Source organism: Sphingobium sp. TB-6 (assembly GCF_012927365.1).
Classification (GTDB): domain Bacteria; phylum Pseudomonadota; class Alphaproteobacteria; order Sphingomonadales; family Sphingomonadaceae; genus Sphingobium.
Genome location: NZ_JABBGL010000008.1, coordinates 111,842 through 165,621 on the forward strand (window position 1 = coordinate 111,842; position 53,780 = coordinate 165,621).

A 53,780-nucleotide genomic window follows, 5' to 3' on the forward strand; every position below is an offset into this window, starting at 1 on the left:
GATGCATCGAACCTGCTGAAGCCCGCACTGTCGGGCGGCACGATCCGCTGCATCGGTTCGACCACCTACAAGGAGTTCCGCAACCATTTCGAGAAGGACCGCGCTCTGTTGCGCCGGTTCCAGAAGATCGACGTCAACGAACCCACGATCGAGGACACGATCAAGATTCTCGCCGGGCTGCGCAGCGCCTTCGAGGAGCATCACAACGTCAAATACACCCCCGACGCGATCAAGGCGGCAGTGGAACTGTCGGCGCGCTACATCAATGATCGCAAGCTGCCCGACAAGGCGATCGACGTGATCGACGAGGTCGGCGCAATGCAGATGCTGGTCGTGCCCAGCAAGCGCAAGAAGACGATCACCCCCAAGGAGATCGAGCAGGTCATCGCGACCATGGCCCGCATCCCTCCCAAGACCGTGTCGGCGGACGACAAATCGGTGCTGGAAACGCTCGACACGGATTTGAAGCGCGTCGTCTTCGGCCAGAACCGGGCAATCGAAGTCCTGTCCAGCGCGATCAAGCTGTCACGGGCGGGCCTGCGCGATCCGGACAAGCCGATCGGCAACTATCTCTTCTCCGGCCCTACCGGCGTCGGCAAGACGGAGGTCGCGCGTCAGCTCGCCCATCTGCTCGGCATCCCGCTCCAGCGGTTCGACATGTCGGAATATATGGAACGGCACTCGGTCAGCCGCCTGATCGGCGCGCCTCCGGGCTATGTCGGTTATGACCAGGGCGGCCTGCTGACCGATGCGGTCGACCAGAATCCGCACTGCGTACTGCTGCTCGATGAGGTCGAAAAGGCTCACCCTGACCTGTTCAACATATTGTTGCAGGTGATGGACAATGGCCGCCTGACCGATCACCATGGCAAGTCGGTGGATTTTCGCAACACCATCCTCATCATGACCACCAATGCCGGTGCATCGGACATGGCGAAGGAGAGCATCGGCTTTGGCGAGTTCACCCGCGAGGATGTGCAGGAAGATGCGGTGAAGAAGCTCTTCACCCCCGAATTCCGCAACCGCCTCGATGCGATCGTGCCCTTCGGCTATCTGCCACCGGAAATCGTGGCGCGGGTCATCGACAAGTTCGTGCTCCAGCTCGAACTGCAACTGGCCGACCGCGACGTCCACATCACCCTGGACGACGAGGCCAAGGCCTGGCTCACCAAGCGCGGCTATGACAAGCTCTACGGCGCGCGTCCGATGGGCCGCCTGATGCAGGAGAAGATCAAGCAGCCGCTGGCCGAGGAACTGCTGTTCGGTAAGCTCGTCCATGGCGGCGAGGTCCATGTCCGGTTGAAGGACGACGCCCTCGCCTTCGAAATCACCCCGGCGGCTCCCAAAAAGGGCAAGAAGGGTAGCAAGGCGAAGCCTGCGGAATCCACGAAATAAGCCTGGCGCATCCAGCGGTAACGAATGATCAAGGGCGGCCCATAGCATAGGGTCGCCCTTGTCATATGAGGCTACTGGACGGACCGGGATGGCCTGATCCAGACCAAGACTATCCTGATCTTCGGCCCTCTCCAGTTCCGTGAACCCTTCATGCCCACGCAAAAGCTTTGCGGATCATTCCCCAAAGGGCACAAAAGGCGTCAGAGGCCAATAGCGGGAGAGTCGTGATGCCAAATGCAATCACCTTCTACACCAACCCCATGTCGCGCGGGCAGATCGTCCGCTGGATGCTGGAGGAAGTCGGCCAGCCTTATGAAATGGTGGTGCTGGACTATGGCGAGAACGGCATGAAGTCCGCCAATTATCTAGCGATCAACCCGATGGGCAAGGTTCCGGCCATCGTCCATGCCGGCAAGGTGGTGACGGAATGCGCCGCCATCTGCGCCTATCTGGCGGACGCTTTCCCCGCCGCGGGCCTTGCGCCCTCCACCGATGACCGTGCCGACTATTATCGCTGGCTCTTCTTTGCGGCGGGGCCGGTCGAGGCCGCCATCACCAATAAGGCACTCGGCTTTGTCGTTCCCGAAGACCGCGAGCGCATGGCGGGCTATGGCACATTCGACCACACGATCGATGCCCTGGAAAGCGCCGTTTCCGGCCCGGCCTGGATTTGCGGCGATCAGTTCACCGCCGCCGACGTCTATGTCGGCGCGCAGGTCGATTGGGGTCTCAGCTTCGGCACGATCCCCAGCCGTCCGCCCTTCGAAGCCTATGCCGCCCGCCTGCGGGAACGCCCGGCCTATAAGCGACAGAAGGAACTGGACAACGCCCTGATCGCGGAAATGCAGAAGCCCGCCTGAAGCAAAAGGCCCGGCGGATCGCTGCGCCGGGCCTTTTCCTGTCTTGGCAAGACTGTCTTCAGTTGCGCTGACTGCCCATGAAGCGCAGCAGGAACAGGAACATGTTGATGAAGTCGAGATAAAGGTTCAGCGCCCCCATCACCACCGACTTGCCCATCATGTCCGTACCCGCGACATAGGCATAGATGCTCTTGATCTTCTGCGTGTCATAAGCCGTCAGGCCCGCGAACAGCAGTACGCCGATGAAGCTGATCACCAGATTCATCGCGCTCGACCGGAAGAACAGGTTGATGAGGCTGGCGACCAGCAGACCGACGACACCCATGATGAGGAAAGTGCCGAGACCCGAAAGGTCACGCTTCGTCGTATAACCCCAGAGGCTGAGGCCCGCAAAAGCCGCCGCCGTCGCGAAGAAGGTCTGCGCGACCGAGGTGCCGGTATAGACGAGCAGGATGGACGAGAGCGACAGCCCCATCACCGCGGCATAGGCCCAGAACATCGCCTGCATCGCGAAAGTCGACAAGCGGTTGATGCCAAAGCTCATGGTCATCACGAACAGCAATGGCGCAAACATGATGACATATTTCAGGATACCGGGCCCAGCCAGGATCTGATAGGCAAGACCGCTCGACGCGAACAGCATCGCGACCAGACCGGTCAGCAGCACGCCGCTCGCCATATAATTGTAGACCGACAGCATATAACTACGCAGGCCAGCGTCGAACGCCTCCCCGCGCGCAATGGTCGTGCCGCCAAAACCCGCAACGTCGGAACGCGGATCGGACCAATTGGCCATGAGATAATCTCCTTCACCGGCATCAGTGCGGCCGGCCCCCTCATTATCGGCTCATCGCGCCCTCAATTCAAGCACAGAGCGCAACCTGACTTATCGCGGCAGAACAGCTATAGGAAGATCATGCATCGCCTGTTCGTCGCCATCCGCCCGCCAGCCGATATCCGCAACGGACTGCTCGCCCTGATGAGCGGCATCATGGATGCGCGCTGGCAAGATGACGACCAGTTGCACATCACCCTGCGCTTCGTGGGCGAAGTGGACCGCCACCGGACCAATGATCTTATCGACGCGCTCGGCAATATCCGCTTTTCACCGTTCGAGATCGCCCTTGGCGGCATCGGCTGTTTCGACCGCAAGGGCCAGGTCCATACACTCTGGGCAGGCGTACAGCCACGTGATGCTCTCGCCCAGCTTCATCAGAAGGTCGACCGTGTCTGTGTCAATACCGGCCTCTCACCGGACAATCGAAGCTATTTCCCTCATGTCACGCTGGCCCGCTTCGGTCGGACAGCCGGTTCCATGGAGGCGTTCATGGCCCTCCATGCCGCTTTTGCAAGCGCGCCCTTCACCGTCGATGCATTCGCCCTGTATGAAAGCCATCTCGGCCAGGCAGGTTCGACCTATCATGTGATCGAACGCTATCGGGCCGATATTCAGACGCCGTAGGGCCAATCGACATTCAACCGATCCCGGACGGAGTCCCTTCGCCTCCTTCCAGCCTGCAAAGCAGTGAATCAAGGCGCGTGACCCGCTTCAATGTCTACGCCTCAGCGGGCGCGACATTCAGCCGCGCCCCCGCATAGGTTATCCCGTCGACCATATGCCGCAAGCAACGCGCCCACCGGCATTGCCCGCAGGATCGGTCTTGTTGTCATCGGCCTGCGCATGGATGACGACCGCCGCGCCATCGCTATCCAGCAGAGGCGTTGCTCCCCCACTGATGGTTCCGCCCGGAATGACATATTCCATTTCGCCCGCGCCATCCGCGCCAGCAATCATGTTGGGCATATCGCCCATATGCATGCCATCCGGATTATCCTTCCCATGCTTATGTCCTGTCGGATTCCAATGACCACCCGCACTTGCAAAGTCGGGCGGCGTACAGGCTCCGATGGTATGGACATGCACGGCATGCATGCCCGGCGTCAGCCCTTGCGCGTGCACGACGACATGCAGGCCATCTGCTGCCTGCGTCACCATAGCCTCACCCCGCGCGGAACCATCCGCCGCGAGCAGCTTCGCGTGGGCCATCGGCGCAGCAGCATCAGCGGCAGGCGCCTTCGCGGACGAACCAGTAACGCAGCCCGACACCAGGACAGCCATCGGCAATGCCCAGAGGATTGCGGCAATTTTCATGATGAACAAACTCCCGAGAAGAATGCTGCGAAGCGAACGCCGCATGACGGCTTTTTGTTGCCCAAGCGATCCAAAATGTCACCCGCTTTCCGACTTTTGGGCTGGATAAACCAGTCGCAAATCAGCCGGAACAGCGACCCAGCCATATAAATGAGAGCCGCATAGAAAAAGGGGCCGGTCTTCCGACCAGCCCCTCAATCCTCTTCCATCCCGAAGGACGGAAAATCTTACTGACCCGAACCCGGACCGTAGGTGATTTCCACGCGACGGTTCTGCAGTTCGCGAACGCCGTCGGCGGTTTCGACGCGGGGGTTCGATTCACCGAACGCCTGGGTCGTGATCACGCCATCGGGGATGCCCTTCGACGAGATGTAAGCCTTAACGGCGTCAGCACGACGCTGCGACAGGCCGACGTTGTACGAGGCCGAACCCGAACGGTCCGCATAGCCCGCCAGCATGACCTGGGCGCTGCCGCAGTTGCTGTAGGCCGAAACCGCGTTGTCCAGAATGGTGGCGGCGTCAGGCGTGATGTCCGACTTGTCCCATTCGAAGAAGACGATGTACGGCCCAGGGCTGCACTCGGCCACCGGCGGCGGAGGCGGAGGCGGCGGGGGAGGCGGGGGAGGCGGCGGCGGGGGAGGCGGCGGCGGAGCAGCCGGTTCACCACCGAAGTTGTAGGTCAGACCCAGCAGCAGGCTGTGGGTGCGCAGCTTGGTGTCAACCGACGAACCGGCGGGGCCACCGATGGTGGTGTAGGCCGGAACCAGCTTGATATCGTCCTGGTTGAAGAAGCGATACTTCAGCGAGACGTCGACATGGTTGGTCAGCGGATAGCGAACGCCCGCGATCGCCTGCCAGGCGAAGCCGGTGTCAGAATCGTTGACAGTGTCATTGGCCAGCTTGCCGCGCGACACGCCGACACCGCCGCCGACGAAGCCCTGCAGGCCGTCATCGGGACCGAAGTCCAGCAAACCGTTCAGCATGAACGACAGGGCCGAAGCCGCGCCGCCGAAGCCGCTCTTGTCCAGATCGACCTTGGCGCGCTTGTAAGCGGCCTCGGCTTCCAGACGGAAACCGCCGAAGTCATAGCCGATATTGGCATCGCCATCCCAGCCCTTGTGGTAGTCCACACCGGCAAGCGTGTTGCTGGCGGCACCGCCATTACCGGGGGTGAAAGTGATGTCCTGATCTTCGACGAGCACAACGCCGGAGTCGATACCGACATACCAGCTATTGTCACGCGCCAGAGCCGGGGTGGCCAAGGCGCTGGTCGCAAGCACAGCCGCGAGGGCAAGCTTCCGCATCTGAATTCCCCTTTCAAAATTGTCACGAAGGACTGCTGAAACCCTGTATCGGCTAGAAAGTTTCATGGCAAGTCCACAATTGGTAAAACTGTTGCAAAAATAACGCAGTGAGCGCCGTTACCCCTCCTGCAAAGCTAATTCGCAAGCGCTTTCTGGTAAAAGGCGGACACACCAAAGTCACGATCCGATCAGCCCCTCTATCAGAGCCCGATCAAACCATGCGCCCGCAACGCGCCCAGAATTGCCGCGAGGGCGGACCGGGCTTCCGCATCGACAGTCGCACCTCCCGATGGATCGGTTATCGCTGCCGCCTGCGCTCCCACGACCCGCGCGCCACCGATGTAAAATCCATCCCCCCGCACGCCGGAATCATGCCAGTCCACGCCGTCATGCTGCATGACGTGCCCCCTGTCCACGACCCATAGCGAAAGCCCCACACGCGGAGCGGCAAAGCGCCACCCCCCATCGGTCCAGCAGGCCAAGGCTCCGTCCTGCCCTTCCCAAGCCCCGGAAGCACCCGCCGTCACGATCCAGCAGGCACCGACCGCGGGCGAAGCCGGCGGCACGTCCTCATCGGCGCTTTCCACCGCGCCATGCAGCAGCATGTCGATCCGGGTCAGCGCCTCATTATGGAAAATTTCCTTTTGCGCCTGCCCGGCAAAAAGCTGGGGCAAGGCCCAACGGAAGGTCGAGTCCATCGTCATGATTCGATTGTCCTTTTTCGTTAGAAAGGAAGGCGCCGATCAGTCGGCCAGAACGATGCGCGCGGCCCGTCCCAACGCATAGGAGCCGACCTGCCGCACCTCCACCGCCAGCTCACCCGCACCCATATCTTCGGCCACCGTCGCCGCGTCATAGGTCCAGACGGATTGATCCGTGACGATCCGGCGCAATTCAATCGCGCCCGCCCACAAACGCAGTTCGTACCTCTCCCGGTCTTCGCCCAACGGCACATCGGTCCCGCTGGTCCAGCGCCACCCGTTCCTGCTCCGCCTCGTCCAGCCAATGATCCAGCCGCCCGCACCATCGGCCAGCGCCTTCACATGGACCGGGGAGGGCGGCACCACGGCCTCCCCCGTGATCGTCAACAGGGCATCGCTCGGTTCACTGTCTCCCACTCCGATCGCCGCGATGCGAATGCCGCCGCCGATCTCTGGCACGCCGCCATAAGCGGCAAGCGGCTCGGCCAGCCGGTCCTCCTCCAGCAGCAGGAAATTCTCTCCCTCCGCATGCGACGCCATCGCCCATTCGGTTCCGAACAATCCCCGCCGCAGTCCTTCCAGCCGGAAGCTCGCCGCACCAGTCTGAACGACATGAGTGAACTGGATCAGCTCCCGCCCGACCAGACACAGATTGCGGCCCAACGCCAGTGCCGCCTCATCCGCCCCGTTCAATTCCATGTCCTCCGCCAACAGCGTGACCTGAACGGCATGGATGCCATCGATCAACGTCGCGCTTCCCGCAGGCAATGCCGCGTCCACAAGGCCCATCACCGCCCGGCCAGCCGTCCGCCCGACAGGAGAAGCCTCCCCCGTCGCGCCGATCGCGAAAAGTGCCGCGCCACGCCACCCTTCGCCCCCGCTCGCCGCCGCCACGATGACCGGGGCCGTCGCCAGCCCTTCCCTGATCGACGGCAAGTCGGCCAGCATCAGCGTCGTGGGTCCATGCGGCCTGTCCGCCTGCCGCACGACCGCGCCCGAAGACGCTCCCGCCGGGATCGCCGCGCCAGCCCCCGGCACGCGCCGAAGGCCCATCCGCACAGCCATGGCCTCCCATTCGCGCTCCTCGATCCGCCAAAGGCCCGGCACGCCTTCGACCGTCACGACATTGCCGGGTGCATGGCGCAACGCATCCCACCCGCACCGCAATGTCATCGTCGATCGCCCCGTCCAGGCCATCCCCATCTTCCGCGCCGCCAGCGCCCGCGCATCCTCGCCCGACAGCACGACCGGCAGGTCCACCCCCTGCTCCAGCCGCCCCGGCCCAGGCCTGCCGACGCGTTGCACGCCCGCCTGATAGTCCCGCTCCGGATCATAATAGCGCACCGACAAAGCCACCGGCACGCTATCGGCAGCACCACCCGACCGCTCAAGACCGTCCAAAGCACGCCCATTGACCGACCGGCACAGTCCCACGCCCCCAAGCAGCGCCTCGCCTTCCGTCCCCGAAGCCCGCAGGCGCAATCCGGCCTCTTCCGCCACGAAGGCAAGGTCGAACGCATCCGCCAGCGGCGCCAGCGCATCGCTCACATCGGCGCCGCTCGCCGCCATGCCGTCGACCGTACCGAACCCGTCGCCGGTCAACATCCCCCCGCTCAATTCGCCGGCCAGACCGGCAATCGAAACCGCTCCCTCGTCCGCCTCGACCTCGAATGTGAGCGAAGGAATGCGATTGCCGTAATCGGCCAGCGCCAGATCCTCGAACACTGCATAGGCCATTCCCCGATGCCCCGGCGTCACGTCCACGCCTTCCGCCGCCGCGATCAATGGATCGACCGCCTGATCCTCTCCCCCCAGATGCAGCCGAAAAGCCCCCAGCTCCGTCTTGAAGTCCCCCGCCGCCCCCCGCAGCAGATTCCCATCCGCCCAGATGCGCCGCACCGACCGGACGGCCCGCGCCGACAAGGCCACGGCAAAACTGGCCGAATAGCTGTAGCTGGTGACGCTGGGCCGTCCCTTGCCCCCGCCGCTCTTGTGCTTCGTCTCCTTGAGGTCCGTCGCCCAGATCACCGTTCCCGCCACCCGCAGCGTCCCGAACAGCTTGGGTATCTGCGAACCATAAGTGGAGGTCTGGACCTGCACCTCGGTCAGCCGCCGCCCCTCCACCCCCTTGGGCTTGAACAGCACCGCATGATCGAAGGCATTGCCGATCAGCCCGCCAATGGCGCCACCCAGCGGCCCGCCAATGGCCGTGCCAAGGGCGGTCAACACAATCGTCGCCATATTTTCTCCTATTCCGTCCCGCTATTCTGGCCGCCAATAGCCCAGCACCGGCCAGGGCGACTCCCCCGGCATCTCCACCACGCGCCCCACGCCCGCATGGGCATGGACATGCCCGCCCGGCACGACGATCATCAAATGCAACTGCAATGGCCCCGGCCGCACCAGCGCCAGATCGCCAGCCCGCGCCGGCTCGACCCGCCGCAGGCCTGCCGCCCGCAACCAGTCCGCCGCCTGGCGCTCATCGCCGGAGCGCAGCCCATAACCCTGCGGCGCCACCCGCCCCAGGACCAGCGCCGCCAGCCCTACGCAATCCAGACCCCGCTCCGGCGCCCGTCCATGCAGGCGAAAGCGCACCCCCACCAGCGCCCGAGCCGCCGCCGCAATGTCGTTCAAGCCGCCCCCGGATAGCGCGTCAGCAAATCCGTCCCCGGCAGATAAGGCTCGCCCCGAAAGTTCACCCCATTGCCGAACCGCCCGGCACAGGTCGCCAACTGCCGGTCGCATCCCTCGGTCAGCAAAGCCAAAGCCCCCACCTCCACAGCAAAAGACGGCGGATCGGCCAAAGTCACGCCACTCGCGTCATTATCGACCACCCCCTGCACAATCCCGCCATTGGCCCCGGTCAACCAACGCAAAGTCCCGAAGGCATAGACCCCCGCCTCCAGCCCGGACACAGCCACGACAGCGTCCTCGACCTCCTCGACCGCCACCACGCGCCGCCGCCCGGCCAGATCCACCCGACACTGCCGGTCCCCCAGCGCCGCCCGGCAATCCGGCGAAGTCGAAGGCGCGACCGGCGCTTTCAAAGCCGCCATCGCCCCCACCAGCTCCGCCGTAAAAGCCCCGGCCTTGCGCGTGACGGCCCCGATCTCCCCCCGCGCCAGCAGCAACCACAATTCACCCGGCGCCTCCCACTCGGTCAGCCGCAATTCCAGCCCGGCCCCGTCCCAGCGCCCCGCCATCAGGTCCGCCTCGCTGATCGCATCCGCCACCAGCGCGCCCTCGACATCGCTGTCGGCTCCCTCCACCGTGATCCCGCTCCGCACGGCGGAAGGCGTCATCCCCGGCGCGGCGCGATAGCGGACGTGCCCGATCTCCAGGTCGCGATCATGGCTGGTGAGGCCGATCGTCACCCCGTCCCGCCGCTCGATCCGCCAGCAAAAGGCCAGCGTCGCCAGCGGCTTTTCCAACGCCTCCAGCCCGCTCATTCCCTGATCTCCACCAACAGCACCGAAGGCGCCTCCCCAGCCGCGAAGGTCGCCCGGTTGATGTCCAGCCGATCCTCGGCAAAGCGCACCGGCACATCGAAGCGAAAGCCCGCCGTCAACACCACGCCCTCCGCCGGAGCTTCATCAAAGGCGATCACCCCCAGGCCGGAGTGACTCCAGCCGCCGACCATCTCGACCCCATCCACGGCGACCCGGATGGTCCCCGCCACCGGCCGCGTGATCCGCCGCGCCTGCGCCTCCTCGCCAACGCCGTAGAAACGCTGCAGCGGAAACTCCGCCCGCACCCCGTCGCCCAGGCCCAGCCGCTGGTCCAACGGCCCCGGCGCTTCACCAACGCCGCAACTGCGATCATCATAGGGATCGCTGAACCGAAACCCCCGCGCCGCCCCCCGCCGCGCCCGAAAGAAAGCGATCAGCGCCGCCGTGTCCGCCTCCGACCGCACACCCGGCCCCGCATCGAAAGACAGCCGCGCATCCGCCCAGTCGCTGCTCCTCCGCTCATGCCCGGACACGCTCTCCACGATCTGCGTCGAAAAGGCGGGCGCCACACTCGCCTCCCGCCCTACGCCCAAAGGAAAAGCCACATCATCAAAGGCCTGCACATCATCCTCCCCATCCAGTCGGAAGCAGGTAAAGCCGTCCCGCGCGACCTGCGGCAGCGCCCAGACAAAGGTCGCCGCCGTCCCCCGCCGCACCGCCGCGTCCGCCGCCGCCGCAATCTCCCGCCACTGCACCGCATCCTCCGCCCGCAGCACGAAGCCCGAAAAATAATGCTGCTCATGAACCGGATAGCCCAGCCGTTCGACCGCCAGCTCAACCCCAAGCGCGGTGAGACGCTCTCGTCCCTCCGTCACCCAATCATAATCTTCCAATTGCAACACGTCGAAGGCCGGCGAAGCCCATCCCAAGGGCATATTCGCCCGCTTCGCCTCCGGCGCCAAAGGATCGAGCACGGTCGGCAAATAGGCCAGCAAATGCGTCACCGCCCCCGGCGCCAGACCTTTCACCCAGCCGCAAAGCGCCGCGGTCGAAGCCGCCAACACTTCCCCCGCCCGATCCAGCAAAGCCTTTTGAGGCGCGCTCAAGACCCCCCGGACATCCGCAATGGAAACCAGCGCCCCGCCAAAAGCCGCCCGAGCCGCATCGTCATAAAGACAGATGCGCCCATCCGGCATCACCCACCACCAAGGCTCGCCCACCTGAAAGCTGATCGCCAGTTCAGCCGACAACCCAATGGAAACAAAGGCTCCCGCGACCAACCGCAAATAGCTCATCGCCCCATCATGCGCGGGCGAGAGCAAAGTCGAAGGCGGCGACCACCCCGTCAGCGCCGGCGCACCATCCTCGGCCCGCTGCTTCCAGTCATTCCAGCAATGCGCATCGAACAATTCATAGGAAAGCGACCAGATCACCCCCAGCCCCAGCGCCTTGGCCTGCCGCGCAAAATCCGCATGCCAGGCCGCGCAAGGCGCATTCAACACGCCGCCCGCCAGACTGATATAAAATCCGCCCCCCAACGGTTCGAGCCGGAAATAATGGCTCATCCCGACATAATGATTAATGTCCCCGCGATACCCCAGAGCATGGATCGAAGCGACAATCCGCTCCGGCGTCTGGTTGAAGCAGTCGTCATAGCCCGTCGCCATCGACAGCCCATGCTCCGGCAGCACCACGTCGCCAACCCGCAGCACCGACCCCGCGCCATCGCATCTTATGCCCGAAAGCTCACACCACCCCTCAACCCCGGCGGCGAAAGCCGTAGTGCCCGCATCATAACCCGGCGCGGCGAGCGAGATGAACATCCGGTCCACATCGCCCGCCCAGACATCCTCCCCCTCACTCAACAGGAAGCCACTTCTGACGCTGGAAAAATCCAGCGTAATGACAGCATCTTCCGCCCCACCGCTCGCATAGTTCCACAAGCGCACATACCAGGCCCGCGGCGTCCCCTCCGCATCCCGCCCCTCGATGGTCAGCGTAGGCCCATGCGTCTCATCCAGCCGCCGCAGCCCCCCGCTCCGCCAGCGAAAACGCAGCATGCAGTCCCGAAAATCCCGATCCGTCTCATAAGCCAGCAGGGGATGACTCCATTTGTCCTCCGCCTCCCAGATCAGCCCCGCCAGATCCCCCGACCCATAGAAAACCGCATCCACGCGCAATCCAGGTCCAGAGGGGGCATCCGGCGCGGTCGTCACCACACTCGCCATCATCGGCCGGGGGAAATTGACGGTCCAATGCGTCGGCGCAAAGCGCTTCATGAACCGCGCCTCTTGCCCCCGCCGCACGTCAGCAAGCCAGTACCCAAGTCCGCTCATCCGCCAATCGCTCCCCTGACCGCCCGAGCCACCTGCCGCGCACTGCGCGCCAATAATCGGGCGTTATCCGCCCCCTGCCCCTGCACCGCGATGTTCACCCGCACGTCCCGCGCACCTCCACCGCCATGCGGAACGACCTGCCCGCTCGCCGTCGGCACAAAGACCTCCGGCCCCCGCTCTCCCACGACATAGGCCCGCCCCGGCGCCACCGGCCCGCCGGTAGCCCGCCCCGGCAAACCCAGCGCGGAGGCGGCCAACCCGATCAGCCCGCCATCGCCCCCGATGCTGTTCATCCCAGCCCGCAAGGCGCTGGCCGCAATGTCATCCAACACCCGCAGCGCGATGCTCTTGAGTTCCTCAAACCCGAACTGCCCGGTCCGAACCGCCCGCAACAACCCCTGCTCGATCCGCCGCCCAGCCCGCTCCGCACCGCCGGCCAGCGGCCCTTCCAATTCCCCCCGCATAGCCTCGACATCCCGGGCAAAACCCTGCGTATCCGCCCGCACCCGCACGACCAGATTGTCGATTTCCTCGTCCATCCCGCCCTCGAATCCGAAAAAGAAAGAAAAAATCCCCTCCCCTTCAGGGGAGGGGTTGGGGGTGGGGGCGTGCCCCAGGCACCCCGCCATCCGGCATCACCGCCTTCAACCTCTCCAACTCCCCGCGATCCATCCCGACCTCCGGCTCCTCTTCCCCCCGAGCCGCCCGCAACACGCTCTCCAGCTCCACCGGCGTCGAGCGCCAGAACTCATCCGGCCGCCACCCGAGCAACCACCCCGCGACCCCGGCCAACCGCGCCGCCGCCTTGAAAAAGCTCATCGTCCCCCCAGTATCTGGCCCAATATGCCCCGCAAAACCGGCGTCAGCGTCGCCAGCCCCGCCGCCACGATCGCCTCGCCCAGGGCTTCCCGCGTCAACCCGGCCGGCGGCTCCGCCAGACAATGCCAAAACAGCCCCGCCATCTCGGCCAGCGACAGCTTCCCGTCCGCCGCGCGTTCCACGAGCGAAAACAGCGGCCCCAACTCCTCCTCAGCCGCCACCAAAGCCGCGAAACTGGGCCGCAGCACCAGCCGCTCCCCTCCCAGCTCCAGCGCGGCCTCGCCCCGTGCGCCATTGGCCCCGCTCATAGCGACACCACCGCGCCGCTGCTCTCCAGGCTCAGCGCATAATTGCGCTCCCCATTATAATCCCCGGCATAATCCAGCCGCGTCACCAGAAAGCGCCCGCGCATCTTCTCGCCGCTTTCGAAGCTCAGCTCATAATCCTCGATGGTTCCCGCCAGCGCATGGTTGCGCAGCCGCACCTCCGCCGCCGATCCGGTAAAGATCCCCGCCGCCGACACGCTCACCGACCGCACGCCCGCGCCCGACAGCAACTCGCGCCAGCCGCCCGAATCCTTGTTGGTAACGTTCACCGCCTCGCCATTGACGGATAGCTGCGTCGTGCGCATTCCGGCGACCGTCGCATAGGCCACCGGAGCCCCGCCATCCCCTATTTTCAATAGAAACGCGCTTCCTTTTTCCACGCCCATGGAGCATTCTCCTCTAAGATAAACCGTGCAAGATTCGGGATATGGAGAGAGGCCCAAAATGTTCGTGACCGCCCCCCTGATGCTGTTGCTGGCCGCCGCCCCACAGAGCGGCGACGCCGTCGGCAACGGCCGCAAGACCTATTCGGCGTGCCTGGAAAAACAGATTCAGCCCGCGCTCGACAAGAAGATGTCGCTCAGTGATTTCCAGGCCTCTCTGAAGGCGCAGTGCGGCACACAGGAAACCGCCTTCCGCGCCGCCATCGTCGCGGACGACAAGTCGACCGGCATGTCGGAAAAGGATGCCCAGTCCGACGCGGACGACCAGATCAGCGAATATAGGGACAAGATCATCGGCGAGTTCGAGGACTATTCGAAGTCCTGATCGTCAGCCGCACACCACGCGCAACCGATAGTCGACCAGCGCCTGCCACCCATCCCGCGCGCCCGTCCGCGACAGGCGCGACCGGACCAGCCGCGCACTGACAACCCGCCAGCCCTCCGCTGACCCAACCGCCCGCAAGACTGCATCCACGCGCCCCAACAGCCCCGCCAGCCGCGAAGGCGCCTCTCCCACATCGAACAGGCTGACGGTCAAGGTCAGCTCCCGCCCCTCGACATCCTTCGCGCCCCAATCCAGCGCAACACAATCGCCCACCACGCCATAAGGCGCGCTGGCCCGTCCCGGCGTTCCATCGAACACCCCGTTCAACCCCGCCATCAAATCCGCATCGCCGCGCAAAGCCGCAACGACTACCCCGCGCACCGCCACTTCCGCGCTCATCGCCGCCCCCTTCCCGCTTCCCTCAGCGCCAGATCGCCCATCCACCGTCGCTTGAGGCCAGGCCCGGACAATCGCACCACCTCGCCCTCAACCCGCGCTTCAACGCCAAGCGCGCCCGCCGCCGCGACGATCCCCCGCCGCCGCGCCTCGACCCGCTCCATCACCAGCGTCCGAAGCCGCTCGATCATGCCAGCCGCATCCGCCGCCAGGGCCGCCACAACGCGCTCACCACGGCAGGCGGCGTCGCCACCTCTCCATCCCGCGCCGCGAAATGCTCGGCCGCCAGCCGCACGATCCCCTGCCGGATCGCCTCAGGCAGCCCCTCTGCATCCTCAGCCATCCCGGCCCGAAGCCGCACCGTCACCGCACCCGGCCCATCCACCAGCCGCGCCCGCACCCAGCCATCCCCCGCAGCATCGATATCGACCGCATAAGCCTCCGGCGCCAAAGCCACGTCCGCCACCTCGACGCCCAAAATCGCCACCACCGGCCGCGCCATCAGCCGCTGCCAGCTCCCATCGGCCATGATAGTTTCGGAAGCCTCCCGCACCACCAGCCACTGCCCGATAAACTGCTCGCAAAGCCCCGAAGCGCTTCCCAAAAGCCGCTCCAGCACCCCATCCTCATCATCCGACCCGATCCGCAACCAGGCCTTGAGATCCGCCAGCATGGCCCCTCCCCAAGAAAAAGGGGGACGCCCACAGGACGCCCCCACAAGTCCTTCTCCCTGCGGGAGAAGGATACGCAGCCTTAGCGGCAAAGCCGCTTAGGCGAAGTTGGATGAGGGCGCCCCTTTAGGAAGCCGCGAACTTCATCAGCTTGATCGCCTCCGAATTCGCCACGGCCCCGCCAATCCGCTTCACCGCATAGAAGTGGACAAAGGGCTTGTTGCTGAACGGATCGCGCAGGATGCTCGTCTCGCTCCGCTCCGAAATCACATAGCCCGTCTGGAAATTGCCAAAGGCAATCGACAGCGAAGCCGCCGCGATATCCGGCATATCCTCCGCCTCGATCACCGGATAGCCCAGCAAGGTCGCGGGCTGCCCCGCCGCCAATGAAGGCTGCCAGATAAACGCCCCATCGCTGGTCTTCATCTTGCGAATGACCGCCAGCGTAGCCGAATTCATCACGAAACAGGCTCCCTGACGATAGGGCGCCCGCAGGCTCTGCACCAGATCGATCAGCTTGTCCTGACCCGAGGCCGTAAAAGCGCCGGAAGCCCCCGAAGCCACATATTGCAGCGACCCGAAGGCCCGCACGCTGTCCGCCTCATTGGTGGTCGTATAGGTCAGGAACCCCTTGGGCTTGTTCGTCCCATTGCCATTGACGAAGGCCGCGCCCTCCGCCGCCGCGAACTCGCGGGCGATCTCGCCCGCCAGCCAGCCCTCGACATCGAACTGCGCATCGTCCAGCATCGCCTGAGACGCCGCCGGATTGGCATAAAGCTCACCCGAAGGCGGCACGATCTCATTGAAGCTGGGCGTCGCCGTCTCCGTCCGCGCCCCCGTCTCGCTGGCCCAGCCGGACACGATGCCGCCCGACGTCACCAGCTTGCGATAGCCCGCCGTCCCCGTCCGCACGACATTGGCGATCGAACGAATGGGCGAAATGCCCTTCAGCGTCGCATCGATGATCTGGTCGATCTCCCGCGGCACCGCATAGCCGCCCGCGGCACCGGAAGCCCCGGAAAAGCTCTTGAGTTCGACACCCGCCTCAAGCCCCTGCCGCACATAGCGATCGACAAAGGCGGCACGACGCGGATCGACCGCCCCACCCTTCACCCCATCCAGCGCCGGCCTCTGCTGGACAAGCAAAGCCCCCTTCAGCGCCGCCACCTCATTCTCAAGGCCAGCGATACGCTCACCCTGCACCACCGCATCAAAGCTCGCTTCCAACTGATCCGTCATAGCCACTCCCACGAAAAAGGGCGGCCCAAACCGGACCGCCCGAACCATTCCTTCTCCCCGCGGGAGAAGGATACGAATCCTTGCCAGCTCTGCTGGCTAGGCGAAGTTGGATGAGGGCGACGCCCCCTCCACCGCAATCACCCGAGCCAGATCCTGCATCGGATGCGTCACCACGCTCACCTCCACCACCTCCAGCTCCAACAATTCACGCGGCGCGCAACCGCGCGCCTCCCGCACCCGATAGCCAAAGGACAAGCCGTCCACCGCTTTCTCCCGAAGCGCGCGGCCAGCCTCCCGCCCGGCAGCCGTCCGCCCCGAAACCCGCCCGATCACGCGCAAGCCCCGTGCATCCTCCTCGACCTTCTCGACCGTCCCGATTACCTCTCCCGGCCGATGCTGCCACAGCAAGGGCACCCCCGCCACAACCCCGGCAAATGCCCCCGCCCGCACCACATCCCCGCCGCGATCCACCCGATCGAACACCGCCGCATATCCGGCAAACCGCACATCATTCATGCACCAGCCCCAGCAAGCCCAGCTTCACCGCCATCCCCAGCAGCAGCAGCGCCATCACCACGCGCACGACCCACGCAAAAACAGCACCCCGCGCCGCCTTCTTCGCGTCCCGCCAGGCTCCCAGCAGTTCGCGCAATTCCCGCACATCGTCCGGCGCCCCGCCATCGGCCAGCCCCAACCGCTCCAGCGCCCGCCCCGCGCCCAGCTCGCTCGCCTCCTCGATCAGCGCCCGGATCATCAGCATATCCATGCCCACCGGCTGCGCCTCGGCCTGCGCCACCAGCCGCGCCAGCATCTCCCCGTCATATTTCATCGCCCACCTCCGCGACTGCCGCCTCACCCGATGCCCAGCATCGCCCGCTTCTCTTCAGCGCTCAGGAAATCCGCCGCCGTCACCCGGTCCCACAAAGCGGAACGCTCCTCCGACAGCGCGGGCACCGCATCCAGATTCGCCCTCAGGCACAGTCCCGGCCACCAGCCGTCCAGCCCCTGCGCCAGCCCACCGCAGATCTTCGCCACCAATGGCAGGATCGTCTGCCGCCACAGCGCCCGATTGGCCTCCCGATAATTGGCGTAAGCATTATCCCCCGGCAGCCCCATCAGCATCGGCGGCACCCCGAAGGCGAGCGAAATTTCCCGCGCCGCCGCCGCCTTCAGCCCAACGAAATCCATCTCGGCCGGCGTCAGGCTCATCGCCTTCCAGTCCAGCCCGCCCTCCAGCAGCATCGGCCGGCCGGCATTGGCCGCGCCCGAAAAAGCGACCTCCATCTCCCGCTTCACCCGCTCGAACTGCTCCGGCGCCATCACCGACCCGTCCCCCGGATCATAGACCATCGCCCCCGAAGGCCGCGCCGCATTGTCCAGCAGCGCCTTGTTCCACACCGTCGCCGCATTGTGGATCGCCACCGCCCCGGCCGCCGCCCCGACACAGCCCAGCCCATAATGGTCGTCCAGCGGATGCAGCGCCTTCAGGTGAATGATGCCGGTCCGCCCCGCGCCATCTTCCGGGGACAGCCGCGTCACGCTTTCCCCGACGCGATAAAGATAGGCCGCCGGCCACCCCCGCGCATCCGCCTCCACGCTGACCCGCTCAGGCCGCAGCGCATAAAGCTCCACCGGCAACCCGTCCGCGCCGACGATCAACTGGACATAGGCATTGCCATGCAGCAGCAAATGGCTCGCCAGCGTCTCCACCAGCGATTGCCCCCCGGAACAGCGCATCAGCAAAGCCCGAACCCGCGCCTCCACATCCGCCGCAACGCCCTCGACAGCCAAAGCGGTGCCGCCCGCCCCTTCCGCGATCAGCCGCATCGCCCGCTGCGCCACCGGATTGCCGATGACCCCAGCGCGCAACTGCGCCTCATAGCTTGCCGGCCATTCCCCCAGCGCCACCCCGCCCGAACCCCAGGCCCGCGCCAACACCGGCCGCGCACTTGCCCGCGCCGCCTTCGTCCCGAAAAATTTCATAGACCCACCCACAAAAAATCCTCCCCCCGCAAGGGAGGAGGATGGTGAAACTTGGCAGCCTTCAGCCACCTGCCGAAACTTGGAAAGGGGGTTCCTCGCCCCTTTAAGGATTACGCTTCAAAACCCGATCGCAGGCATCGCCGCCCGCCTGCCCCTTCCCGATCAGATTGCCCGCAACCGCGCCCGCGGCCCCAGCCAGCAACGTCTCCCCGACGCTCCCTCCGGCGATCACGCCCGCGCCAGCACCGCCCGCCGCACCGATCACCGTGCCCTTGCGCGCATCCTTCTTCCGCTTGAGCAGGCAGTAGCGCACATCGTCGCGATCACGCGGCGCCGCCCGCGCCACCCGCGCCCTGTCCTTGCTCGACAACGTCACCGCGATCGCAGGCTCGACCATCAGGGTCAGCGCCGCCAGACCAGCCGCCAGTTTCGCGATCCTCATCGAAAATTCTCCTGCCATTTCATCGCCGCGACAACGCATGGCGCCCCCGCTTTGTTTCCTCGTTACGCAAGCGTTCGAATATAGCGTTTACACGGCCCGCACCCGCGCATCCCCGCGCCGCCCGAGCATCAACTCCGTCAGCGCCCAGACCAGCGCATCCGCCCGATCCGGCGACCGCCCCGGCCCGACATAGCCGCCCCCCAGCATCATCCCGCACATCTGGTCCTCCAACTGCGCAAAGCCGCCGCGATGCACGACCCGTCCGGCCTCATACAAAGCCGCCACCGGCTCCGCCCGCGCCACCTTGCCCCGGCTCGCATGCACCAGCCGCACCGGCAGCCCGGCTTCCGCAGCGCGCAGCACGCTTTCGACCATCGCGCCGCCATTATTGGCCTCGGCCACCACCCGGTCCGCGCCATGCACCAGCGCAGCCGCCGCGACTGCCCGCGCCCAGCCCTCGGGCGTCGCGCCCTCCACGGTCGCATCGGCAATCACATAGGCCCGGCCATCATCCCCGATCCCTGCAACCACGATCCCGCAGGCATCCCCATGCGCGGAGGCAGGCGGATCGACCGCCACCACCACCCGCACCAGCGCGCCCCGCACATGCGCCACCCGGCACCGCTCCAGCAGATCGCGGCTCCATAGCGCGCCCTCGACCTCTTCGATCAGTTCGCCCTCCAGTTCCTGCCGCCCCAGCCGCGTACCGCCATAGCTCCGCTCCATCGCCGCGATGAAGCCGTCGGCCAGATGCGCGACATTGTCCGCCGTCCGCCCCCGCGTCACCACGACGTCGCCGCCATCCCGCGCCACCAACCCCCGCACCAGCGCCACAGGCCGGGGCGTCGTCGTCGCCAGCACACGCGGCGCAACGCCCAATCGCATCCCCATCATCAGATTGTCCCAGGCCGCCTCTCCACCCGCCCATTTGGCGATTTCATCCGCCCAGCCATGGCTGAACTGCGGCCCGCGCAGACCCTCCGCCTCCGCCGCACCGAACAGGGTCGCCACCGCGCCATTGGGCCACACCAGCTTGCGCAAGGCCGGTGAAAAAGCCGGCCGGTTCCACCAGGGCGCAACGGCCAGAACGCCCGAGGCGCCCTCCACCATCACCGCCCGCGCCTCGCCCAGCGTCGCCCCCACCAGCGCGATCCGCGCCGCAGGATCGCTCTCCGCGACCGATCGCACCCACTCGGCCCCGGCGCGCGTCTTGCCAAAGCCGCGTCCCGCCATCATCAGCCAGATGCGCCAGTCCCCCTCCGGCGCCAATTGCTCCGGCCGCGCCAGCCAGCACCAGTCATACGCCAGCGCATCCGCCGCCGCGCCGCTCAGCCCGGCCAGCACCCGCTCCCGCGCCGCCTCCGGCATCAGCGCCAACCGCTCGAAATCCGACAGTTGCCCCATGCGCCGCCTCCATTCATCGATTTTCCCAGCCCGAAATTTGGCCGACCCGCCCAGCGCCCCTATATGCCCGCCATGAGCTCGATCCGCCCCGCCCGCGCCGCCGACGGCGCCCGCCTGCTCGACATCTGGCGCAAGGCCGTCGACGCGACCCATGATTTCCTGACGCCGGACGACCGCTCCGCCATAGAGGCCGAGGTTGCCGCTTTCCTCCCCTTGGCCCCCGCCTGGCTCGCCACCGATACGGACGACCTGGCCATCGGCTTCATGCTGATCGACGGCGCGCATATGGAGGCGCTGTTCATCGACCCCGCCTGGCACGGCCAGGGAATAGGCCGCCGCCTGGTCGGCCACGCCCTGTCGCTCCACCCCACGCTCACCACCGACGTCAACGAACAGAATGACCGGGCCATAGCTTTCTACGAAGCCCTGAGCTTCGCCCGCACCGGCCGCTCCGAGCAAGACGGCCAAGGCCGCCCCTACCCGTTGATCCACCTCCGCTACGCCCCCTGAGCGGATGATTTCAAATGGCCAATTCCAGCCATTGAGAGGCACGTGCTCCTGCGAAGGCAGGAGCATGGTGTACTTCAAGGAAAGCGACGCAAAAGCATACCGTCCGCCTTCCCCCCAACACCAACCTAATCCCCACTCCTCTCCCGCACCAACTCCAGCGCCGCCCGCAACCGCGCCACCGCATCCTCGCCATCGGGCCGCTCGACACTCTCCAACCGCTGCGTCTCCGCCACCTCTTTTTCATGCGCCCTGAACAGGATCGCCTGGATCATATGCGGATGCCCCCGCTTGATCTTCCGGCTTTTGACCGCGCCCTCGCCGTCCAGCACGATCTCCTCATCCTCCGTGCCGAACAGCGCCTGCCGCAGCATCAGCGCCTTCAACTCCTCATGCCCGATACTCAGCGCCTGCTTCCAGGCCCGCGCAAAGCCCGGATCGCGCCGCTTCAGATAATAGACGGTCGCCAAATTCCGCCCCACGACCCGCGCCGCCTCACTGACGTTGCAGGTCAAGGCCAGCGTTTCCAGGAACTTCTGTCGCAATTCCGGCGTAAAGCCATCCTTGCGCATCGCCCTCAATTGCGGCCCCGTGCCCTGGGCGCCCTGCTGATTATTCTCCAGAACCAGCACCCGGTCCGGCGCCTTCGCCCGCCCGCCAAAGCGCTGCCTCCCGCCCTTCTCCTTCACCTCATCCACCATGCCCATCCCCCGCGCCCAAAAGAAAAGGGCCGGCCCAACAGGACCAGCCCCTTACCGCGCCTCGTTGGCGACTCACATTTTTCCAGTGTCCGCATAACTGCCAGAACAGCGTGACGATGTCAAGAAAAATGTTCCATATAGGTTAAATCATGCCGCAGCCATCCGTTCGATCGCCTTGGCTTCCACCGCCAGCGCCGCGGCGAAGCTCGGCCGCTCCCGCATCTGCTGCAACCAGCCGCGAAGGCGCGGCCAGCGCCCCTCCGCCAGCACGGAACTGCAATAGCAGACATTGATGATCGGGCAGGCCACCGCGATGTCCGCCAGCGTAAAGCGATCCTCGACCAGGAATCCGCTGTCCGGCAGAATGTTCTCCAGATAGTCGTAAAGCTTAGGCAGGCTATCCGCCTCGGCTTTCTCGGCGGCGGCAAGATCCTGCGCCATGCCCATGAACGGCGCGACCATCCGGTTAAAGAAGATCTGAACTCCCGTCGCCTGCACGATCGTGTCGCCAAACTCCTCATACCAAATGGCCCGCGCCCGCGCCTTCGCTTCGACCGGGATCAGATTGGGCTCGGGATGCAGTGTATCCAGATAGGTTATGATCGCCGTACTGTCGCTGATCAGGAAATCCCCGTCCTGAAAGCCCGGTATCTTGCCGAAGGGCGATGTCTGGGCGAACGCCTCGCCGCCCTGCCCGAAACCGCCCGGCTTCACCTCCAGATCAATGCCCTTCTCGGCGGCAAAGACGATGACCTTGCGCACGAATGGCGAAGGCCGCGCTCCATAGAGGATCATGACAAAGGCTCCTGAAAAAAGAAGCCCATCATCACCGTCCATCTTCGACATGCAACCTGATTCACCCCATGGGGCGAAATTCACCGCCCCGATTCATCCGCTCCGGCAACGGTCCGCGTATAATCGATCCTGATCCGCACCCAGCTTCCCACCATCACCTTGCCGTTGACCCGCGGCGGCAGCACCAGAAATTGCCAGGCCGCCAGCCGCACCGCCTTGGCAAAGCCGGACCCCATGGGCGATTCGCCCAGCGTCTGGCAATTTTCGACATGATAATGATCGACCGTCTTGCAGGCCACCAGACCCCAGCCATTGCCCGGCGCACTGGGGGGCAGATAGCCGGCCAGCTCCGCAGGGCTCGGCCGCCGATACCATTCCGCCTCGAACAATTGCACTCCGCCCGGCCCCTCCCCCGGCCCGGCCACCGCCGCGCTATTGCCCGGCCCCGAAGCGCCGTCAGCCGCGCCCTTCTTCGCGATCTTCCCGATATCGGCCGACGCCATCTGCTGGGTGTCCATCACCAGAAAGGGCAGCGGCGAAGGCTGCTGCTCGGTCGGCTTCACTACCGGCCGGTCGGGCTTGGCCACCGGCTGCACCTGCCGCTGCGCCGATTTCTCCTGCCGCTTCTTCTCGCTCTTTTCAGCCTTGCTCTGCGCCTTTTCCGTCTTGGGCGCTGGCGCCATCTCGAAGGTCACGGGGTTGCGGAAATCCGGCAACCGAATCACCGGCTCGGGCGCCAGCGTCAGCAGCGCCAGCAGCAGCAGGCCGTTGAAAAGCAGAGCGAACAGCAATCCGCCGCCACGCTCGCGCCATTTCGAAGGGGATGAAAAGGTCAAATTCACTCAAATGCGCCGGGCAGGACTCATAAGGGGTCATGCCCAGACGCCGCCATCCCGTCAACGCCGTCGCGTCAACAGACATCCTCTTCGCGGACGACCGGACGGCTTTCCCGGGTCGCCCGCATCCGGCTGGCCTTGTCGTCGGGATCGGAGGTCAGCACGACATGATCCTCATGCACCTCCAGCAGCACACCGGCAAAGGGCATGCCCTCCAGACTGCCCGTCACCCGGTAGCTGACCGAATCCCCGACCTTGAACGTCACAGGGTCGGTATTGAACTCAAAGGGGCAACCGCCCTCTCCCATGCCAAGCATATTTGTCTCCTATGCCGGAAGCTTAGCGCGGCGGCACCGTGCCGATCAAGCCTCTGTCGCTTCCATCACAGCCGCGTTACAGCCCGGCCATGGATATCCGCCCCGCCTCCTCATCGGACCTCCCCCGGCTTCACCCCATCATCGAGCGCGCCTATCGCGGCGACACCGCCCGCCAAAGCTGGGCGATCGCATCCGCCCCGCCCGCCAGCCCCCGCACCAGCATTGCCGCGCTCGAAGCGATTCTCGCCAGCCCCGCCGAACGGCTGCTGGTCGCGCTGGGAACGGACGGCGCGCCCATCGGCTGCGTCCAGATCTCCGACCGGGGCGATGGCCGGGCCTATCTCGGCCTGCTGTGCGTCGATCCCGGCCTCCAGTCGGGCGGCCTTGGCCACCGCCTCATCGCCGCAGCCGAACAGCTCGCCGCAACCGCCTTCGGCGCCCGGCAGATGGAAATGACCGTCATCTCCACCCACGACAAACTTATCCAATATTATCAACGCCGTGGCTATCATCCTACCGGAGAGCACCGCCCCTACCCCGTCCCGCTCGACCCGCCTCAACAGATGATCGTCCTGGCAAAAGCACTGGCGGCCTGAAAGCAGTTCGGCTACGGCCTCAACCCGATGCTGACCAAGCTTTACCAATGGACGCTGGCGAAAGCCGCCCACGCCCACGCCGAACGCTGGCTCTTTATCATCAGTTTTCTGGAATCGAGTTTCTTCCCGATCCCGCCGCATCCGCTGCTGGGCCTGATGTGCCTGGCCCGCCCGGAACGCGCGATCCGCTTCGGCCTGATCTGCACCATCGCTTCGGTGATGGGTGGCCTGCTGGGCTATGCCATCGGCCATTTCGTCTATGAAGCCGTCGGCCAGCAGATTTTGCACGCCCTCGGCCTCGCCGCCAAATTCCCGGTCGCCGCCTGCTATCTGCGCGACTATGGAGCGGAGATCATATTGATCAAGGGCGCGACGCCCATCCCCTTCAAACTCATCACCATCACCGCGGGCTTCATCGGCCTGTCTCTCTTCACCTTCCTCTGGGCCAGCATCCTCAGCCGCGCCTTCCAGTTCATGCTGGTGGGCTTTCTGTTCTGGAAATTCGGCCGTCCTATCAAGGCGTTCATCGAAAAATATCTCGGCCTGCTGTCGGCCGGTTTCCTGGTCCTGGTGATAGGCGGCTTCATCGCGGCCTCGGCACTGTCGGGCGGCGGCGACAAGAGCGACAGGTGCAGCCACGCCACCATGGCAAGCCTGCGCTGAGCCGCACCGGCATGAAGGACATTCCGGCCCGCTTCCCGAAGCTCACCGCCCTGCTCGCCGGATTCGTGGCGGCGACCGGCTTCGAACCGCTCAAACTCTGGCCCGTCACCCTGGCCTGCTTCGCGCTCCTCATCGTCCTGATCGAGCGCGCGCCCGACCGCCGCAGCGCTTTCCTGCGCGGCTGGCTGTTCGGCGTCGGTCATTTCACCCTCGGCCTCAACTGGATCGCCCACGCCTTCACCTTCCAGGACGCGATGCCCCACTGGTTCGGCTACGGCGCGGTCATCCTCCTGTCACTCTACCTGGCAGCCTATCCCGGCCTGGCCACTCTCGCCGCCTGGTGGTTAAGAAACCACGTGTTCCTGCGAAGGCAGGAACCCAGTCCCGCCGTCAGAACTGGACTCCTGCCTCCGCAGGAGCATGCTACACTTCCTTTCACCCTCATCTTCGCCGCCACCTGGCTAGCCTCGGAATATCTCCGCGCCACCGCCTTCACCGGCTTTGCGTGGAACCCGCTGGGCGTCACCCTCCTCCCCACCGGCATGGCCATCGCCTCCACCCTCATCGGCACCTACGGCCTGGGCGCCCTCGCCATCCTCGCATCCGGCGCGCTCCTTCTGATCCTCCGCCGCCAGATCAAGCCCGCCGCCGCCATAACCGTCCCCCTCATTGCCATGGCCCTGTGGGGCCATCTCTCCCCCGCGCCATCCACCCCGACAGGCGCGCCGCGCATCCGCGTGGTCCAGCCCAATATCGGCCAGGACGAAAAATATTCCCCCGAACTCGAACAGGCGCATTTCCGCACCCTGGCGACCCTTTCAGGCACCCCCCGCCCCGCCCCGCGCCTGATCTTCTGGCCCGAAGCCGCCATCCCTGCCTATCTCGACCTGGAACCGGAATGGCGCGCCCGCCTGGCTGGACTGCTCGGCCCCGGCGACCTCCTCATGACCGGCGCCACCAAGGTCTATTTCAAACAGATCGAGAAAGAAGGCGTCACGGAAAACGCCCTGGCGGGCGCGAACAACAGCCTGTTCATCGTCGACCCGGAGGCCCGCCTGCTCGGCCGCTACGACAAGTCGCACCTGGTCCCCTATGGCGAATATCTGCCGATGCGCCAGATTCTCCAGCCGCTCGGCCTTTCCCGCCTCGTCCCCGGCGATGTCGATTTCTGGCCCGGCCCCGGCCCGCAAAGCCTGACCCTGCACGCCACCCTGGGCCGACCCCAACTCAAAATGGGCGTCCAGATCTGCTACGAGATCATCTTCTCCGGCCAGGTGGTAGATAAAGCCAACCGGCCAAACTTCCTCTTCAACCCCTCCAACGACGCCTGGTTCGGCAGTTGGGGCCCGGTCCAGCATCTCGCCCAGGCCCGCCTCCGCGCAATTGAGGAGGGCATCCCCATCATCCGCTCCACCCCCACCGGAATCTCCGCCGTGGTCGATGCCCGCGGTCATATATTGAGCAGCATCGGCCACCACCGCGCCGGTTTCCTCGACACCGCGCTCCCCACCGCCCTTTCGCCGACGCTGTTCTCGCGCCTCGGTAATTGGGCGCCGTTCGGCTTCATGATCGCGCTCGTCGCACTGGCCATTGCCACCCGCAGAACGACCCGCTAATAGCCACATAAACTTTTCTTTATGTCGCTTGTCCGCACAGCGTGCTAACGGGAGTCCCATGCGCAACAACTATCTCTTCACCTCGGAATCGGTTTCCGAAGGCCATCCCGACAAGGTCGCAGACCAGATTTCCGACGCCATCGTCGACCTGTTCCTGTCGAAGGATCCCGAAGCCCGCATCGCCTGCGAAACGCTGACCACGACTCAACTCGTGGTGCTGGCGGGCGAAATCCGCTGCAAGGGCGTCTATGAAAACGACGCCTGGGCGCCCGGCGCACAGGAAGAGATCGAGCGCACCGTCCGTGAGACTGTCAAGCGCATCGGCTACGAACAGGACGGCTTCCACTGGGAAACCTTCCGCTTCGAAAACAATCTCCACGGCCAGTCCGCGCACATCGCGCAGGGCGTCGACGCCGCGGGCAACAAGGATGAAGGCGCCGGCGACCAGGGCATCATGTTCGGCTTCGCCTGCGACGAAACGCCCGACCTCATGCCCGCCACGCTGGACTACAGCCACAAGATCCTGGCCAAGATGGCCGCCGACCGCCACTCCGGCCGCGCCCCCTTCCTGGAGCCGGACGCCAAGAGCCAGGTGACCCTGCGCTTCGAAAACGGCAAGCCCGCCGCCGCCACCGCCATCGTCGTCTCGACCCAGCACGCGCCGGGCTATGACGAGGGCGCGAAGGAAGCCGAACTCAAAAATTATGTGAAGGGCGTTATCGCGGAAGTGCTCCCCGGCGAGCTGCTCTCTGACGAAACTGTCTATCACATCAACCCGACCGGCAGCTTCGAAATCGGCGGGCCGGACGGCGACGCGGGCCTTACCGGCCGCAAGATCATCGTCGACACCTATGGCGGCGCCTCGCCCCATGGCGGCGGCGCGTTCAGCGGCAAGGACCCGACCAAGGTGGACCGCTCGGCGGCCTACATCACCCGCTATCTCGCGAAGAACATCGTCGCCGCTGGCCTCGCCAAGCGTTGCACGATCCAGCTCGCCTACGCCATCGGCGTGTCGGAGCCGCTTTCGCTCTATGTCGACACCCACGGCACCGGCACGGTGGACGACGACAAGATCGAGGACGCGATCAAGAGCATCAAGGAACTGGGCGGCCTCACCCCGCGCGGCATCCGCACCCATCTCGGCCTCAACAAGCCGATCTACCAGCCCTCGGCCGCCTATGGCCATTTCGGGCGGAAGGCTGAAGGCGACTTCTTCCCCTGGGAACGCACGGACCTGGTGGAAAAGCTGAAGGCCGCCATCGCCTGACATAGAATGGGGGAAATCATGGGACGGAAGCACCGCACGACCATCGCCACTCTGGCCATGTCAGCGGCGCTCGCCGCTTCCGTCCCATCCCCAACCCTGGCCGCTCCCGCCAGGACGGCCGCCGATGCGGCGATCTTTCGCGCCGCAGGCCTCAAGAACAACGGTCGCGGCTGGACCAGCGGCTGCGATGAATCCGGCCAGCCGCCTTCGCCCGCCACGATAGACGAACGCCCCGACCTGAACGGCGACGGCCGCCCGGAAGCCGTCGTCTCCGAATCCAGCGGCTATTGCTACGGCAATACCGGCCAGGCCTTCTGGCTGCTCAGCCAGCAGGCCGACGGCAGTTGGAAACTGATGGCGCATGAAACCGGCATCCCCGAATTTCTGGCCAGCAAGGGCGCGGGCGGCTGGCCCGATCTTTCGGTCGGCGGCCCCGGTTTCTGCTTCCCCGTCCTGCGCTGGAACGGCCGAAACTACGCCTTCCATCGCCGCGCCTATGAAGGAAAGCCCTGCCGCTGACCGGCCCCGCATGACGGCAATATGAAGAAAAGTTCATTAGGCCCGAACGGGAAAAACGCCCATAAGCAGGTCGTCGGGTCCGCACCCCTGTCGGGCCCGGCAACTCCCTCTTTTGAAAGGGAATTGCGATGACTTCGGTGTCCCGGAAGCTGACCTCCGCCCTCCTTGGCCTCGCCCTCCTGGCTGGCAGCGCCGCTCCCGCGCTCGCCGCGCCTTGCAAGGACGCCAAGGGCAAATTCGTCAAATGCCCGCCCAAGCCGGTCGCCAAAAAGGGCCCGTGCAAGGATGCCAAGGGCCGCTTCACCAAATGCAAATAAGCTGAAGGCGCCTCGCCTCAACCCCGCATCCGTTTCGCAAGTACCAGCCCAGCGCCGCTAGCCCCGGCGCTGCGGCTCCCAGCCTCCTGCCCCCGGCCAATCTCCTCAACACCGGGGGCAGGAGGCGCCCCATATCCCCGCTTGCCCCCATCGCCGCCGCCCGCTATCGGCGCGCCCATGACGACGCATGAAACGGGGCATGAAACGGGGCATGAATCCGGGTATAAATCCGGCGACCCCACCACGCTCAACCGCCTCTATGGCCGCCAGTCCGGGCACAAGCTGCGCGCAGCTCAACAGGAACTGGTCGACACGCTACTCCCCGCCCTCTCCGTCCCTGAAGAGGGCGAAATCACCGCCGCGAACCTGTTCGGCTATGACCGCCCGCTGCATTTCGAGATCGGCTTCGGCGGCGGCGAACATCTCGCCTATCGCGCCGACCTGCTGCCCGACCATGGCTTCATCGGCTGCGAACCCTTTCTGAACGGCGTCGTCACCGCGCTCGGCCATGTCCGCGACAAGGCGCTGGGCAATGTCCGCCTCCACATGGGCGACGCGCTGTCGGTCCTCAGCCGCATCCCCGACGGCGCGCTCAGCTTCGTCTACCTCCTCCATCCCGATCCCTGGCCCAAGGCGCGCCACGCCAAGCGGCGGATGATGAACCCCGGCCCCGTGGCGATGATCGCGAAAAAGCTGAAACCCGGCGGCGAATTCCGCTTCGGCACGGATCACCCCATCTATCTGCGCTGGGCGCTGATGGTGATGAACGGCCATCCCGATTTCGAATGGCTGGCCAGCGAACCCAGGGATTTCCAGGTTCGCCCCGGCGGCTGGCCCGAAACCCGCTACGAAGCCAAAGCCCGCCGCCTGGGTCACGAAGTCTGGTATTTCCGCTACAGGCGCATCTGACGACAGGCGACGGACAAGTCGCGGAACAGCCCTCCTGATCTCCCAAAACAAAGAAACCCCGCCGGAGCAAGCTCTAGGCGGGGCCAAGGTTCAGGGAGGAGTCACTCCAAGGGGAAGGAGTGACCCAACCTATCTAGGGGACGTTCGATGACGATTCAAGGACATGTCATCCTGCCGTCGCTGATGCGCCACTCCGCGGAGCGCCCCACGCTGTCTTCATTGACCGTTCAGCCATTTCATATCAGGCTGGCGACAAGATCATATCGCTCCGAAAGCCATATTGCTCCGAAAGATCGTAACGTGCGCAAATCCTATCGGGCGTTCACCCTTCCGGCGTTGCTTCTGTCATCCGGCCTCGTCGCGACGGCCCATGCCGAAACCTATTATGTCGATTCCCGTCTTGGCGATGATCGTTCCGGCGGAACGTCCGCCGATCAGCCCTGGCGATCCCTTGCCCGCGTCAATAGCTGGCCGTTTCAACCCGGCGATCAAATCCTGCTGACGGCGGGATCGACGTGGAAGGAACCGCTGACGATCACCCGATCGGGCAAGGCCGGATCGCCCATCACGATCACGGCGACAGGCTCCGGCTCCAGGCCGCGTATCGATGCAGGCGGCGTCTCCGAATATGCGATAGGCGTGATCAACGCGGAATATGTCGCGGTCAGCGGGCTGGAGGTCACCAACGACGCCCCCTCGCCAGCGCCGCGAACCGGCGTGCTGGTGCGGGCCGAAAACCGGGGCGTGACGCGGGGCATCCGCATCAGCGACAATTATGTCCACGATGTCCGGGGCACCAACGACCGCAAGGACAATGGCGGGATAGTGTTCAGCGCCACCGGCAAGACAGTGGCCACCCGCTTCCAGGATCTGACGGTCGAGCGCAACATCGTCTGGCGCGTCGATCGTTCGGGCATTGCCGGGATCAGCGACCGGGTGTCGTTCCTGGACTGGTTCCCCAGCAAGAATGTCGTCATCCGCGACAATTATCTGGAGGATATCGGCGGCGACGGCATCGTGCCCCGGGGCACCGACGGCGCGCTCATCGAGCATAATATCGTCCGCTATGCCGGCAGCCGCGCACCGGGCTATAATGCGGGCATATGGCAATGGAGCACCGACAACAGCCTGATCCAGCTCAACGAGGCGGCCCATACCCGCACCCGCTATGACGGCCAGGGTTTCGATTCCGACTATAATTCGCGGCGGACGACCTTCCTCTACAATTACAGCCACGACAATGCGGGCGGGTTCCTGCTGATCTGCTCGCCACGGCGCAACGACAAGGACAATCTGGGCAATCGCGGCACGGTGGCCCGCTACAATGTCAGCCGCAATGACGGCACCCGCATATTCCAGCTCTCCGGCAATGTGTCCGACGTGCGGATCGAAAAGAACGTCATCCATGTGGGCAAGGCGATGGACGTCCAGATGATCGTCGCGACCGAATGGCAGGGCTGGGCCCGCAATGTCCGTTTTGCAGGCAATGTCTTCAAGGTGGCGGGCACGGCGCGTTATGGCAGCGAGAAAGGACGCAGCGGCCCCGACTATCTGATCAAGGCCGGCTTCTCCCCCGCCGAAGCCATCCGCTTCAAGCGGAACAGCTATTTCGGCAGCCATGTGGACTTGCCGGAGGATGGAACCGGCCAGTCCCTCCTGCCCTATCGGGAAGCCGCGTCGGACTGGCAGGTGCCGACCTTCGATCCCGCCAGGCCGGACGGGTTCACCGAATTTCTCGCCCGTCATCGCGCCTGGATGTTGGCGATGCTGACCAGGGAGTTGGAGGCGCCCGTCACGCCGAAGCAAGCTCGCCGCAGTTCGATCTTCGAAGCCCGGCGCTGATCCGCAGCGTCAAAGAAGCCCCATCTTTACGAAGCTTGCCCACCTTCCCCGTCAAGGGGCGCGAGCATTTGCAAGCAGGGGAAAAAGGCAACGGCGCGCCGAGCCCTGCCCGCCGCGCCGTCATGGCTGCCTTCACAGCGCCCCTCCCCCCGGACGGGCGCGCCCCTTGAAAAGGCTCAGTTCGCCTTGCTCAGATCCACCTTCTCGACCCATTCGGGGTAGAAGGTCGGCTCCCGATTCGACCAACCCACTGCGGTGGCCGCCGCCTCGCTGATCGACTGGAGCAACGCCCGGCGCTTTTCCGGATGGAGATGCGGCAGGCTGGCCGCCGCGCAGAAAGCCCCCGGCAACCACGGCCGCGCACCCGCCCCGAGCAGCCGCTCATACAGGAAGCGATAGGCCGAAAAACTGCCCAGCCGGTCCTGCCCCAGATCGAAGGCCGAAATCGTCACCAGCGGCGCCATGAACGGCTCCATCTGGTCCAGGCCGCTGTCATCGGGCACGCGGGCCTTGATCTCCTCAAGCCGCCCATAGATCCGCGCCTGCGCCCGGATGCTCGCCTCCTCCACCATGTCCCGCGACCACAGCTTCATGGCATCGCGCCGGTGGAGGCCGATATCCAGCGATCTTCGGATATAACGCTGCGTAGCGGCCGGGAAACTGGCGAATTCACGCAATTCCGCCAGGGTGATCGCCCCATCCGCTGGTCTTGCACTGGTGCCCATGCTCTTGCCCTCCGACTTCAAGTCGTAAGCAGAACATGCGCCCCATATGGTTACTGCAAGCTTAAGCGCCGGTTCTGCCGACAAGCACAGGGAATCATTTTTCTTTGTGCAGCGCAACATGTAATTTTTGTGAATGCGCCCAATCGAGTAACGAAGCGGTCACCCGCCCCATTTCGTCCGCAGCGTCACGCCCACCGTGCGCGGCTCGCTGGGTGTCCCGACGATCAACCCGCTATTCCCGGCCTGCACCGTCAGATTCTGCATATAATCCTTGTCGAACAGGTTGCGCGCGAACACCGCCACTTCCCATCGCGGCGACCGATAACCGATGCTGCCGTTGACCAGCGTATAGCCCTTGATGACGGTATAGGCCGATCCGGTGGCATCCCCCAAAAGCCGGGTCCGGGTCACCGCATCTCCGCGCAGGAACAACTCGCCCTCCCGCGCTCCGATCGCCAGCGGCACATGATATTCGCCACCCGCCGATCCGACCCATTTCGGCAGCCCCGGCAGCCCCTGCCCCGACAGGTCGCACTGCGCCGTACCCGTGCCGGTCCGCTCGATGGGACAAGGCCCCTTGGGATAGCTCGCATATTTCCCGTCCGAATAAGCGCCCGAAGCCCGCAGCACCAGCCGTGATCCGATTCCCGCCGCCGCGTCGAACTCGATGCCCTTCACCCTCACCTTGGGAATGTTGGCCAGATAGCTGCGCAACGCCACCGTGGCCGAACTGTCGACCACATTCGCCTGAAAATCCGTCACGTCGATATGATAGGCGTCGATATTGAAGGTCAGCGCATCATCGAACAGCCGCGTCTTGAACCCCGCCTCCCAGGTGGTGTTCGTCTCCGGCCGGACGACGGCGGTGGTCAGCACTGCCTGGTTGGAGGCATTGACCGGCAGACCCGACATGTTGATCCCGCCCGACTTCTGCCCCTTGGCGAAGCTGACATAGCCCATGATCCCCTCCATCAGATCATAGGCGACATTCACCCGTCCCGACGCGCTGCCATCGCCATCATGCGCGGTATAGGATTGCGCCCGCAGGATGGATTGCTGGTCCGCCTGCAATGCCGCCGTCGGCGCCACCCCGCCAAAGGTCCGCACGTCATAGACGCCGTCCTTCTCCTCATAGGTATAGCGCAACCCACCCGTCACCGCGAACCGCTCCACCGGCCGCCAGGTCACTTCCCCGAAAATGCCGTAGCTTTCGCTGCGGAAATCGGTCCGCCCGTCGGTCTGATAACCATCGAGCAGCGCCGACGTCCGCGTCGCACTCGCTGGCAGCAGCCAATAAGTCGCCTGCGGCCCATAAATGCTGATCGGCCGCCCCGTGATCTTCTGGTGGAAATAATAGAGCCCCGCCACATATTCGAGCGGCCCCGGCACATTGGACCCAATCCGCAACTCCTGGCTGAACTGGTCCTGCCGCGAGGGAATATGCTGCGTCGTCTGGATGTGCAGCCCGGTATAGTCGCGATCGTTCGCCGCATCCCAGTTCCAGAAGCGCCATGCGCTGATCGAGGTCAGCGTCGTCCCACCCAGCTTCCAGTCGGCGGTCGCGGACACTCCGCCCTCATCGGTATCCACGCCCAAAGGCGCGTCATTACTCGTCACCCGGTCATAGGGATTGAAACTCGGCGGCACATAAGGCCCACCCGGCGCATTGGCCGCCAGCGAAGCATAGCGCTGCGCGGCAGGCTTCAAGGTCGGCGCCACCCGCACGAAAACCTGCGCGCAGCAATCATTCCGAAAATTCGCCCAATCCCCGATCAACCGCAGCGAAAAGTCCGGCGAAGGCTGGAACAGCAACTGCCCGCGAATGGCGTCATTGCGGATATTATTCTGACGCTCGCCCCGCGCCACGTTCCAGATATAGCCATCCTGCCGCGTTACCGACCCCGACAGCCGGAAAGCAAGGCTCTCGCCCGCAACCGGCCCCGTCACCGCCGCCTTGGCCTGCACGAAATCGCGGCTGCCATAGGAAAGCTCCGCCTCCGCCCCGAAATCGAAGCCCGGCTTCTTCGTGACGATGCTGATCGCGCCGGCCACGCTGTTCTTCCCGAACAAAGTGCCTTGCGGCCCGCGCAGCACCTCGATCCGCTCGACATCGGCAAAGTCGAACGCCGCCGTGGCAGGCCGCGCATGATAGACCCCGTCGACATACAAGCCCACGCCGGGCTCCAGCCCGTCATTGGCCTGACTCACCGCCACCACGCTCGACCCCAGGCCGCGGATCGTGAAGGCGGTATTGCGCGGATTGGCCGAGCTATAGTTGAGCGCGGGCACCAACTGGCTCAACTGGTTGGTGTTGACCGTATAGGTCCGCGTCAAATCCTCGCCGCCAACGACGCTCAGCGAAGCGGGAACCTGCTGCGGGTCTTCCTCCCGCAGCCTCGCAGTGACGATGACGACATCCGCCACCCCCTCGGCCTCGGGCGTCTGCGCCGACGCGACCGCCGAAAACGCCACCGAAGCCAGAACAGCCGCCAAAACCCCCTGCGAACCGAATTTCATGATGCCCCCTCTATGATGGGGGAGGCTCCTATAGGGATCGCAAATGATTCGCTATATATATTCGTATATAGCGAACGGCGCCGCATGGTCCCGCGCAGGCACAGGCAGCATCACTCCATCAAAGACATTATTCCCCGCTCACCCCTGCACCGGCAGCGGCTCCAGCCGCACTTCCGCCGCCAGATCGGGCCAGTGCGCCGCATCCGCCACGCCCATCGCTGCCGCCTGCATCGCCCGATAGCGCGCCAATATCCCGGCGCCATAATCGGTCAGCCGCGCCCCCTCGCTCGATGTCGCGACCAGCGGCATGGCCCAGCACCGGTTCATCACGTCCACCAGCATCCAGCACCGCCGATAGCTCATCCGCAACTTGCGCCCGGCAGCGGAGATCGACCCCTCGCTGGCGATGGCGTCCAGCAGGTCGGCCTTGCCCGGACCCATGGCGATCTCCCCGCCACAATAAATCTGTATCTTGATCTTCAGCGCCGGCCCACTCATGCCGCCATTATGACATGGCGGCCCCCCCAGGCCAATGCGCTGCTTGCCTGATCGGCCCGGATCAGCCGGCCCTGCGCTCCAGCACCGCGCCGATCATGCTGCGCCACACCGCCACGTCGCCCGCTTGCGCCATTTGCGCATCGGGTTCGCGCAGCGTGTGCAGGATCGCATAGGCATCGTCGACATGATTGTGCCAACTGGCATCGACTGCGCTCGCCGCATGCGGATCGCTGCCCCCGCCATTCAGGCTGAGCTGGCGCCCGGCCAGCACGCGGGCAATGCGTTCGATCGCGGGAGTGGCGGAAGTCGGCATATGAAGTAGCTCCTCTCACCTGCGAAAAGCAGCGTCGCCGCCGCCTTCCCAACCGATCATATCACGATTTCGCAACCCGTCTATGACTGGCCGTCCATGACTGGCCGTCTATCGCTCGTCCTTCCTATCCTTGCCCTCAGGAAAGCCCGAAGACGGCACCGGATCGCCATGATCGCCCGGCGCGGTGGCGGAGGGCGGATCGGACGCATCCATGCTGTCCTTCAAACCCTCGTCCAGCTTTTCTTCCTGGGTCACGGCATGGTCCTGCGCATCGGTCGGGCGCGTGTCGCCCGCTTCCTCGCGGCTGTTGGGACGAATATCCGTCTTGTCGCTCATCACTCTCTCCTTATCGGCGCAAGCGGCGCCTCTCCGGATCAACGGGCGGCATCGACAAGCGGTTCCGCTCATCGCCCCCGCTCTCCTTGATCGACCCCACTCTCCTTGATCGACCAACGCATGGAACCCTTCGACCAGCTTCGCCGCCAAGGGGCGACAGCATGCGCGCCTTGGCCTAGACTTTTCCTCATGATCATAAAAAATGAAGACGGCGAGCCGGGCGTGCCGCCGACGGCCGCACTTTATTCGATACTGGGTTTCTGGTTCTTCTACGCGGTGCTGGTGACGCTGCGCGCTTCGGTCATGGGGTTCGAGGCGCAGGGGGCCATGGCCGCCCGCCGCGCCGTGGTGACGGTGATCGGCATCGTCGTCACCTGGGTTCTCTATCTCTGCCTGCGCCGCTTCGACCGCCAGCCGCTGACGACGCGCATCATCGCCGCCTTCACCCTGGCCGCGCCCTTCGCGCTGGCTACCGCGGCGGCCAATTTCTACGTCTTCAACATCTACGATCCGGCATCCCTCTTCCCCGATCCCGACTATCAGAAATATGCCAGCGAACAGGGTTTCGCCCTGATGCAGATCGTGGAAGACGCGATCAGCCGCTATTTCTTCCTCGCCGCCTGGGCCGGTCTGTATCTCGCCCTTTCCTACGCCAGCGAAGCCCACCGCACCGAACGCCGCGCCGTCCGGCTGGAACAGGCCGCGCAACAGGCCGAACTGCGCTCCCTGCGCTATCAGGTGAACCCGCATTTCCTGTTCAACACGCTGAACTCGCTCTCCTCCCTCGTCATGAAGGACCGGCGCGACGAGGCGGAACAGATGATCCTCTCCCTCTCCAATTTCTACCGCACCAGCCTGACCGGCGACCCGCTGGAGGATGTGTCCTTGGAGGAGGAAGTGCATCTCCAGAAACTCTATCTGGATATCGAGGCGGTGCGTTTTCCGGATCGCCTCTCCACCAGTATCCAGGTTCCGGACGGGCTTCTCACCGCCTGCGTGCCCGGCCTGATCCTCCAGCCTCTGGTCGAAAATGCGATCAAATATGGCGTGTCGCGCACGTCCAGCCCCGTCACCATCACCATCGCCGCGCGAGAAGAGGACGGCATGCTCCACCTCAGCGTCACCGACAATGGCGACAAGCCGCCGAGCGAAGCCGATGCGGGCAGCGGCATCGGCCTCGCCAATGTGCGCGACCGCCTGACCGCCCGCTTCGGCGCACAGGGCCGGATCGACTATGGCCCGCGCCCCGGCGGCGGCTTTGTCGTAGACCTCACCCTCCCCATCATCCGCCGGAGTATCTGAATGACCATCAGGACGCTGATCGTCGACGATGAACCTTTGGCGGTCGAACGCCTCCAGATGCTGTGCGCCCGCGAGCCGCGCATCGCCCTGGTCGGCACCGCCAGCGACGGCGAGGCCGCGCTGCGCCTGATCGAGGGGCTGGAGCCGGATCTGGTGATGCTCGACATCGCCATGCCGCTGCTCGACGGCATCGGCGTGGCGCGAGCCACCTCCCGCATGGGCATCTGCCCGGCGGTGATCTTCGTCACCGCGTTCGAGGGCTTTGCGGTGGAAGCCTTCGACCTCGCCGCCGTGGACTATCTGTTAAAGCCGGTCGCCCATGAACGCCTGTCCCGCGCGATCGACCGGGTCGAGCAAGCGCTGGGCAACCGCGCCGCACCCTCCCCCGCGACCAGCGCGGAGGACGAGCCGGAATGGGCCGAGGAATTCTGGGTTCCGCACCGCTCCGAACTGGTCCGCATCGGCGCCGTCCAGATCGACCGGATCGAGGCGGAGCGCGACTATATGCGGCTGCATGTGGGCCAGAACAGCTATCTCCTGCACCAGACGATCAGTTCGCTGGAAAACCGGCTCGACCCGCAGCAATTCGTCCGCCTGCACCGGTCGCATATCGTGCGCCGCGACCATATCGCCCGGCTGCGCCACGACGGCAGCGGCGTCTGGTCCGCCTGTCTGGCCGACGATACGGAAATTCGCATCGGCCGCACCTATCTCGCCAACGCCCGGGCCATGGCGGGGCGGTGACTTCGCATTTCTTTTCCCAAGAAAAAAGGCCCGGGAAACCGGGCCTTTTTTCCAAAACCAATCCAGGAAATTCAGTTCCCGGCGCCGACCGGCTTTTCCTTGCCCATATCGGCAAAACGCTCGCCGCTCTGCGCCTTGGCGACCGCCAGTTCCACCGAATTGCGGACATGCGCGGCGGCGACCTGCTGGCACTTCGCGATCGCGGCGGTGGCGTCGCTGGTCGGGCAGACCTTTGCGGCGGCGCGCTTGATCCGGACGTTCAGGATGCGCTGGTCGCTCTTCTTCGACAGGTCCAGATCATGATAGCTGACCTCGACGCTCTTCCCGTTGGACTCGAATTCGATGGCGGACGCGGTGCCGGCGACGCCCAGGGCGGCTATGGTGGCAAGGGCGGCGGCGAACTTGATGGCGGTCATGGCAATGTCTCCTCAACGCTATGCTTTTACCGGCCCGCTCGCGCGAAATTCGGGGCGGGCCTCAAGCGAAGAGAAGAGAAAGGCCTCGAACAGTTCATCGTCTCTGTCTTCGCCCAGCCTGTTTAGGATGATTGCCAATGCACCGCTTTTCGCTTTCGACCGGCACCTAGCCCGGTCTGCCAACGACGCCCTTGTCGACCAAATGCAGTCTGGCTTGGACGAACGACAATTTTACACCAAAAAAACAAGCTTTCCGTAACGTAAAATTACAAATGTTCAGCAAGCGGCGCGCACAAAAAAACACCCCCGGCGCAAGGGAAAGGCCGGGGGTGCATCCAGGAAGCTGTCGGGCTCTCCGGGATCTCTTTCAAACTGTTACCAGCGAGACGACCTCGCACCGGCCGATCCGTACCGGGTCATCGCTGTGTCGATCATCATCATAGCGCCAGTGCCGAACGACCGTTTTTCCCATTCGATGATCCGTCGACCCGTCCCGCCCGGCAGCATCCACCGGGGATGAACCGACGACAGACTTCCACGAACGACATCAGCGTCCCTGCGCGTCAAGCTGCGCCCGCAAATTGGCCAATGCCCGGTCGTCGACCGTCGGCCGCTCGGGCGCCTCCTTCCCCTCGCGCAGCTTCCTGCGGTCCTTCTCCGGCGGCTCCACCACCCGCACCCGGACCGGCGCGTGCCCGGTGGCCCTGATCCCGAGTTGCTCCGCCGCGCCCCGCGACAGGTCGATGATCCGCCCCCGCCCGGCAAAGGGTCCGCGATCGTTCACCCGCACCAATATGGTCCGCCCCGTCTCCAGCGACGTCACCTCGACATAGCTCGGCAGGGGCAAGGTCGCATGCGCCGCCGTCACCGCCTTGGGGACGAAGCGTTCGCCATTGGCCGTCTGGCTGCCGGACTCATGCCCGTACCAGCTCGCATAGCCCAGATAGTCGTAACTCGGATCGGCGGCAGGCACATAGGTCACGCCCCGCACATTATAAGGCTTCCCCACGCGCACCGGCAGGTCGCTCACCGGCCGGTATTTGACGCCCCCGCCACAGGCCGCCAGCGCCACCGCAGCGACCAGCGCCCCACACCGCATCCGAACCGAAATCCCGCTCATCCCCCAGCCCTAACCCAGCCACCCGCCGGAGAAAAGCCGCCGCCTTTTCCTTTCACCGCGCAGACCCTATCTTGCGCCCGACCGGGCCTTGCCCTCAAAGAACAAATCTGGAACAACACGCCCATGAGTCTCACCACTATTTCCGTGCGCGGCGCGCGCGAGCACAACCTCAAGGGCGTCGACGTCGACCTCCCCCGCGACAGCCTGATCGTGATCACGGGCCTCTCCGGCTCGGGCAAATCCTCGCTCGCCTTCGACACCATCTATGCCGAGGGTCAGCGCCGCTATGTGGAGTCCCTCTCCGCCTATGCCCGCCAGTTTCTGGAGATGATGCAGAAGCCCGATGTCGAGCATATTGAGGGGCTCTCCCCCGCCATCTCCATCGAGCAGAAGACCACCAGCCGCAACCCCCGCTCGACGGTGGCGACGGTCACGGAAATCTACGACTATATGCGCCTCCTCTGGGCGCGCGTCGGCATCCCCTATTCGCCCGCGACGGGCCTCCCCATCAGCGCCCAGACGGTCAGCCAGATGGTCGACCGTGTGATGCAGCTCCCCGAGGGCACCCGCTTCTACCTCCTCGCCCCCGTGGTGCGCGGCCGCAAAGGCGAATATCGCAAGGAACTGGCGGAGTGGCAAAAGGCAGGCTTCACCCGCGTCCGCATCGACGGCGAACTCTACGCGATCGAGGACGCCCCCGCCCTCGACAAGAAATATAAGCATGACATCGAAGTCGTGGTCGACCGCCTCGCCGTCACTGACGACATGTCCACCCGCCTCGCGGACAGCTTCGAACAAGCCCTGAAACTGGCGGATGGCCTGGCCTATGTCGACCTGGCCGACGGCACCGTAGCCGACCTCACCTCTCCCCTCCCGCAGGCGGGAGGGGCCGGGGGTGGGCAAAGCGCAACCGCCGGCAAAATGAAAAACGCCGAAATCCCCGCCAACCGCATCGTCTTCAGCGAGAAATTCGCCTGCCCGGTGAGCGGCTTCACCATATCGGAGATCGAGCCCCGCCTCTTCTCCTTCAACGCCCCGCAAGGCGCCTGCCCCGCCTGCGACGGTCTTGGCGAACGGCAGTTATTCGACCCCGAACTGGTCGTCCCCAACGAAGCCCTGTCCTTGAAAAAAGGCGCCATCGTCCCCTGGGCCAAGTCCAACCCGCCCAGCCCCTATTATATGCAAGTCCTGGGCAGCCTCGCCAAAGAATTCGGCTTCTCCCTCGAAACCCCATGGCAAGATCTCCCCGCAGAGGTGAAAATCATCATCCTCCACGGCACCGCAGGCAAACCCGTCACCCTGCGCTTCGTCGACGGCAAGAAAAGCTATGAGGTCAAGAAACCCTTCGAAGGCGTAATCGGCAACTTGAACCGCCGCCTGCTCCAGACCGAATCCGCCTGGATGCGCGAGGAACTGAGCAAATATCAGACCGCCATGCCCTGCGAGACATGCGACGGCGCCCGCCTCAAACCCGAAGCCCGCGCCGTCAAGATCGCCGGGGAAGACATCTCCCTGTCCACCCGCCGCTCCGTGGTCGACGCCCTGCGCTTCTTCCAGACCCTCCCCACCCACCTCAACGATCAGCAGAACCAGATCGCCAAGGCCATCCTCAAGGAAATCGTGGAGCGCCTCGGCTTCCTCAACAATGTCGGCCTGGATTACCTCAACCTCGACCGCACCAGCGGCACCCTGTCCGGCGGCGAGTCCCAGCGCATCCGCCTCGCCTCCCAGATCGGCAGCGGCCTGTCGGGCGTCCTCTACGTCCTCGACGAACCCTCCATAGGCCTGCACCAGCGCGACAATGACCGCCTGCTCATCACCCTCAAGCGCCTGCGCGACCTCGGCAACACCGTCATCGTCGTAGAGCATGACGAGGATGCGATCCGCACCGCCGACTATATCGTCGACATGGGGCCGGGCGCAGGCGTCCACGGCGGCGAAATCGTGGCCCAGGGCAGCCTCCACGAACTGCTCGCCCACCGCGACAGTCTGACCGCCGATTATCTCAACGGCACCCGCCGCATCGAAGTCCCGACCAGGCGCCGCAAGGGCACCGGCAAGAAACTCACCGTCCACAACGCCCGCGCCAACAATCTGCAAGGCGTCACCGCCAGCATCCCGCTCGGCACCTTCACCTGCATCACCGGCGTATCGGGCTCGGGCAAGTCCAGCTTCACCATCGACACCCTCTACGCCGCCTCGGCCCGCGCCCTCAACGGCGCCCGCATCGTCGCGGGGCCGCATGACAAGATCACCGGCCTCGAACATTGCGACAAGGTGATCGACATCGACCAGTCGCCCATCGGCCGCACCCCGCGCTCCAACCCGGCGACCTATACCGGCGCCTTCACCAACATCCGCGACTGGTTCGCGGGCCTCCCGGAGAGCCAAGCCCGCGGCTACAAGCCCGGCCGTTTCTCCTTCAACGTCAAGGGCGGCCGCTGCGAAGCCTGCACCGGCGACGGCCTCATCAAGATCGAGATGCACTTCCTCCCCGATGTGTACGTCACCTGCGACGTCTGCCACGGCGCCCGCTACAATCGCGAGACGCTGGAGGTGAAGTTCAAGGGCCACAGCATCGCCGACGTACTCGACATGACGGTCGAGGACGCGGTGGAATTCTTCAAGGCCGTCCCCCCCATCCGCGACAAGATGGCGATGCTGGCCGAAGTGGGCCTCGGCTATGTCAAGGTCGGCCAACAGGCCACCACCCTGTCCGGCGGCGAAGCCCAACGCGTCAAACTCGCCAAGGAACTCTCCCGCCGCGCCACCGGCAACACGCTCTATATCTTGGACGAACCCACCACCGGCCTCCACTTCGAGGACGTCCGCAAACTGCTCGAAGTCCTCCACGCACTGGTCGAACAGGGCAACAGCGTGATCGTGATCGAGCATAATCTGGATGTCATCAAGACCGCCGACTGGATCATCGACATGGGCCCGGAAGGCGGCGTCAAGGGCGGCGAAGTCGTGGCCGAAGGCACCCCGGAAAAGGTCGCGAAGAACGCCCGAAGCTTTACCGGGCGCTATCTCGCGCCATTGTTGGGATTAGAGGCGGTGGCGGCGGAGTGATCCAACAGTTAAGGAATCATCGGAATCGAGCACTTGACTTTAGGGGTACATCGAGTGGGAACGCAGAGAAAGGCCAGCAAGAACAAGCATATTTCTGAAAATCACATTCTGGAAGCTTACAATCGATATCTCCCCGCGTTTTCCGCTTTAAAAGACGAAGCGAACTTCATCATATCTCACGCATTGGGCAAGTCCGGTATCAAAATTCATGCCGTAGAGCATCGGATCAAAACATACGATTCATTAAGAAACAAAATATCTTCCGGCGGACATGAGAGCATCGACGAAATCTTAGATGCGGTCGGTTTACGAATCGTATGTCTTTTCAAATCAGACCTACCCAACGTTTGCGAAATCATATCGTCGGAATTTGATGTTATAAGCTTTGATGACAAGGTCGACTCAAGCACAGACAGCTTCGGATATATGTCTATCCATTTTATTTGCGAAATGAAGAAGGCTTACTCTGGTCCACGTTATGACGCAATCCGGGGAATGCGATTTGAAATTCAGGTGAGGACGCTTTGTATGCACGCTTGGGCAGCGATCTCACATTATTTGGACTATAAAGCTGAGTGGGATATTCCAGATCATCTAAAGAAGGGGCTTAATGCGTTGAGCGGTCTTTTTTATGTTGCCGATGTCCAATATGAACAACTGTATTCTTCAAGACAGATTTCAAAAGAGCAGTCTGACACGGCGTCTCCTACAGAGTCCGAAGACCAACCGATAAATTTCGATACGGTTTTTTCGATGTTACGACGCATTTTTCCAGATAGAAAAACCGTAGATTCCGAAAAGATATCTATATTTGTAAAAGAACTTACAGTAAATAATTACACAAATATTGGAAATATAGAACGAGATATAGTTAATTCATATGATCACGTTTTGAAATATGACGCAGAGATTAAGGAGAATCAGGACCCTTTACGGGAAGGTTTGTTTTTCGCTGATTTAGGAGCAGCTCGAGTAGCCCTACGACACAGTAACAAGGCGTATGTTCAGCTGACTTACCCGCAAACTCATATGGTCGGAGTCAAAAGTCCTCGTACCGGCTCATAGGGTTTAAAGAGGAACCAAACGAAAGTTACCTGACCTGATCTTCGCCTTCACCCGAACGCCAACAGGGACTATCTTGAACGCCGCGTCCGCCATGAAACCGGCGGTGATTTCGGAGCACACGATGTCCGCAACTGACAAGCCCGAAAACTGGCCCGGCCGCCGCATTGCCTTCAAGAGCTTTGCGGCCAATCTCGCACGCCGCCGCGCCGAACTCGGCATCACCGACGCCGACTTGCCCCGCAACAGCGGCACCCGCCGCACGGCCAGCAAAAAAGCGCTGCTCAAAGCCATCAAGGACGCCGGAGGCAACTGGTAAGCCGCCCCGTCCTGCGTTCCCATTTTGTTCTGTCCTACAACCCCTCCCCCATATTACCCTCCCGGCAAACCCTCCCATAAAAAGGAGCCTTGCCATGACCTGCCAATTCCCTCCTCTCCCCGCGCCTGCGCAGCAAATCCGCGCCGACGGCTGGAGCCCCGCTCGCCAGCGCCACTTCCTCGAAACCCTCGCCGCCACCGGCATCATCCGCACGGCCTGCGACGCCGCGCAGATCAGCCCGCGCTCGGCCTATGCCCTGCGCATCCGCCGCGACGGCGCGGCCTTTCGCCTCGGCTGGGACGCGGCCATCCTCATCGCTCGCGCGCGCCTTGCCGATGATCTGCTCGCCCGCGCCCTCACCGGCAACGAGGAAGTGATCCGCAAGGACGCAGAAGCCAACGAAATCACCCGCCACCGCCACGACAACCGGCTCGCCATGTCGATGCTTGCGCGGCTGGATCGCATGGCGGACAATCCGCCCGACGGCAGCGACGCCGCGCTCGCCCGCGTGGTGGCGCAGGATTTCGCCGCCTATCTCGACCTGATCTGCCCGGATGAGGCGGCGGCGCCCTCCGGCGCGGAACCGCAGCCCCGCGAAACAGACGAGGCCGAGCCGCTCGACTCCGCCATGCCCGATACGCCCGCCATCGAACAGGCCGCCACCGCTCTCTCCCCAGGCGCGTCCGCCGCGCTGTTCGTCGCGGCGCGGATGGCCCTCAGCGAACGCGGCAAAGCCGACCCCCTCGATGAACGGTGTGAACTTCGCCCAATTTCGGCAGCATCGCCCGTCGAACGGGCGACCCTCCCGCCGGAGGAGGCCGCCGCCCGGCTGCGCGGCATATGGTGGGACGAATATCGGGAAAGCTGGCGCACCGATTATCCCGCGCCGCCCGGTTTCGACGGCAATGAAAGCGACGACATCTACGACATCGACGCCTATGAACGCGACCTGAGCCCCCAGGAGGAAGAAACGCTGGCCGCGTGGGATGCGCAGCAGCGCCGCCCCTATGAGGATGCCGCCACCCGCGCCCGCGACGTCTTTTTCGGCTTTGCCGCGCTGGAAGACGCGGGATGATGGCTGCCCGGCGCGGCTTTGCTTTGGGCCAAATTTGCTATTTCGCCCCAAAGCGCTTACATACGCCGATGCTACAGTCGCAAATCGACGGTCTTCGGCGCTTTGCGGCACCAAACTCCTTCTTTCCCTGCCCCTCTAGCAACCGGCCCGTCCACGTTGGACGCGCCGCGTGAAAGAAGGAAACTACCCAAATGAGCATCGTCGGAACCGTCAAATTCTTCAACGCCGACAAGGGCTATGGCTTCATCGCCCCCGATGACGGCAGCCCGGACGCCTTCGTCCACATCTCCGCCGTCGAGCGCGCTGGCCTCGCCACGCTGCGCGAAAAGGACCGCGTCTCCTATGATCTGGAGCAGGACAAGCGCGGCAAGATGGCGGCGGTGAATATCCAGCACGCAGAATAATGCGCTGCTGACAGGACGGGCGCCGTTTCGCATGGCGCCCGCCCCTTTTCCAAGGAGCGTCTCATGGCCAATCCCGATTTCCGCGCCCTCGCCAGTCAGGCCCGGAGCGAAGCCGACGCCACCACTCTGGACAATGTTCGTCAACGCTGCCTCCGTTCGGAAGCCGCCTTCATCATCATGGCGCAGCGGCAGGAATTCGTCGACCGCAGCCGCGCCCGCCGCGAGGCTGCCGCAGCCGCGATCTGAACGCGCCGCTCCTCGCCTTATCCCATCCGACCAACGCCGCCTGCGCGCCCTGCTCCTTGCATCGACCGCCCCGCTCGCTCTGCCGCACGGCTCCGGAACCGATCCTTACGGGCTATGTTATCCTTGCAAATCCACCCGGAACAAGGAGACTATCCCATGATCCGCACCCTGATCTTCGGCGCGATCGCCGGCTATGTCGGCAAGAAACTCTATGACGAAGGCAAGCTGACCGAGTTCAAGGACGACCTCGTGGCCCGCTACAACCAGGCCAGGACCGACCTCGACAAGCGCCGCGAAGGCGAAACCTCCCTGGACGCCAACACGAACCTCGCGTCCCCTGCGACCCATAGCGCGCGCAGCGCGCCATTGGTGTCCTGACGCCAGCCAAAATGATTTCCCAGCGGCCAAACACCCCCTCGCCGCTGGCTTCCCTGCCCGCCCGGTTGCCCTTCCCCCTTTCGGGTGGCCGCGGCGGGCGGACTATTTTGCGCAACTTCTGGTTCTCAGGCGGGTTAATCCCAAAGCAGGGATAAAATGAGGAGAGAAAAACCATGCGCACCCCCCTATTGGCAGCCGCGCTGCTTGCACTGCCCTTGACGGCCTGCGTTTCCGATGGCGACGGCAACCGTTATGGCTACGACCGTCCCACCTATGGCCAGCGCACCAGCGGCCGCCCGATCGGTGACAATGACTATATCTATCGCGACAATGACGGCCGCTATTATTGTAAGCGCGACGACGGCACCACCGGCACCATCGTCGGCGCCATAGCGGGCGGCGTATTGGGCAACATCATCGCTCCGGGCGGTTCCAAGACGCTGGGCACGATCCTGGGCGGCGCTGGCGGCGCGCTGGCGGGGCGAGCTATCGACAAGAGCGACGTCCGCTGCGAATAAGGCGGGCACCAAAAAGGGCGCGGACTCAAAGCCCGCGCCCTCTTCAAACCCTATTATGGGGCAATGATTTTCAGAGCTTTTCGACCAGTTCGGGGACGATCTTGAAGAGATCCCCCACCAGGCCGATGTCGGCCACCTGGAAGATCGGGGCATCCTCATCCTTGTTGATGGCGATGATGGTCTTCGAGTCCTTCATCCCCGCCAGATGCTGGATCGCGCCCGAGATACCAACGGCGATGTACACCTCGGGAGCCACGATCTTGCCGGTCTGCCCGACCTGATAGTCGTTCGGCACATAGCCTGCGTCGACAGCGGCGCGGCTCGCACCGACCGCCGCGCCCAGCTTGTCCGCCAGCGGGAAGATCGTCGCCTCGAACGTCTCGCCATCCTTGAGCGCACGGCCGCCCGACACGATGATCTTGGCCGAGGTCAGTTCCGGACGCTCCAACTTGGCGATCTCCGCGCCGACGAAGGAGGAAATCCCCTTGTCCCCGGTCGAGGACACGGCTTCCACCGCACCCGAACCGCCTTCACGGGCCGCCTTCTCGAAGGCCGTACCGCGCACGGTGATGACCTTCTTGGCGTCCTTCGACTTGACGGTCGCGATCGCGTTGCCGGCATAGATCGGACGGGTGAAGCTGTCTTCGCTCTCGACCGAAAGAATGTCGCTGATCTGCATCACGTCGAGCAGGGCGGCAACGCGGGGCGCGATATTCTTGCCGTTGCTGGTGGCGGGCGCGACGAAGGCGTCATGGTGGCCCATCAGCTCGACGATCAGCGGCGCGACATTCTCGGGCAGCGCATGGCCGAAAGCGGCGTCATCCGCAACATGGACCTTGCCCACTCCCGCGATCTTCGCGGCTTCCTCGGCCACGCCGCCGACGCCGGCGCCAGCGACCAGCAGATGCACTTCACCCAGCTTGCCAGCGGCGGTGACGGCGGAAAGGGTCGCGTCCTTGACGGCGCCGCCCTCATGTTCAACCCACACAAGCGTTTTCATGCGGCAACTCCCAGAGCCTTGAGCTTCGCGACCAGTTCATCGACATCGGCCACCTTCACGCCAGCCGAACGCTTGGGCGGTTCGGCAACCTTGAGCGTCTCCAGACGCGGCGAGATATCCACGCCATAGTCGGCGGGCGTTTTGTTCGCGAGCGGCTTGGACTTCGCCTTCATGATGTTGGGCAGCGAGGCATAGCGCGGCTCGTTCAAACGCAGGTCGGTGGTGACGATCGCCGGGACGTTGAGCTTCACCGTCTCCAGGCCGCCATCGACTTCGCGAGTCACACTGACCTTGTCACCCTCGACCTCGATCTTGCTGGCGAAAGTGCCCTGCGGCAGACCGAGCAGCGCCGCCAGCATCTGGCCGGTCTGGTTGCTGTCGTCATCGATCGCCTGCTTGCCCAGGATGATCAGGCCAGCGCCTTCCTCTTCCTGCACCTTGGCGAGCAGCTTGGCCACGCCCAGCGGTTCGACTTCATCATCGGTCTGGATCAGGATCGCCCGGTCCGCGCCCATCGCCAGCGCCGTGCGCAGCGTTTCCTGCGCCTTGGCAACGCCGATCGACACCGCGATGATCTCGGTCGCAACGCCCTTTTCCTTCAGGCGAATGGCTTCCTCGACCGCGATTTCATCGAACGGGTTCATCGACATCTTGACGTTCGCCAGATCAACGCCCGTCCCATCGGCCTTCACACGCGGCTTCACATTATAATCTATCACCCGTTTCACGGGCACAAGGATCTTCATTTCCAACATCCTTCCTTCATTCACGCCAAGCCCGCAAATGCGAACGCGGGCGCGGGCAGCCCGTTTCCGGACCACCCGCACCCTTTGGTGTCTTGTTCAGGCGAAAAGCTGCGTCAGGCTGCCTTCCTCACTTCCGCCACGATCTTCTTGGCTGCGTCGCCCAGATCGTCCGCCGGGACGATGGCCAGGCCCGAAGCCGCGAGAATGTCCTTGCCCTGCTGGACGTTCGTGCCTTCCAGGCGGACGACCAGCGGAACCGACAGATTCACTTCCTTGGCGGCGGCGACGATGCCATCGGCAATGATGTCGCACTTCATGATGCCACCGAAGATATTGACGAGAATGCCCTTCACCGCCGGATCCTTCAGGATGATCTTGAAGGCCGCGGTCACCTTCTCCTTGGAAGCGCCGCCACCGACGTCCAGGAAGTTGGCGGGGAATTCGCCATTCAGCTTGATGATGTCCATCGTCGCCATGGCGAGACCGGCGCCGTTCACCATGCAGCCGATATTGCCGTCGAGCTTGATGTAGGCGAGGTCATATTCCGAAGCTTCGACTTCCGCCGCATCTTCTTCCGTCAGGTCGCGCAGTGTGGCGATGTCCTTGTGGCGGAACATGGCGTTGCCGTCGAAGCCGACCTTGGCGTCGAGCACCAGCAGATTGCCCTGCTCGGTCAGCGCCAGCGGATTGACTTCGATCTGCTCGGCATCAGTGTCGAGGAAAGCGGCGTAAAGCGACGAGGCGACCTTGGCGGCCTGCTTCGCCTGATCGCCGGTCAGGCCCAGCGCAGCGGCGACCGAACGGCCATGGTGCGGCTGAAAACCGGTCGCGGGATCGACCGAGAAGCTGTGAATCTTTTCGGGAGTCGAATGAGCGACTTCCTCAATGTCCATGCCGCCTTCGGTCGACACGACGAACGCGATCCGGCTGCTGGCGCGGTCGACCAGCAGAGCGAGGTAGAATTCCTTCGCAATGTCGGCGCCGTCAGTGACATAGAGGCGGTTGACCTGCTTGCCCGCTTCGCCGGTCTGGATGGTGACCAGCGTGTTGCCGAGCATGTCGGTGGCGTGGGCCTTCACTTCGTCCAGGTTGAAGGCCAGGCGGACGCCGCCCTTGGCTTCGGGAGCCAATTCCTTGAACTTGCCCTTGCCGCGGCCACCGGCGTGGATCTGCGACTTCACGACATAGAGCGGCCCAGGCAGCTTCTTGGCGGCGTCGACGGCTTCTTCGACGGAGAAGGCGGCGTAGCCGGCGGCGATCGGCGCGCCATATTTCGCCAGCAATTCCTTCGCCTGATATTCGTGGATGTTCATGGGGCTCGCCCGTCCTTTCCGCTGAAACTTGATGTCCAGCGGCTAAGCACAGGCAAACGGGCAACGCCAGCAGATTTCGCAAAACGACTTTGCAAAATTGCAAAACCTTTGCGAAGCGATGCGCCGATTTATTGCAAAATCAGCGGTCGATGGCGCAGATGAGCGCCGCCTTGCTGGTCACGGCGAAAATCTCCGGGTCCTCCAGCGCGCGGACTTTGTAGAGGAAGCGGTCGACCGTCATGTCGCCCATGTGAGACTTGCGAAGCGAGGCCAGCGACTGGAGCCTGCGAAGCTGCGTCAAGCTCAGGCGGTCCACCATCCGTTCAGCCATGCAACCGGCCATGGAGGGCGATACTCCCGCATCTATCAGCCCGACGCGCAGGCGCGATTCGGGCGACACCGTCGCGCAGGAGGCAAGAAGGAGCGAAGCGCCGAGCCCGCAGGCCAGCGAACGGAGAGGGATGGTCGTCATCGGTCCTTCATGGCAAGCATGGGCTGAACAGAGGCTAAATAGGGCCGCGCCTGCGGAGAAAATAGAGATGGACAGGATTTTTACAGCTTTTGCGCATAAAATCGCTAGCTGGTCGGGCCAGCCCGCCGCCTTCATCCTGGCGATGTTGGTGATCCTGGGATGGATCGTGACCGGGCCGATCTTCCATTATTCCGACACCTGGCAGCTCATCATCAACACCGGCACGACAATCGTCACATTTCTGATGGTTTTCCTGATCCAGAATGCGCAAAATCGCGACGGCTCCGCCATTCAGGCGAAGATGGACGAACTGATCCGCGCCCTATCGACGGCGCGGAACGAGTTCATCGGTATCGAGCATCTGACGGAAGCGGAATTGGAGCGGATCAAGACGGTACTGGAAAAGGAATGCAGCGACGACGAAAGGCACCGCCTATCGATCCAACGCCTGATCGAGCGGCGGTGATCGCCAACGCGCTAATGCGCCAGATCGACCAGCCTTTCATTTTCGCGCCTGTAGGCATCTATCTGATCGGTATAGCCGCGCGCGAGGCCTTCATAGGCTTCCCGGCCTTTGGCCGACCGGCTCATTTGCGCGCGGATCAGTGCAACTTGCTGTCTGTGCAGCAGATAGTTGACATCCATCTTCCCATTCATATTTCACCCTCCTACCTGATCGCTTAAAGAGATTGGTTGGGGTTCGCATCGAGTGCGAGTCGCTCTACGGCACGCGCAAGATAGCATCGGGCCGATGGCCATGCGATTCCATCCAACGCATGAGCGGAGCAGTCTAGCGGATAATCCCGTCTTTCAAAAGTGCTTTGCGCTTCGCAAAATAAGATAACCCGCGACGGCGGACAGCAGCGAACCGGCGAGAATGCCGATCTTCGCCTGCTCGACAAGCGCGGGAGAGCCGGAGAATGCCAAGGTGCCGATGAAGAGGCTCATGGTAAAGCCGATACCGCAAAGAAGCGCCATGCCGTAAACCTGCACCCAGCTCGCGCCGGCAGGCCGTTCCGCAAGCCGCCAGCGATCAGCGGCCCAGATCCCACCGAAAATGCCGATCTGCTTCCCCAGGAACAGACCGGCGGCCACGCCCAGCGGCAAGGGCGTGAGCAATGCAGCGAACGCCGCCCCGTCAAGCGACACGCCCGCATTCACGAAGCCGAAAAGCGGCACGATCAGATAGGCGCTCCAGGGATGCACGGCATGTTCGAGCCGATGCAGGGGGCTGTCGGCGGCATCGGGCGCACCGGGGGTCGGCTTGATCGGAATGAACATCGCCGTCAGCACGCCGGACACCGTTGCATGCACGCCCGACAGCAAGGTGAAATACCATAGGGCCGCAAAAGCCAGCAGATAGGGCGTGAGCTTCTGAACCCCAAGACGGTTGAGCCCGAACATCAGAAAAAGCGCTGCCGCGGCGCCCGCCAAAGCCGGAAGATCGATGCTCTGCGTATACACCAATGCAATGATCGCGACCGCGCCCATATCATCGACGATCGCGATCGCCGTCAGCATCAATTTGAGCGAGGCCGGCACCCGCCGCCCGAGCAGCGCCAAAACCCCCATGGCGAAAGCGATGTCCGTCGCCGCCGGAATGGCCCAGCCACTGGAAAACCGGGACTGCCCACCCACGAAGACGAGATAGAGACAGGCCGGGACAACCATCCCGGCTGCCGCGGCTATGAACGGCAATCGCCTGCGTTCCCAGGTCGAAAGGCCTCCGTCGATCATCTCCCGCTTGATCTCCAGGCCGACCAGCAGAAAGAAAATCGCCATCAATCCGTCATTGACCCATGAATGGACGGTCATGCGGCCAAGGCTGGACTTCAATTCCGGACCGATTTCGGCATGGACCAGGACATGATAGAAATTCCCAGCCGCTCCCGGCAGATTGGCGAAGAGCATAGCCATCGCTGCGGCCAGCATCAGCAGGACACCGCCGCCGGCTTCACCGGTCAAGAAATCACGCAACGCCGAGGGCGGACGGTTCAACATGGCGACATACTCCCCGGCGCCATCCTTTAAGAAATGTTGCGGACAGATCAAATTTATAAATATTACGATAACGAAACGAATATCTATTGGAGAATCAATTATTTGCTGCCATAGCCGCCCCCCGGGGATAGTGGGAGCACAATCCGTGGGGGGAAGTGTCTTCGCCTTTCTGGCGGGGGTTCATCATGAAATTCTGCTTTTCGCGGTGGTGGCACTGACGATAAGCGGCATCGATGATTTCATCATAGACTTGGTTTTCCTGAGCCGGCGCTTATGGCGCAGGCTGATCGTCTATTCCCGCCATCAACGCATGACGACCGCCACCTTGCCCGCGTCCTCGCAACCGGGGCGTATCGCCATTTTCATCCCCGCCTGGCGGGAAGCCGATGTGATCGGGCCGATGCTGCGCAATGCGCTCGCCAATTGGGGGGCTTGCGACTATCGCATCTTCGTCGGCGTCTATCCCAATGATCAGGCGACATTGGATGCCATCGCGCCTCTGGCTGCCGGGGAAGAGCGGCTCATCCTGTGCGTCAACGAACGGAACGGGCCGACCACCAAGGCGGATTGCCTGAACGTGGCCTGGCGCACCATGTTGCAGGAGGAAGTGCGCACAGGCGTCCGTTTCAAGGCGGTCGCGTTGCATGATGCGGAAGATGTGGTCCATCGCGACGAAATCCGCCTGTTCGACGTGATGACGGACAGGTTTCAGCTCGTCCAACTGCCTGTTCTGCCTCTGCCCGGTTATGGCGGCTGGTGGGCGAAAGCCATTGCCAATCATTATTGCGATGAATTCGCGGAAAGTCATGGGAAGTTTCTGACGGTGCGGGAAGCGATGGGCGCTTCCATGCCATCGGCAGGCGTGGCCTGCGCATTCGAGCGGCAAACTTTGGAGCGGCTGGTGAATCCAGCCAATGGCGGTCCGTTTGATCCGGGATCGCTGACCGAAGATTATGAGGTCGGCCTGCGCATCAGCAATATGGGCGGACGCGGCGTGTTCGTCCGCATGCGCGACAGCGACGGGCAGCTTGTCGCGACCAAGGAATATTTTCCCGACAATCTGAAGGATGCCGTCAAGCAGAAGGCGCGTTGGATGGTCGGCATTTCGCTCGCCGGATGGGACCGCATGGGCTGGCAGGGCGGACCCGCCGAATGGTGGATGCGCATGCGGGATCGCGGCGCCGCCCTTTCCGCCTTCGTCCTGTTCACGGCCTATCTGGCGCTGCTGCTGTGGGGCGTGCTGCTGGCGGCAAGCCTCTTCAGCACCTTCCATGCGCCCAGACCCTCGCGCGTGATCGAAGCGCTGCTGTGGGTCAATTTCGGCTTCATGATCTGGCGCATGATGATGCGCGCCATCTTCTCAGGGATGAGCTATGGCTGGACCTTCGGGCTGGGAGCGATACCGCGCACCCTCATCGCCAACATCATCGCGATGATGGCTGCCCGGCGCGCGATCTTCCAATATCTCCAATCGCTGATCGGCAAGCCGCTGACGTGGGACAAGACGCAGCACCGCTTCCCCGATCTGGAGTCCCCGGCATGAACGATGCCGCGCGCGGGCGGCCAGTCCGCTTCTTCACCCTTGTCATGCTTGGCTGGGTCGCGATCCGCCTGGCCAGTCCCGCAGCCTATCTCTTCAGTGACGCGATGGAGGGCAGCGGCGGCGGGGCTTTCCATTCCACTGCCTATTCGAAAAACGGGGCCGATTCGGCGGAAAAAGATGATCGGGTGGCTTGGCGGAGCGTCACGACATCAAGGCCGAAGCCTTCGCCCATCGCCCCACTCATGACTTTTCAGGCGTCTCCCCGGTCGGGCGGGACGATGAGGATGATATCTGCCTTCATCCCCGTTGCCGAGGAAGCAACGCCCGCCACGCGGGCGGCGAGCAAGGCCATGGAAGCCGCTCCGACGATCAATCCCGCCCCCGCTTTGCCCCTGGCGTCCTCTCATCCCGCAGGCGTCGATCGCTGGCACGGCAGCGCCTGGCTGTTGTGGCGCGAGGGCAGCGCCACGCGGGCCGATGCCGTTACGGGAGGCCGGCTTGGCGGATCGCAAGCGGGTGTCCGCGTCGAT

The 53,780-nt window shown here is 64.0% G+C and carries 64 protein-coding genes (2 of these 64 running past the window's edge); 26 read left to right on the forward strand and 38 right to left on the reverse strand.

Annotated elements, in window-relative coordinates; translation table 11 throughout:
* A protein-coding gene (clpA, locus tag HHL26_RS13060) for an ATP-dependent Clp protease ATP-binding subunit ClpA (protein ID WP_066555647.1) crosses the window boundary here: on the forward strand, nt 1–1,395 show its 3' portion. Its footprint begins 924 nt before the window's first position; only the last 1,395 of its 2,319 coding nucleotides appear in the window; the start codon falls outside the window, past its left edge; the stop codon is at nt 1,393–1,395.
* A gap of 227 nt (nt 1,396–1,622) precedes the next feature.
* Nucleotides 1,623–2,255, forward strand: a complete 633-nt coding sequence (locus HHL26_RS13065) for a glutathione S-transferase (RefSeq protein WP_066555645.1) — start codon at nt 1,623–1,625, stop codon at nt 2,253–2,255.
* 58 nt (nt 2,256–2,313) lie between these two features.
* Here HHL26_RS13065 and HHL26_RS13070 read toward each other — a convergent pair whose 3' ends face one another.
* On the reverse strand, nt 2,314–3,051 hold the full coding sequence (locus tag HHL26_RS13070) for a Bax inhibitor-1/YccA family protein (RefSeq protein WP_066555643.1): 738 nt from the start codon (nt 3,049–3,051) through the stop codon (nt 2,314–2,316).
* Nucleotides 3,052–3,171: 120 nt separating this feature from the next.
* Between HHL26_RS13070 and thpR the strand changes: the two genes are divergently transcribed.
* Complete coding sequence (gene thpR, locus HHL26_RS13075) at nt 3,172–3,717, forward strand: RNA 2',3'-cyclic phosphodiesterase (protein ID WP_066555641.1); 546 nt, start codon at nt 3,172–3,174, stop codon at nt 3,715–3,717.
* 138 nt (nt 3,718–3,855) lie between these two features.
* Here thpR and HHL26_RS13080 read toward each other — a convergent pair whose 3' ends face one another.
* From HHL26_RS13080 to HHL26_RS13130, 11 genes are all read right to left on the reverse strand, one after another.
* Complete coding sequence (locus HHL26_RS13080; protein WP_066561487.1) at nt 3,856–4,407, reverse strand: superoxide dismutase family protein; 552 nt, start codon at nt 4,405–4,407, stop codon at nt 3,856–3,858.
* 227 nt (nt 4,408–4,634) lie between these two features.
* Complete coding sequence (locus HHL26_RS13085) at nt 4,635–5,711, reverse strand: OmpA family protein (RefSeq protein ID WP_066555639.1); 1,077 nt, start codon at nt 5,709–5,711, stop codon at nt 4,635–4,637.
* Nucleotides 5,712–5,911: 200 nt separating this feature from the next.
* Nucleotides 5,912–6,415 carry a DUF2793 domain-containing protein gene (locus HHL26_RS13090; RefSeq protein ID WP_066555635.1) on the reverse strand — a complete coding sequence of 168 codons (504 nt, stop codon included), beginning with the start codon at nt 6,413–6,415 and terminating at the stop codon, nt 5,912–5,914.
* A 39-nt stretch (nt 6,416–6,454) separates the two neighbouring features.
* Nucleotides 6,455–8,653: a phage tail protein gene (locus tag HHL26_RS13095; protein WP_066555633.1), complete on the reverse strand. Its 2,199-nt coding sequence runs from the start codon at nt 8,651–8,653 to the stop codon at nt 6,455–6,457.
* A 21-nt stretch (nt 8,654–8,674) separates the two neighbouring features.
* Entirely contained in the window at nt 8,675–9,046 is a 372-nt protein-coding gene (locus tag HHL26_RS13100) for a hypothetical protein (protein WP_066555631.1), read from the reverse strand.
* Nucleotides 9,043–9,861: a DUF2163 domain-containing protein gene (locus tag HHL26_RS13105; RefSeq protein WP_066555629.1), complete on the reverse strand. Its 819-nt coding sequence runs from the start codon at nt 9,859–9,861 to the stop codon at nt 9,043–9,045. Before HHL26_RS13105 ends, HHL26_RS13100 begins: the two co-directional genes overlap by 4 nt.
* A complete protein-coding gene (locus HHL26_RS13110) occupies nt 9,858–12,197 on the reverse strand; it encodes a DUF2460 domain-containing protein (protein WP_066555626.1) in 2,340 nt (779 codons plus the stop codon). The genes HHL26_RS13105 and HHL26_RS13110 overlap by 4 nt, the downstream gene beginning before the upstream one ends.
* Nucleotides 12,194–12,736 (reverse strand): tail tape measure protein, encoded by a 543-nt coding sequence (locus HHL26_RS13115; RefSeq protein WP_066555624.1) that lies wholly within the window; start codon nt 12,734–12,736, stop codon nt 12,194–12,196. The genes HHL26_RS13110 and HHL26_RS13115 overlap by 4 nt, the downstream gene beginning before the upstream one ends.
* Nucleotides 12,737–12,779: 43 nt before the next feature.
* Entirely contained in the window at nt 12,780–13,016 is a 237-nt protein-coding gene (locus tag HHL26_RS13120; protein WP_066555623.1) for a phage tail assembly chaperone, read from the reverse strand.
* Nucleotides 13,013–13,324 carry a gene transfer agent family protein gene (locus HHL26_RS13125; protein WP_066555621.1) on the reverse strand — a complete coding sequence of 104 codons (312 nt, stop codon included), beginning with the start codon at nt 13,322–13,324 and terminating at the stop codon, nt 13,013–13,015. The genes HHL26_RS13120 and HHL26_RS13125 overlap by 4 nt, the downstream gene beginning before the upstream one ends.
* Nucleotides 13,321–13,728, reverse strand: a complete 408-nt coding sequence (locus HHL26_RS13130) for a phage tail protein (protein ID WP_066555617.1) — start codon at nt 13,726–13,728, stop codon at nt 13,321–13,323. The genes HHL26_RS13125 and HHL26_RS13130 overlap by 4 nt, the downstream gene beginning before the upstream one ends.
* A 58-nt stretch (nt 13,729–13,786) precedes the next feature.
* Here HHL26_RS13130 and HHL26_RS13135 point away from each other — a divergent pair, with 58 nt between their 5' ends.
* The gene (locus HHL26_RS13135; protein WP_066555616.1) at nt 13,787–14,110 is read left to right on the forward strand and encodes a hypothetical protein; all 324 of its coding nucleotides are present in this window, start codon (nt 13,787–13,789) and stop codon (nt 14,108–14,110) included.
* Between the two features lie 3 nt (nt 14,111–14,113).
* On the opposite strand, the gene HHL26_RS13140 is transcribed toward HHL26_RS13135, so the two are convergent.
* The 9 genes from HHL26_RS13140 to HHL26_RS13180 all read right to left on the reverse strand — a co-directional run bounded on the left by HHL26_RS13140 (nt 14,114) and on the right by HHL26_RS13180 (nt 20,209).
* On the reverse strand, nt 14,114–14,509 hold the full coding sequence (locus HHL26_RS13140) for a DUF3168 domain-containing protein (RefSeq protein ID WP_066555614.1): 396 nt from the start codon (nt 14,507–14,509) through the stop codon (nt 14,114–14,116).
* Nucleotides 14,506–14,697, reverse strand: a complete 192-nt coding sequence (locus HHL26_RS13145; protein ID WP_066561485.1) for a hypothetical protein — start codon at nt 14,695–14,697, stop codon at nt 14,506–14,508. Before HHL26_RS13145 ends, HHL26_RS13140 begins: the two co-directional genes overlap by 4 nt.
* Nucleotides 14,694–15,179 carry a phage head-tail connector protein gene (locus HHL26_RS13150; protein ID WP_066555609.1) on the reverse strand — a complete coding sequence of 162 codons (486 nt, stop codon included), beginning with the start codon at nt 15,177–15,179 and terminating at the stop codon, nt 14,694–14,696. Before HHL26_RS13150 ends, HHL26_RS13145 begins: the two co-directional genes overlap by 4 nt.
* A gap of 124 nt (nt 15,180–15,303) precedes the next feature.
* On the reverse strand, nt 15,304–16,416 hold the full coding sequence (locus tag HHL26_RS13155) for a phage major capsid protein (protein WP_066555608.1): 1,113 nt from the start codon (nt 16,414–16,416) through the stop codon (nt 15,304–15,306).
* 96 nt (nt 16,417–16,512) lie between these two features.
* Nucleotides 16,513–16,932 carry an HK97 family phage prohead protease gene (locus HHL26_RS13160; protein WP_066555606.1) on the reverse strand — a complete coding sequence of 140 codons (420 nt, stop codon included), beginning with the start codon at nt 16,930–16,932 and terminating at the stop codon, nt 16,513–16,515.
* Complete coding sequence (locus HHL26_RS13165) at nt 16,925–17,245, reverse strand: DUF6127 family protein (protein WP_066555604.1); 321 nt, start codon at nt 17,243–17,245, stop codon at nt 16,925–16,927. The genes HHL26_RS13160 and HHL26_RS13165 overlap by 8 nt, the downstream gene beginning before the upstream one ends.
* Before the next feature lie 23 nt (nt 17,246–17,268).
* On the reverse strand, nt 17,269–18,399 hold the full coding sequence (locus HHL26_RS13170; RefSeq protein ID WP_066555602.1) for a phage portal protein: 1,131 nt from the start codon (nt 18,397–18,399) through the stop codon (nt 17,269–17,271).
* Between the two features lie 103 nt (nt 18,400–18,502).
* The gene (locus HHL26_RS13175; protein WP_066561483.1) at nt 18,503–18,841 is read right to left on the reverse strand and encodes a hypothetical protein; all 339 of its coding nucleotides are present in this window, start codon (nt 18,839–18,841) and stop codon (nt 18,503–18,505) included.
* 87 nt (nt 18,842–18,928) lie between these two features.
* Nucleotides 18,929–20,209 carry a terminase family protein gene (locus HHL26_RS13180; RefSeq protein ID WP_087573163.1) on the reverse strand — a complete coding sequence of 427 codons (1,281 nt, stop codon included), beginning with the start codon at nt 20,207–20,209 and terminating at the stop codon, nt 18,929–18,931.
* 99 nt (nt 20,210–20,308) lie between these two features.
* On the opposite strand from HHL26_RS13180, the gene HHL26_RS13185 reads away from it, so the two are divergent.
* Nucleotides 20,309–20,755, forward strand: coding sequence for an acetyltransferase (locus tag HHL26_RS13185; protein ID WP_066555598.1), 447 nt, complete (start codon nt 20,309–20,311; stop codon nt 20,753–20,755).
* A gap of 125 nt (nt 20,756–20,880) precedes the next feature.
* On the opposite strand, the gene HHL26_RS24505 is transcribed toward HHL26_RS13185, so the two are convergent.
* The 4 genes from HHL26_RS24505 to HHL26_RS13205 form a co-directional block, all read right to left on the reverse strand.
* On the reverse strand, nt 20,881–21,459 hold the full coding sequence (locus tag HHL26_RS24505; protein WP_261340425.1) for a hypothetical protein: 579 nt from the start codon (nt 21,457–21,459) through the stop codon (nt 20,881–20,883).
* Nucleotides 21,460–21,600: 141 nt separating this feature from the next.
* A complete protein-coding gene (locus tag HHL26_RS13195) occupies nt 21,601–22,248 on the reverse strand; it encodes a glutathione S-transferase family protein (RefSeq protein ID WP_066561480.1) in 648 nt (215 codons plus the stop codon).
* A gap of 80 nt (nt 22,249–22,328) precedes the next feature.
* Entirely contained in the window at nt 22,329–23,090 is a 762-nt protein-coding gene (locus HHL26_RS13200; RefSeq protein ID WP_237229978.1) for a hypothetical protein, read from the reverse strand.
* Between the two features lie 68 nt (nt 23,091–23,158).
* Complete coding sequence (locus HHL26_RS13205) at nt 23,159–23,401, reverse strand: hypothetical protein (protein WP_066555590.1); 243 nt, start codon at nt 23,399–23,401, stop codon at nt 23,159–23,161.
* 89 nt (nt 23,402–23,490) lie between these two features.
* On the opposite strand from HHL26_RS13205, the gene HHL26_RS13210 reads away from it, so the two are divergent.
* From HHL26_RS13210 to HHL26_RS13245, 8 genes are all read left to right on the forward strand, one after another.
* On the forward strand, nt 23,491–23,997 hold the full coding sequence (locus HHL26_RS13210) for a GNAT family N-acetyltransferase (protein ID WP_066555588.1): 507 nt from the start codon (nt 23,491–23,493) through the stop codon (nt 23,995–23,997).
* A 27-nt stretch (nt 23,998–24,024) separates the two neighbouring features.
* Complete coding sequence (locus HHL26_RS13215) at nt 24,025–24,660, forward strand: YqaA family protein (RefSeq protein ID WP_066555583.1); 636 nt, start codon at nt 24,025–24,027, stop codon at nt 24,658–24,660.
* Between the two features lie 11 nt (nt 24,661–24,671).
* Entirely contained in the window at nt 24,672–26,276 is a 1,605-nt protein-coding gene (gene lnt, locus HHL26_RS13220) for an apolipoprotein N-acyltransferase (RefSeq protein ID WP_066555581.1), read from the forward strand.
* A gap of 58 nt (nt 26,277–26,334) precedes the next feature.
* Nucleotides 26,335–27,543 carry a methionine adenosyltransferase gene (gene metK, locus HHL26_RS13225; RefSeq protein ID WP_066555579.1) on the forward strand — a complete coding sequence of 403 codons (1,209 nt, stop codon included), beginning with the start codon at nt 26,335–26,337 and terminating at the stop codon, nt 27,541–27,543.
* An 18-nt stretch (nt 27,544–27,561) separates the two neighbouring features.
* A complete protein-coding gene (locus tag HHL26_RS24245) occupies nt 27,562–28,062 on the forward strand; it encodes a hypothetical protein (protein WP_066561479.1) in 501 nt (166 codons plus the stop codon).
* A gap of 128 nt (nt 28,063–28,190) precedes the next feature.
* Nucleotides 28,191–28,379 carry a hypothetical protein gene (locus tag HHL26_RS13235; protein ID WP_066555578.1) on the forward strand — a complete coding sequence of 63 codons (189 nt, stop codon included), beginning with the start codon at nt 28,191–28,193 and terminating at the stop codon, nt 28,377–28,379.
* Nucleotides 28,380–28,556: 177 nt separating this feature from the next.
* Nucleotides 28,557–29,288 carry a tRNA (guanine(46)-N(7))-methyltransferase TrmB gene (locus HHL26_RS13240; RefSeq protein WP_066555576.1) on the forward strand — a complete coding sequence of 244 codons (732 nt, stop codon included), beginning with the start codon at nt 28,557–28,559 and terminating at the stop codon, nt 29,286–29,288.
* 300 nt (nt 29,289–29,588) lie between these two features.
* Nucleotides 29,589–31,130 carry a right-handed parallel beta-helix repeat-containing protein gene (locus HHL26_RS13245; RefSeq protein ID WP_237229977.1) on the forward strand — a complete coding sequence of 514 codons (1,542 nt, stop codon included), beginning with the start codon at nt 29,589–29,591 and terminating at the stop codon, nt 31,128–31,130.
* 176 nt (nt 31,131–31,306) lie between these two features.
* Here the strand turns inward: HHL26_RS13245 and HHL26_RS13250 are convergent, their stop codons facing one another.
* The 5 genes from HHL26_RS13250 to HHL26_RS13270 form a co-directional block, all read right to left on the reverse strand.
* On the reverse strand, nt 31,307–31,855 hold the full coding sequence (locus tag HHL26_RS13250; protein ID WP_066561476.1) for a hypothetical protein: 549 nt from the start codon (nt 31,853–31,855) through the stop codon (nt 31,307–31,309).
* A 159-nt stretch (nt 31,856–32,014) separates the two neighbouring features.
* Nucleotides 32,015–34,372, reverse strand: coding sequence for a TonB-dependent receptor (locus HHL26_RS13255; protein WP_066555574.1), 2,358 nt, complete (start codon nt 34,370–34,372; stop codon nt 32,015–32,017).
* 138 nt (nt 34,373–34,510) lie between these two features.
* Nucleotides 34,511–34,870, reverse strand: coding sequence for a LysR family transcriptional regulator (locus HHL26_RS13260; RefSeq protein WP_066555570.1), 360 nt, complete (start codon nt 34,868–34,870; stop codon nt 34,511–34,513).
* 61 nt (nt 34,871–34,931) lie between these two features.
* Nucleotides 34,932–35,183 (reverse strand): hypothetical protein, encoded by a 252-nt coding sequence (locus tag HHL26_RS13265; protein ID WP_066555568.1) that lies wholly within the window; start codon nt 35,181–35,183, stop codon nt 34,932–34,934.
* A 108-nt stretch (nt 35,184–35,291) separates the two neighbouring features.
* Nucleotides 35,292–35,519, reverse strand: a complete 228-nt coding sequence (locus HHL26_RS13270; RefSeq protein ID WP_206377458.1) for a hypothetical protein — start codon at nt 35,517–35,519, stop codon at nt 35,292–35,294.
* A 189-nt stretch (nt 35,520–35,708) separates the two neighbouring features.
* Here HHL26_RS13270 and HHL26_RS13275 point away from each other — a divergent pair, with 189 nt between their 5' ends.
* Both HHL26_RS13275 and HHL26_RS13280 read left to right on the forward strand, forming a co-directional pair.
* Nucleotides 35,709–36,821 carry a histidine kinase gene (locus HHL26_RS13275; RefSeq protein WP_066555566.1) on the forward strand — a complete coding sequence of 371 codons (1,113 nt, stop codon included), beginning with the start codon at nt 35,709–35,711 and terminating at the stop codon, nt 36,819–36,821.
* A complete protein-coding gene (locus HHL26_RS13280) occupies nt 36,822–37,565 on the forward strand; it encodes a LytTR family DNA-binding domain-containing protein (protein WP_066555565.1) in 744 nt (247 codons plus the stop codon).
* Between the two features lie 71 nt (nt 37,566–37,636).
* On the opposite strand, the gene HHL26_RS13285 is transcribed toward HHL26_RS13280, so the two are convergent.
* Nucleotides 37,637–37,981 carry a UrcA family protein gene (locus tag HHL26_RS13285; protein WP_066555562.1) on the reverse strand — a complete coding sequence of 115 codons (345 nt, stop codon included), beginning with the start codon at nt 37,979–37,981 and terminating at the stop codon, nt 37,637–37,639.
* Between the two features lie 547 nt (nt 37,982–38,528).
* Nucleotides 38,529–39,101 carry a septal ring lytic transglycosylase RlpA family protein gene (locus tag HHL26_RS13290; RefSeq protein ID WP_066555559.1) on the reverse strand — a complete coding sequence of 191 codons (573 nt, stop codon included), beginning with the start codon at nt 39,099–39,101 and terminating at the stop codon, nt 38,529–38,531.
* Nucleotides 39,102–39,224: 123 nt separating this feature from the next.
* Here HHL26_RS13290 and uvrA point away from each other — a divergent pair, with 123 nt between their 5' ends.
* From uvrA to HHL26_RS13330, 8 genes are all read left to right on the forward strand, one after another.
* On the forward strand, nt 39,225–42,173 hold the full coding sequence (uvrA, locus tag HHL26_RS13295; protein WP_066555558.1) for an excinuclease ABC subunit UvrA: 2,949 nt from the start codon (nt 39,225–39,227) through the stop codon (nt 42,171–42,173).
* Between the two features lie 54 nt (nt 42,174–42,227).
* The gene (locus HHL26_RS13300; RefSeq protein ID WP_158511730.1) at nt 42,228–43,238 is read left to right on the forward strand and encodes a hypothetical protein; all 1,011 of its coding nucleotides are present in this window, start codon (nt 42,228–42,230) and stop codon (nt 43,236–43,238) included.
* Between the two features lie 73 nt (nt 43,239–43,311).
* The gene (locus HHL26_RS13305) at nt 43,312–43,554 is read left to right on the forward strand and encodes a hypothetical protein (RefSeq protein WP_237229976.1); all 243 of its coding nucleotides are present in this window, start codon (nt 43,312–43,314) and stop codon (nt 43,552–43,554) included.
* Between the two features lie 94 nt (nt 43,555–43,648).
* Complete coding sequence (locus tag HHL26_RS13310) at nt 43,649–44,629, forward strand: hypothetical protein (protein WP_066555556.1); 981 nt, start codon at nt 43,649–43,651, stop codon at nt 44,627–44,629.
* 191 nt (nt 44,630–44,820) lie between these two features.
* The gene (locus HHL26_RS13315) at nt 44,821–45,033 is read left to right on the forward strand and encodes a cold-shock protein (RefSeq protein ID WP_066555555.1); all 213 of its coding nucleotides are present in this window, start codon (nt 44,821–44,823) and stop codon (nt 45,031–45,033) included.
* 63 nt (nt 45,034–45,096) lie between these two features.
* Nucleotides 45,097–45,279 carry a hypothetical protein gene (locus tag HHL26_RS13320; protein WP_066555553.1) on the forward strand — a complete coding sequence of 61 codons (183 nt, stop codon included), beginning with the start codon at nt 45,097–45,099 and terminating at the stop codon, nt 45,277–45,279.
* A 156-nt stretch (nt 45,280–45,435) separates the two neighbouring features.
* Complete coding sequence (locus HHL26_RS13325; protein WP_066555551.1) at nt 45,436–45,657, forward strand: hypothetical protein; 222 nt, start codon at nt 45,436–45,438, stop codon at nt 45,655–45,657.
* A 173-nt stretch (nt 45,658–45,830) separates the two neighbouring features.
* A complete protein-coding gene (locus tag HHL26_RS13330) occupies nt 45,831–46,175 on the forward strand; it encodes a glycine zipper 2TM domain-containing protein (RefSeq protein WP_066555549.1) in 345 nt (114 codons plus the stop codon).
* A gap of 70 nt (nt 46,176–46,245) precedes the next feature.
* On the opposite strand, the gene HHL26_RS13335 is transcribed toward HHL26_RS13330, so the two are convergent.
* The 4 genes from HHL26_RS13335 to HHL26_RS13350 all read right to left on the reverse strand — a co-directional run bounded on the left by HHL26_RS13335 (nt 46,246) and on the right by HHL26_RS13350 (nt 49,706).
* Nucleotides 46,246–47,175: an FAD-binding protein gene (locus tag HHL26_RS13335; RefSeq protein WP_066555547.1), complete on the reverse strand. Its 930-nt coding sequence runs from the start codon at nt 47,173–47,175 to the stop codon at nt 46,246–46,248.
* Entirely contained in the window at nt 47,172–47,921 is a 750-nt protein-coding gene (locus tag HHL26_RS13340) for an electron transfer flavoprotein subunit beta/FixA family protein (protein WP_066561473.1), read from the reverse strand. The genes HHL26_RS13335 and HHL26_RS13340 overlap by 4 nt, the downstream gene beginning before the upstream one ends.
* Before the next feature lie 113 nt (nt 47,922–48,034).
* Nucleotides 48,035–49,234, reverse strand: coding sequence for an ADP-forming succinate--CoA ligase subunit beta (sucC, locus tag HHL26_RS13345; protein ID WP_066555543.1), 1,200 nt, complete (start codon nt 49,232–49,234; stop codon nt 48,035–48,037).
* A 139-nt stretch (nt 49,235–49,373) separates the two neighbouring features.
* Nucleotides 49,374–49,706: a hypothetical protein gene (locus tag HHL26_RS13350; RefSeq protein ID WP_066555542.1), complete on the reverse strand. Its 333-nt coding sequence runs from the start codon at nt 49,704–49,706 to the stop codon at nt 49,374–49,376.
* Nucleotides 49,707–49,773: 67 nt separating this feature from the next.
* Between HHL26_RS13350 and HHL26_RS13355 the strand changes: the two genes are divergently transcribed.
* Nucleotides 49,774–50,172, forward strand: a complete 399-nt coding sequence (locus HHL26_RS13355; RefSeq protein ID WP_066555540.1) for a low affinity iron permease family protein — start codon at nt 49,774–49,776, stop codon at nt 50,170–50,172.
* An 11-nt stretch (nt 50,173–50,183) separates the two neighbouring features.
* Here HHL26_RS13355 and HHL26_RS13360 read toward each other — a convergent pair whose 3' ends face one another.
* Both HHL26_RS13360 and nhaA read right to left on the reverse strand, forming a co-directional pair.
* Nucleotides 50,184–50,363 (reverse strand): hypothetical protein, encoded by a 180-nt coding sequence (locus tag HHL26_RS13360; RefSeq protein ID WP_066555539.1) that lies wholly within the window; start codon nt 50,361–50,363, stop codon nt 50,184–50,186.
* Between the two features lie 153 nt (nt 50,364–50,516).
* Entirely contained in the window at nt 50,517–51,707 is a 1,191-nt protein-coding gene (gene nhaA / locus HHL26_RS13365) for a Na+/H+ antiporter NhaA (protein WP_066555538.1), read from the reverse strand.
* Nucleotides 51,708–51,852: 145 nt separating this feature from the next.
* Between nhaA and HHL26_RS13370 the strand changes: the two genes are divergently transcribed.
* Entirely contained in the window at nt 51,853–53,250 is a 1,398-nt protein-coding gene (locus HHL26_RS13370) for a glycosyl transferase family protein (RefSeq protein WP_066561468.1), read from the forward strand.
* On the forward strand, nt 53,247–53,780 hold the 5' portion of the coding sequence (locus HHL26_RS13375; protein WP_066555537.1) for a hypothetical protein. 528 nt of this gene lie beyond the right edge of the window; the window shows 534 of its 1,062 coding nt (coding positions 1–534); the start codon lies at nt 53,247–53,249; its stop codon lies beyond the right edge, outside the window. The genes HHL26_RS13370 and HHL26_RS13375 overlap by 4 nt, the downstream gene beginning before the upstream one ends.

What these genes read in the sequence shown, in the direction of transcription:
- HHL26_RS13110 (WP_066555626.1), bottom strand. Translation starts at nt 12,197, where the DNA reads ATGAGCGGACTTGGGTACTGGCTTGCTGACGTGCGGCGGGGGCAAGAG.
- HHL26_RS13155 (WP_066555608.1), bottom strand. Translation starts at nt 16,416, where the DNA reads ATGACGGATCAGTTGGAAGCGAGCTTTGATGCGGTGGTGCAGGGTGAG.
- HHL26_RS13120 (WP_066555623.1), bottom strand. Translation starts at nt 13,016, where the DNA reads ATGAGCTTTTTCAAGGCGGCGGCGCGGTTGGCCGGGGTCGCGGGGTGG.
- HHL26_RS13310 (WP_066555556.1), top strand. Translation starts at nt 43,649, where the DNA reads ATGACCTGCCAATTCCCTCCTCTCCCCGCGCCTGCGCAGCAAATCCGC.
- HHL26_RS13070 (WP_066555643.1), bottom strand. Translation starts at nt 3,051, where the DNA reads ATGGCCAATTGGTCCGATCCGCGTTCCGACGTTGCGGGTTTTGGCGGC.
- HHL26_RS13330 (WP_066555549.1), top strand. Translation starts at nt 45,831, where the DNA reads ATGCGCACCCCCCTATTGGCAGCCGCGCTGCTTGCACTGCCCTTGACG.
- HHL26_RS13290 (WP_066555559.1), bottom strand. Translation starts at nt 39,101, where the DNA reads ATGAGCGGGATTTCGGTTCGGATGCGGTGTGGGGCGCTGGTCGCTGCG.
- HHL26_RS13080 (WP_066561487.1), bottom strand. Translation starts at nt 4,407, where the DNA reads ATGAAAATTGCCGCAATCCTCTGGGCATTGCCGATGGCTGTCCTGGTG.
- nhaA (WP_066555538.1), bottom strand. Translation starts at nt 51,707, where the DNA reads ATGTTGAACCGTCCGCCCTCGGCGTTGCGTGATTTCTTGACCGGTGAA.
- thpR (WP_066555641.1), top strand. Translation starts at nt 3,172, where the DNA reads ATGCATCGCCTGTTCGTCGCCATCCGCCCGCCAGCCGATATCCGCAAC.
- HHL26_RS13090 (WP_066555635.1), bottom strand. Translation starts at nt 6,415, where the DNA reads ATGACGATGGACTCGACCTTCCGTTGGGCCTTGCCCCAGCTTTTTGCC.
- sucC (WP_066555543.1), bottom strand. Translation starts at nt 49,234, where the DNA reads ATGAACATCCACGAATATCAGGCGAAGGAATTGCTGGCGAAATATGGC.
- HHL26_RS13210 (WP_066555588.1), top strand. Translation starts at nt 23,491, where the DNA reads ATGGATATCCGCCCCGCCTCCTCATCGGACCTCCCCCGGCTTCACCCC.
- HHL26_RS13340 (WP_066561473.1), bottom strand. Translation starts at nt 47,921, where the DNA reads ATGAAGATCCTTGTGCCCGTGAAACGGGTGATAGATTATAATGTGAAG.
- HHL26_RS13250 (WP_066561476.1), bottom strand. Translation starts at nt 31,855, where the DNA reads ATGGGCACCAGTGCAAGACCAGCGGATGGGGCGATCACCCTGGCGGAA.
- HHL26_RS13105 (WP_066555629.1), bottom strand. Translation starts at nt 9,861, where the DNA reads ATGAGCGGGCTGGAGGCGTTGGAAAAGCCGCTGGCGACGCTGGCCTTT.
- HHL26_RS13255 (WP_066555574.1), bottom strand. Translation starts at nt 34,372, where the DNA reads ATGAAATTCGGTTCGCAGGGGGTTTTGGCGGCTGTTCTGGCTTCGGTG.
- HHL26_RS13325 (WP_066555551.1), top strand. Translation starts at nt 45,436, where the DNA reads ATGATCCGCACCCTGATCTTCGGCGCGATCGCCGGCTATGTCGGCAAG.
- HHL26_RS13125 (WP_066555621.1), bottom strand. Translation starts at nt 13,324, where the DNA reads ATGAGCGGGGCCAATGGCGCACGGGGCGAGGCCGCGCTGGAGCTGGGA.
- HHL26_RS13085 (WP_066555639.1), bottom strand. Translation starts at nt 5,711, where the DNA reads ATGCGGAAGCTTGCCCTCGCGGCTGTGCTTGCGACCAGCGCCTTGGCC.
- HHL26_RS13205 (WP_066555590.1), bottom strand. Translation starts at nt 23,401, where the DNA reads ATGCTTGGCATGGGAGAGGGCGGTTGCCCCTTTGAGTTCAATACCGAC.
- HHL26_RS13240 (WP_066555576.1), top strand. Translation starts at nt 28,557, where the DNA reads ATGACGACGCATGAAACGGGGCATGAAACGGGGCATGAATCCGGGTAT.
- HHL26_RS24245 (WP_066561479.1), top strand. Translation starts at nt 27,562, where the DNA reads ATGGGACGGAAGCACCGCACGACCATCGCCACTCTGGCCATGTCAGCG.
- HHL26_RS13215 (WP_066555583.1), top strand. Translation starts at nt 24,025, where the DNA reads ATGCTGACCAAGCTTTACCAATGGACGCTGGCGAAAGCCGCCCACGCC.
- HHL26_RS13275 (WP_066555566.1), top strand. Translation starts at nt 35,709, where the DNA reads ATGATCATAAAAAATGAAGACGGCGAGCCGGGCGTGCCGCCGACGGCC.
- HHL26_RS13285 (WP_066555562.1), bottom strand. Translation starts at nt 37,981, where the DNA reads ATGACCGCCATCAAGTTCGCCGCCGCCCTTGCCACCATAGCCGCCCTG.
- HHL26_RS13360 (WP_066555539.1), bottom strand. Translation starts at nt 50,363, where the DNA reads ATGAATGGGAAGATGGATGTCAACTATCTGCTGCACAGACAGCAAGTT.
- HHL26_RS24505 (WP_261340425.1), bottom strand. Translation starts at nt 21,459, where the DNA reads ATGGGCATGGTGGATGAGGTGAAGGAGAAGGGCGGGAGGCAGCGCTTT.
- HHL26_RS13195 (WP_066561480.1), bottom strand. Translation starts at nt 22,248, where the DNA reads ATGATCCTCTATGGAGCGCGGCCTTCGCCATTCGTGCGCAAGGTCATC.
- HHL26_RS13355 (WP_066555540.1), top strand. Translation starts at nt 49,774, where the DNA reads ATGGACAGGATTTTTACAGCTTTTGCGCATAAAATCGCTAGCTGGTCG.
- metK (WP_066555579.1), top strand. Translation starts at nt 26,335, where the DNA reads ATGCGCAACAACTATCTCTTCACCTCGGAATCGGTTTCCGAAGGCCAT.
- HHL26_RS13235 (WP_066555578.1), top strand. Translation starts at nt 28,191, where the DNA reads ATGACTTCGGTGTCCCGGAAGCTGACCTCCGCCCTCCTTGGCCTCGCC.
- HHL26_RS13350 (WP_066555542.1), bottom strand. Translation starts at nt 49,706, where the DNA reads ATGACGACCATCCCTCTCCGTTCGCTGGCCTGCGGGCTCGGCGCTTCG.
- HHL26_RS13165 (WP_066555604.1), bottom strand. Translation starts at nt 17,245, where the DNA reads ATGAAATATGACGGGGAGATGCTGGCGCGGCTGGTGGCGCAGGCCGAG.
- HHL26_RS13335 (WP_066555547.1), bottom strand. Translation starts at nt 47,175, where the DNA reads ATGAAAACGCTTGTGTGGGTTGAACATGAGGGCGGCGCCGTCAAGGAC.
- HHL26_RS13065 (WP_066555645.1), top strand. Translation starts at nt 1,623, where the DNA reads ATGCCAAATGCAATCACCTTCTACACCAACCCCATGTCGCGCGGGCAG.
- HHL26_RS13260 (WP_066555570.1), bottom strand. Translation starts at nt 34,870, where the DNA reads ATGAGTGGGCCGGCGCTGAAGATCAAGATACAGATTTATTGTGGCGGG.
- HHL26_RS13270 (WP_206377458.1), bottom strand. Translation starts at nt 35,519, where the DNA reads ATGAGCGACAAGACGGATATTCGTCCCAACAGCCGCGAGGAAGCGGGC.
- uvrA (WP_066555558.1), top strand. Translation starts at nt 39,225, where the DNA reads ATGAGTCTCACCACTATTTCCGTGCGCGGCGCGCGCGAGCACAACCTC.
- HHL26_RS13175 (WP_066561483.1), bottom strand. Translation starts at nt 18,841, where the DNA reads ATGAGGATCGCGAAACTGGCGGCTGGTCTGGCGGCGCTGACCCTGATG.
- HHL26_RS13135 (WP_066555616.1), top strand. Translation starts at nt 13,787, where the DNA reads ATGTTCGTGACCGCCCCCCTGATGCTGTTGCTGGCCGCCGCCCCACAG.
- HHL26_RS13320 (WP_066555553.1), top strand. Translation starts at nt 45,097, where the DNA reads ATGGCCAATCCCGATTTCCGCGCCCTCGCCAGTCAGGCCCGGAGCGAA.
- HHL26_RS13095 (WP_066555633.1), bottom strand. Translation starts at nt 8,653, where the DNA reads ATGGCGACGATTGTGTTGACCGCCCTTGGCACGGCCATTGGCGGGCCG.
- HHL26_RS13140 (WP_066555614.1), bottom strand. Translation starts at nt 14,509, where the DNA reads ATGAGCGCGGAAGTGGCGGTGCGCGGGGTAGTCGTTGCGGCTTTGCGC.
- HHL26_RS13185 (WP_066555598.1), top strand. Translation starts at nt 20,309, where the DNA reads ATGCCCGCCATGAGCTCGATCCGCCCCGCCCGCGCCGCCGACGGCGCC.
- HHL26_RS13315 (WP_066555555.1), top strand. Translation starts at nt 44,821, where the DNA reads ATGAGCATCGTCGGAACCGTCAAATTCTTCAACGCCGACAAGGGCTAT.
- HHL26_RS13115 (WP_066555624.1), bottom strand. Translation starts at nt 12,736, where the DNA reads ATGGACGAGGAAATCGACAATCTGGTCGTGCGGGTGCGGGCGGATACG.
- HHL26_RS13150 (WP_066555609.1), bottom strand. Translation starts at nt 15,179, where the DNA reads ATGCTGGCGGATCTCAAGGCCTGGTTGCGGATCGGGTCGGATGATGAG.
- HHL26_RS13145 (WP_066561485.1), bottom strand. Translation starts at nt 14,697, where the DNA reads ATGATCGAGCGGCTTCGGACGCTGGTGATGGAGCGGGTCGAGGCGCGG.
- HHL26_RS13280 (WP_066555565.1), top strand. Translation starts at nt 36,822, where the DNA reads ATGACCATCAGGACGCTGATCGTCGACGATGAACCTTTGGCGGTCGAA.
- HHL26_RS13160 (WP_066555606.1), bottom strand. Translation starts at nt 16,932, where the DNA reads ATGAATGATGTGCGGTTTGCCGGATATGCGGCGGTGTTCGATCGGGTG.
- HHL26_RS13265 (WP_066555568.1), bottom strand. Translation starts at nt 35,183, where the DNA reads ATGCCGACTTCCGCCACTCCCGCGATCGAACGCATTGCCCGCGTGCTG.
- lnt (WP_066555581.1), top strand. Translation starts at nt 24,672, where the DNA reads ATGAAGGACATTCCGGCCCGCTTCCCGAAGCTCACCGCCCTGCTCGCC.
- HHL26_RS13170 (WP_066555602.1), bottom strand. Translation starts at nt 18,399, where the DNA reads ATGAAATTTTTCGGGACGAAGGCGGCGCGGGCAAGTGCGCGGCCGGTG.
- HHL26_RS13130 (WP_066555617.1), bottom strand. Translation starts at nt 13,728, where the DNA reads ATGGGCGTGGAAAAAGGAAGCGCGTTTCTATTGAAAATAGGGGATGGC.
- HHL26_RS13180 (WP_087573163.1), bottom strand. Translation starts at nt 20,209, where the DNA reads ATGCCGGAGGCGGCGCGGGAGCGGGTGCTGGCCGGGCTGAGCGGCGCG.